General features: G+C 42.8%; 47 protein-coding genes and 4 tRNA genes (2 of these 51 only partly in view). 25 read left to right on the plus strand and 26 right to left on the minus strand.

Annotated features, from left to right (window positions below):
- Window positions 1–250: the beginning of a phosphoribosylformylglycinamidine synthase gene (gene purL / locus DXK30_RS08360; protein ID WP_114701315.1), read on the minus strand. It extends 3,752 nt beyond the left edge of the window; the window shows 250 of its 4,002 coding nt (coding positions 1–250); the start codon lies at window positions 248–250; the stop codon falls past the left edge of the window.
- Between the two features lie 482 nt (window positions 251–732).
- Here purL and DXK30_RS08365 point away from each other — a divergent pair, with 482 nt between their 5' ends.
- Window positions 733–1,227: a pyridoxamine 5'-phosphate oxidase family protein gene (locus DXK30_RS08365; RefSeq protein ID WP_057758090.1), complete on the plus strand. Its 495-nt coding sequence runs from the start codon at window positions 733–735 to the stop codon at window positions 1,225–1,227.
- Between the two features lie 102 nt (window positions 1,228–1,329).
- Here the strand turns inward: DXK30_RS08365 and pgsA are convergent, their stop codons facing one another.
- The 3 genes from pgsA to acs form a co-directional block, all read right to left on the minus strand.
- Window positions 1,330–2,013 carry a CDP-diacylglycerol--glycerol-3-phosphate 3-phosphatidyltransferase gene (pgsA, locus tag DXK30_RS08370; protein ID WP_057758088.1) on the minus strand — a complete coding sequence of 228 codons (684 nt, stop codon included), beginning with the start codon at window positions 2,011–2,013 and terminating at the stop codon, window positions 1,330–1,332.
- 578 nt (window positions 2,014–2,591) lie between these two features.
- A complete protein-coding gene (locus DXK30_RS08375) occupies window positions 2,592–3,785 on the minus strand; it encodes an NAD(P)/FAD-dependent oxidoreductase (protein ID WP_114701316.1) in 1,194 nt (397 codons plus the stop codon).
- A 281-nt stretch (window positions 3,786–4,066) separates the two neighbouring features.
- Window positions 4,067–6,028: an acetate--CoA ligase gene (gene acs, locus DXK30_RS08380; protein ID WP_114701317.1), complete on the minus strand. Its 1,962-nt coding sequence runs from the start codon at window positions 6,026–6,028 to the stop codon at window positions 4,067–4,069.
- Window positions 6,029–6,480: 452 nt separating this feature from the next.
- Here acs and DXK30_RS08385 point away from each other — a divergent pair, with 452 nt between their 5' ends.
- Both DXK30_RS08385 and DXK30_RS08390 read left to right on the plus strand, forming a co-directional pair.
- Entirely contained in the window at window positions 6,481–7,767 is a 1,287-nt protein-coding gene (locus tag DXK30_RS08385; protein WP_114701538.1) for a BaiN/RdsA family NAD(P)/FAD-dependent oxidoreductase, read from the plus strand.
- Window positions 7,768–7,932: 165 nt separating this feature from the next.
- Entirely contained in the window at window positions 7,933–8,898 is a 966-nt protein-coding gene (locus DXK30_RS08390; protein ID WP_114701318.1) for a pirin family protein, read from the plus strand.
- An 88-nt stretch (window positions 8,899–8,986) separates the two neighbouring features.
- Here DXK30_RS08390 and nemA read toward each other — a convergent pair whose 3' ends face one another.
- The 3 genes from nemA to DXK30_RS08405 all read right to left on the minus strand — a co-directional run bounded on the left by nemA (window position 8,987) and on the right by DXK30_RS08405 (window position 13,507).
- Window positions 8,987–10,090, minus strand: coding sequence for an alkene reductase (nemA, locus tag DXK30_RS08395; RefSeq protein ID WP_114701319.1), 1,104 nt, complete (start codon window positions 10,088–10,090; stop codon window positions 8,987–8,989).
- 244 nt (window positions 10,091–10,334) lie between these two features.
- A complete protein-coding gene (locus DXK30_RS08400) occupies window positions 10,335–11,264 on the minus strand; it encodes a DMT family transporter (RefSeq protein WP_114701320.1) in 930 nt (309 codons plus the stop codon).
- Between the two features lie 497 nt (window positions 11,265–11,761).
- Window positions 11,762–13,507: a DUF4209 domain-containing protein gene (locus tag DXK30_RS08405; protein WP_114701321.1), complete on the minus strand. Its 1,746-nt coding sequence runs from the start codon at window positions 13,505–13,507 to the stop codon at window positions 11,762–11,764.
- A 461-nt stretch (window positions 13,508–13,968) separates the two neighbouring features.
- Here DXK30_RS08405 and DXK30_RS08410 point away from each other — a divergent pair, with 461 nt between their 5' ends.
- Both DXK30_RS08410 and DXK30_RS08415 read left to right on the plus strand, forming a co-directional pair.
- Window positions 13,969–14,973, plus strand: a complete 1,005-nt coding sequence (locus tag DXK30_RS08410; RefSeq protein WP_114701322.1) for a lipoate--protein ligase — start codon at window positions 13,969–13,971, stop codon at window positions 14,971–14,973.
- 79 nt (window positions 14,974–15,052) lie between these two features.
- A complete protein-coding gene (locus DXK30_RS08415) occupies window positions 15,053–15,874 on the plus strand; it encodes a hypothetical protein (RefSeq protein ID WP_114701323.1) in 822 nt (273 codons plus the stop codon).
- Window positions 15,875–16,197: 323 nt separating this feature from the next.
- Here DXK30_RS08415 and DXK30_RS08420 read toward each other — a convergent pair whose 3' ends face one another.
- Window positions 16,198–18,333 carry an NADPH-dependent 2,4-dienoyl-CoA reductase gene (locus tag DXK30_RS08420; protein WP_114701324.1) on the minus strand — a complete coding sequence of 712 codons (2,136 nt, stop codon included), beginning with the start codon at window positions 18,331–18,333 and terminating at the stop codon, window positions 16,198–16,200.
- Between the two features lie 403 nt (window positions 18,334–18,736).
- On the opposite strand from DXK30_RS08420, the gene DXK30_RS08425 reads away from it, so the two are divergent.
- Entirely contained in the window at window positions 18,737–20,401 is a 1,665-nt protein-coding gene (locus DXK30_RS08425; RefSeq protein WP_114701325.1) for an AMP-binding protein, read from the plus strand.
- 218 nt (window positions 20,402–20,619) lie between these two features.
- Here DXK30_RS08425 and DXK30_RS08430 read toward each other — a convergent pair whose 3' ends face one another.
- The 4 genes from DXK30_RS08430 to hemA form a co-directional block, all read right to left on the minus strand.
- Entirely contained in the window at window positions 20,620–21,039 is a 420-nt protein-coding gene (locus DXK30_RS08430; RefSeq protein ID WP_114701326.1) for a DUF6691 family protein, read from the minus strand.
- A gap of 98 nt (window positions 21,040–21,137) precedes the next feature.
- A complete protein-coding gene (locus DXK30_RS08435) occupies window positions 21,138–21,575 on the minus strand; it encodes a YeeE/YedE family protein (protein ID WP_114701327.1) in 438 nt (145 codons plus the stop codon).
- Between the two features lie 235 nt (window positions 21,576–21,810).
- Window positions 21,811–22,947 carry an aminotransferase class V-fold PLP-dependent enzyme gene (locus tag DXK30_RS08440; protein ID WP_114701328.1) on the minus strand — a complete coding sequence of 379 codons (1,137 nt, stop codon included), beginning with the start codon at window positions 22,945–22,947 and terminating at the stop codon, window positions 21,811–21,813.
- A 357-nt stretch (window positions 22,948–23,304) separates the two neighbouring features.
- On the minus strand, window positions 23,305–24,714 hold the full coding sequence (hemA, locus tag DXK30_RS08445) for a glutamyl-tRNA reductase (protein ID WP_114701329.1): 1,410 nt from the start codon (window positions 24,712–24,714) through the stop codon (window positions 23,305–23,307).
- 551 nt (window positions 24,715–25,265) lie between these two features.
- Here hemA and DXK30_RS08450 point away from each other — a divergent pair.
- The 10 genes from DXK30_RS08450 to DXK30_RS08495 all read left to right on the plus strand — a co-directional run bounded on the left by DXK30_RS08450 (window position 25,266) and on the right by DXK30_RS08495 (window position 34,234).
- Window positions 25,266–27,221, plus strand: coding sequence for a tetratricopeptide repeat protein (locus DXK30_RS08450; RefSeq protein ID WP_114701330.1), 1,956 nt, complete (start codon window positions 25,266–25,268; stop codon window positions 27,219–27,221).
- Window positions 27,222–27,375: 154 nt separating this feature from the next.
- Window positions 27,376–28,008: a lipoprotein insertase outer membrane protein LolB gene (lolB, locus tag DXK30_RS08455; RefSeq protein WP_114701331.1), complete on the plus strand. Its 633-nt coding sequence runs from the start codon at window positions 27,376–27,378 to the stop codon at window positions 28,006–28,008.
- 90 nt (window positions 28,009–28,098) lie between these two features.
- Window positions 28,099–29,064, plus strand: coding sequence for a 4-(cytidine 5'-diphospho)-2-C-methyl-D-erythritol kinase (ispE, locus tag DXK30_RS08460; protein ID WP_114701332.1), 966 nt, complete (start codon window positions 28,099–28,101; stop codon window positions 29,062–29,064).
- A gap of 167 nt (window positions 29,065–29,231) precedes the next feature.
- A tRNA-Gln gene (locus DXK30_RS08465) sits at window positions 29,232–29,307 on the plus strand.
- 240 nt (window positions 29,308–29,547) lie between these two features.
- Window positions 29,548–29,623 (plus strand) — tRNA-Gln (locus DXK30_RS08470).
- A gap of 109 nt (window positions 29,624–29,732) precedes the next feature.
- Window positions 29,733–30,680 carry a ribose-phosphate pyrophosphokinase gene (locus DXK30_RS08475; RefSeq protein WP_057758042.1) on the plus strand — a complete coding sequence of 316 codons (948 nt, stop codon included), beginning with the start codon at window positions 29,733–29,735 and terminating at the stop codon, window positions 30,678–30,680.
- A gap of 421 nt (window positions 30,681–31,101) precedes the next feature.
- Window positions 31,102–31,782, plus strand: a complete 681-nt coding sequence (locus DXK30_RS08480) for a 50S ribosomal protein L25/general stress protein Ctc (protein WP_057758040.1) — start codon at window positions 31,102–31,104, stop codon at window positions 31,780–31,782.
- Between the two features lie 175 nt (window positions 31,783–31,957).
- Window positions 31,958–32,539, plus strand: a complete 582-nt coding sequence (pth, locus tag DXK30_RS08485) for an aminoacyl-tRNA hydrolase (RefSeq protein ID WP_101205142.1) — start codon at window positions 31,958–31,960, stop codon at window positions 32,537–32,539.
- Window positions 32,540–32,639: 100 nt separating this feature from the next.
- Window positions 32,640–33,020 carry an aspartate 1-decarboxylase gene (panD, locus tag DXK30_RS08490; RefSeq protein WP_010196068.1) on the plus strand — a complete coding sequence of 127 codons (381 nt, stop codon included), beginning with the start codon at window positions 32,640–32,642 and terminating at the stop codon, window positions 33,018–33,020.
- 188 nt (window positions 33,021–33,208) lie between these two features.
- Window positions 33,209–34,234: a calcium/sodium antiporter gene (locus DXK30_RS08495; RefSeq protein ID WP_114701333.1), complete on the plus strand. Its 1,026-nt coding sequence runs from the start codon at window positions 33,209–33,211 to the stop codon at window positions 34,232–34,234.
- 78 nt (window positions 34,235–34,312) lie between these two features.
- Here DXK30_RS08495 and DXK30_RS08500 read toward each other — a convergent pair whose 3' ends face one another.
- The 3 genes from DXK30_RS08500 to DXK30_RS08510 all read right to left on the minus strand — a co-directional run bounded on the left by DXK30_RS08500 (window position 34,313) and on the right by DXK30_RS08510 (window position 35,638).
- Complete coding sequence (locus DXK30_RS08500) at window positions 34,313–34,975, minus strand: RDD family protein (RefSeq protein ID WP_114701334.1); 663 nt, start codon at window positions 34,973–34,975, stop codon at window positions 34,313–34,315.
- A gap of 315 nt (window positions 34,976–35,290) precedes the next feature.
- A tRNA-Arg gene (locus DXK30_RS08505) sits at window positions 35,291–35,367 on the minus strand.
- 181 nt (window positions 35,368–35,548) lie between these two features.
- Window positions 35,549–35,638: transfer RNA gene (locus tag DXK30_RS08510), tRNA-Ser, on the minus strand.
- A 351-nt stretch (window positions 35,639–35,989) separates the two neighbouring features.
- On the opposite strand from DXK30_RS08510, the gene DXK30_RS08515 reads away from it, so the two are divergent.
- Complete coding sequence (locus DXK30_RS08515) at window positions 35,990–36,784, plus strand: hydroxymethylpyrimidine/phosphomethylpyrimidine kinase (protein ID WP_114701335.1); 795 nt, start codon at window positions 35,990–35,992, stop codon at window positions 36,782–36,784.
- Between the two features lie 108 nt (window positions 36,785–36,892).
- Here the strand turns inward: DXK30_RS08515 and DXK30_RS08520 are convergent, their stop codons facing one another.
- From DXK30_RS08520 to ppx, 5 genes are all read right to left on the minus strand, one after another.
- Window positions 36,893–37,462, minus strand: coding sequence for a YggT family protein (locus DXK30_RS08520; protein WP_114701336.1), 570 nt, complete (start codon window positions 37,460–37,462; stop codon window positions 36,893–36,895).
- A 119-nt stretch (window positions 37,463–37,581) separates the two neighbouring features.
- Window positions 37,582–38,415, minus strand: coding sequence for a pyrroline-5-carboxylate reductase (proC, locus tag DXK30_RS08525; RefSeq protein WP_114701337.1), 834 nt, complete (start codon window positions 38,413–38,415; stop codon window positions 37,582–37,584).
- A 177-nt stretch (window positions 38,416–38,592) separates the two neighbouring features.
- Window positions 38,593–40,161 (minus strand): tRNA lysidine(34) synthetase TilS, encoded by a 1,569-nt coding sequence (gene tilS / locus DXK30_RS08530; protein ID WP_114701338.1) that lies wholly within the window; start codon window positions 40,159–40,161, stop codon window positions 38,593–38,595.
- 225 nt (window positions 40,162–40,386) lie between these two features.
- Entirely contained in the window at window positions 40,387–41,190 is an 804-nt protein-coding gene (locus tag DXK30_RS08535) for an acetyl-CoA carboxylase carboxyltransferase subunit alpha (protein WP_114701339.1), read from the minus strand.
- A 177-nt stretch (window positions 41,191–41,367) separates the two neighbouring features.
- Entirely contained in the window at window positions 41,368–42,933 is a 1,566-nt protein-coding gene (gene ppx, locus DXK30_RS08540; protein ID WP_114701340.1) for an exopolyphosphatase, read from the minus strand.
- 460 nt (window positions 42,934–43,393) lie between these two features.
- On the opposite strand from ppx, the gene DXK30_RS08545 reads away from it, so the two are divergent.
- Window positions 43,394–43,729: a DUF962 domain-containing protein gene (locus tag DXK30_RS08545; protein WP_227670786.1), complete on the plus strand. Its 336-nt coding sequence runs from the start codon at window positions 43,394–43,396 to the stop codon at window positions 43,727–43,729.
- Between the two features lie 161 nt (window positions 43,730–43,890).
- On the opposite strand, the gene hemL is transcribed toward DXK30_RS08545, so the two are convergent.
- Both hemL and DXK30_RS08555 read right to left on the minus strand, forming a co-directional pair.
- Entirely contained in the window at window positions 43,891–45,192 is a 1,302-nt protein-coding gene (hemL, locus tag DXK30_RS08550) for a glutamate-1-semialdehyde 2,1-aminomutase (protein ID WP_114701342.1), read from the minus strand.
- A 103-nt stretch (window positions 45,193–45,295) separates the two neighbouring features.
- The gene (locus DXK30_RS08555; RefSeq protein ID WP_114701343.1) at window positions 45,296–45,649 is read right to left on the minus strand and encodes a zinc ribbon domain-containing protein YjdM; all 354 of its coding nucleotides are present in this window, start codon (window positions 45,647–45,649) and stop codon (window positions 45,296–45,298) included.
- Window positions 45,650–46,117: 468 nt separating this feature from the next.
- Between DXK30_RS08555 and ygfZ the strand changes: the two genes are divergently transcribed.
- Both ygfZ and DXK30_RS08565 read left to right on the plus strand, forming a co-directional pair.
- Complete coding sequence (ygfZ, locus tag DXK30_RS08560; protein WP_114701344.1) at window positions 46,118–46,870, plus strand: CAF17-like 4Fe-4S cluster assembly/insertion protein YgfZ; 753 nt, start codon at window positions 46,118–46,120, stop codon at window positions 46,868–46,870.
- A gap of 64 nt (window positions 46,871–46,934) precedes the next feature.
- On the plus strand, window positions 46,935–48,287 hold the full coding sequence (locus tag DXK30_RS08565; protein WP_240314095.1) for a D-amino acid dehydrogenase: 1,353 nt from the start codon (window positions 46,935–46,937) through the stop codon (window positions 48,285–48,287).
- A gap of 89 nt (window positions 48,288–48,376) precedes the next feature.
- Here the strand turns inward: DXK30_RS08565 and DXK30_RS08570 are convergent, their stop codons facing one another.
- On the minus strand, window positions 48,377–50,575 hold the full coding sequence (locus DXK30_RS08570) for a molybdopterin oxidoreductase family protein (protein ID WP_114701345.1): 2,199 nt from the start codon (window positions 50,573–50,575) through the stop codon (window positions 48,377–48,379).
- 63 nt (window positions 50,576–50,638) lie between these two features.
- Window positions 50,639–51,337, minus strand: coding sequence for a TetR/AcrR family transcriptional regulator (locus tag DXK30_RS08575; protein WP_162799523.1), 699 nt, complete (start codon window positions 51,335–51,337; stop codon window positions 50,639–50,641).
- A gap of 210 nt (window positions 51,338–51,547) precedes the next feature.
- Here DXK30_RS08575 and DXK30_RS08580 point away from each other — a divergent pair, with 210 nt between their 5' ends.
- The 4 genes from DXK30_RS08580 (at window position 51,548) to DXK30_RS08595 (ending at window position 55,276) form a co-directional block, all read left to right on the plus strand.
- Window positions 51,548–52,789, plus strand: a complete 1,242-nt coding sequence (locus DXK30_RS08580; protein ID WP_114701347.1) for an NADH:flavin oxidoreductase/NADH oxidase family protein — start codon at window positions 51,548–51,550, stop codon at window positions 52,787–52,789.
- A 433-nt stretch (window positions 52,790–53,222) separates the two neighbouring features.
- Window positions 53,223–53,426, plus strand: a complete 204-nt coding sequence (locus DXK30_RS08585) for a CsbD family protein (protein WP_057758006.1) — start codon at window positions 53,223–53,225, stop codon at window positions 53,424–53,426.
- 728 nt (window positions 53,427–54,154) lie between these two features.
- The gene (locus DXK30_RS08590) at window positions 54,155–54,817 is read left to right on the plus strand and encodes a hypothetical protein (protein WP_114701348.1); all 663 of its coding nucleotides are present in this window, start codon (window positions 54,155–54,157) and stop codon (window positions 54,815–54,817) included.
- 84 nt (window positions 54,818–54,901) lie between these two features.
- On the plus strand, window positions 54,902–55,276 hold the full coding sequence (locus DXK30_RS08595; protein ID WP_114701349.1) for a hypothetical protein: 375 nt from the start codon (window positions 54,902–54,904) through the stop codon (window positions 55,274–55,276).
- A 142-nt stretch (window positions 55,277–55,418) separates the two neighbouring features.
- Here the strand turns inward: DXK30_RS08595 and DXK30_RS08600 are convergent, their stop codons facing one another.
- Together DXK30_RS08600 and DXK30_RS08605 are read right to left on the minus strand one after the other, a co-directional pair.
- Window positions 55,419–55,730: an NGG1p interacting factor NIF3 gene (locus DXK30_RS08600; RefSeq protein WP_114701350.1), complete on the minus strand. Its 312-nt coding sequence runs from the start codon at window positions 55,728–55,730 to the stop codon at window positions 55,419–55,421.
- Window positions 55,731–55,767: 37 nt separating this feature from the next.
- On the minus strand, window positions 55,768–56,400 hold the full coding sequence (locus DXK30_RS08605; RefSeq protein WP_114701351.1) for a DNA-3-methyladenine glycosylase: 633 nt from the start codon (window positions 56,398–56,400) through the stop codon (window positions 55,768–55,770).
- A gap of 515 nt (window positions 56,401–56,915) precedes the next feature.
- Here DXK30_RS08605 and DXK30_RS08610 point away from each other — a divergent pair.
- Window positions 56,916–57,671, plus strand: partial view of an AraC family transcriptional regulator gene (locus tag DXK30_RS08610; protein ID WP_114701352.1) — the 5' portion only. The gene runs 84 nt beyond the window's last position; only the first 756 of its 840 coding nucleotides appear in the window; the start codon lies at window positions 56,916–56,918; its stop codon lies beyond the right edge, outside the window.

Below are 57,671 nucleotides of genomic sequence, written 5' to 3' on the forward strand. Positions count from 1 at the left end.
TCGTACCAAAACGTGGCCCAACGATGACTTGTAGTTGGTTGTCTTGCGGCGCATTTAGCGTTGCTGACTGGTCAACCGCCAGTAAATCTAGCGCTTTTTTATGTTCATCACCAGATAGCTCTCGTGATAGCACATACACTTGCTGTGTACTTATTTGACTGACATTTAGCTCGGTTTTTTGCTGAAACTGACTGATGAGTTGCTGCGTCTGAAAATCGGTAAGAAACGGTTGTCCGGCGATGGTCATCATAAAGGCATAATCCGTAAGATCAAGGCATCTCTGCCATGCTAAGTAAATGGTCTGGGTATTATAACAAGAAGACCTGTAATAAGCAGGTCTAAACCGAGATAAATTGCCGATAAGTTGCGTTCTATCACCACTTACTATTTGCGAATCGATAATTCAAAAAAGTATCTTTTTAAGTCGTTTTTGAATCATCCATCGAAAAATAGAACGCTCAAATCTACGCTGTCACAATTTTTACCTAACCTTCATATTCCTTACAAACACTCACATCGCATTACTGGGAACCTATATAAATGTAGGGTGACAACTCGGTATTCTAGTCTCAGTTGTTAAGGCGACGATGACGTTTTACTTTTAGTTTTATTTAACGGTTAAATATATCTAGCCTAAAGAAAAATTACTATAAATAATCAACTGTTCAATTCGGCTAATTAAAACAATGCTATATAAGCTCAATTAAAACACTATAAAAAAGGAAATTTATTATGAGTAGACAAGACCATATCGATAAAGTACAAGAACTGGTAAAAGAGGTGAAATTTGCCATGATGACCACTCGTACTCACGAAGGCCATTTACATGCCTGCCCGATGACCACTAGCGAGACGAGCATTGGCGCAAAAGAGATTTGGTTCATTGGTGATAAGACTACCGAAACCATCAAAGATATTGAAAAAGACCCACAAGTGAACTTGGCCTATGTGAGTCAAGATTCAAAAGATTATGTTTCTATTAACGGTAAAGCAGAACTGGTCGAAGACCAAGAGAAGTTAGATGAGCTATGGTCGCCAATTTACAATGCATTCTATGAACAAGGTAAAGAAGATCCAAATGTACAGTTAATCAAAGTCGTCCCACATGGTGCCGAATACTGGCTAAGCGGTAGCTCAGTAGTCAACATGTTTAAGATGACCACTGCTGCAGTAATGGACGGTAAGAAAGCGACCAACTTAGGCGAAAACAACTCAGTGACACTATAAGCCGTCTAATTTTTAGGCAGTAAAAACAAAAACGCCAGTGGCTAATGCGACTGGCGTTTTTTATTATCTAAATTTTATACTGATTACTTTTGTTTTATGAAATTATCCGCTTTGCTTTAAATAAGGCCAAGCTGCTTTTAGATAAATCATCATCGACCATAAGGTAAGTATCACAGCGGCCACCATTAGTACGTAGCCGATAGTTTCAAGCGACTGCCAGTTAAGTAGTAGTACGGTAATCGCTACCATCTGGAACGTGGTTTTTAGTTTGCCAACATAAGATACCGCGACGCTAGTGCTTTTGCCTAACTCTGCCATCCACTCGCGTAATGCTGATACTGCGATTTCACGCGAGATAATGACGATAGCCGCTATCGCCATTATGATATTGGGGTGCCACTGTACAAGAACGATGAGCGCTACAGCTACCATCAATTTGTCAGCGACAGGGTCCAAAAATCGACCAAAGGCTGACATGACATTTAGTTTACGAGCAAAATAGCCATCAAGCCAATCGGTAATCGCGGCAATAATAAAGACGCCGGTCAATAATAAATGGCGCAACAAGCTATCGCTAAACTCGCTCATCCCAACGCGCGCAATGACATTGTCTGAAATCGCAGGCATACCAATACCCATGGCGGGCGGCCAATAAGCAATCGCGACAAATAGCGGAATCATTAAGATACGCGCAATCGTAAGGTTGTTAGGCAAGTTAAAAATACTCTTGGTATTTTGCGAACTTGGCGGTTCTTCCTGCGTATGCAAATGCGTGCTGTCAGTCATGGCAAACCCAGTTTAATATGAACATAATAATGGCAGATAGCTTAGCATTTTTCGGACAAGGCGTCATGCCATCTCTGCAGCGATTAAGTTATCAAAGATATCCAGAAAGGTATCAAGATCGACTAGATGCCCTCCTATCGACATAAGGTATTGAAATTATTGGAAGCCTTTATGAATGATTTCACCATAAAGCTCCGCTACTTACTCTAAATATCAGTGCTTCATACCAGTCTTTGCGTCTTTTGGATTTTTACAACGTAATATACTGTAACCAAAACCGCCAGACAGCACTCAATTGCGCTATCATAGCGACTGTACCAGAACACTTGTACACTTAAATTAGTAAATGTAAATAGCTAAGTAAATATCTCTACCTATTGTATTGATAATTATTACTCTTATAAATAACAGTAGAGAGCACCAATAATTACAACAACTCTTGACCACGGCCTGTGTAGCTAATACATGACCCGTTTTCCTCAGCCCACAGTACCTCCTCTGTGGGCCTTTTTTTGCTTATATTTTGCTAAACCCAAATATCGTTAAATGATGCAAAATAATGAGCATGGGTATTACGCTTACTGCGTTTGCATGATTGCCTTAACGGTTTGCTGCGCCATTCGATAGCAGCTTTCTATATTACCTTTTGCACACCAATCACCACTGACGATCCATTGTTTGGTTGCATCGATTAAGATGCCTAGCTCTTCAGTATCCTTATTTACGACAGTAGCTGCATAGCGCCAACGATGACAATCTGTTTGGCTAGGTGCGCTGTCTTCATTCCAATTTAATGCTTGTTTTGCCGCCTGTAATAATTGTTCTTCGACTGACTCCATATCGTCATCGACGTGGGCTTCTGACCAGTCATTACGTGCATGAATGGTGACACTTGGTAGTAGCTCATCACGAGTAGACTTTTGATGCTCAATAAATATCCTATCAAGAATAGCGCTATTTAAATAAGCGACATCCCATTGCGGTGTTAGCTGACCCTTTAATGTCTCAGGTAGCTTTTGCACATCATCCCAACCAAGCATCAGCGTATAGCAAGCTTGCATTTGCGGTTTAGTAACTTTGTCTTGTTGAGCAAAACCGCTATCTGCCATTAGCTCTACCGCCTGACCATTTGGCGCTGTGCAGATCACCCAATCAAACCAACCGAGACTGGCTCCAGTTTCGTCAAATAGCTCAGTTTGCTTGCTGTTTTGATTAAAAGTTTGGTTCTGAGACTGCTGTGGGTTTTGACGGTGCAAATACTGAGTGAGCGGTGCGACACGAGTCTTAAATACTATAGTCGTGTGATTAAGCGCGGCGGCCAATTCACGGCCCCAACTGGTCATTTTTGGTGTGCTGATATAGCGAGCATGCACCACGTCCCATTGTTCTTTGCTTTGGACATTAGGCGGTTGCCCATTATCACTTGCTGGCGTTAACTCAACCACTTCAGCACACCACGGCTGTAGCAACCCTGTATCTAACCAAGGCGTGATAAATTGTTGAAAGTCAGTAGTTTTCGCAGTGAAAAACTGTGCGCCGAACGACCATTGCCAGTTTTTATCAGTTTTACTATCGCTGCGATAGCGGGTCGCTAAACGGCCTACACTGCGTGATTTTTCAAAGATAGTGATTTGCGGGGTGTTAGATGACGAGCTTGATTGGTTTGACGCGCGCTCTAATAGTGTTGCTGTGAGCAAACCCGTTAGGCCTCCACCGATGATGGCAATTTTTGGAGCAGATAGAACAGTTGAGCACAAAGCATGATCAGTCATGATGACAGTAGACCTTATAAAGTATTTATGAGTCGCTACTATATTAATTAGTTAGCCTAGTAAGTACCGAGTGACTCGTCAATTAATCGTCAATTAAAATGGTAGCGATGTTGTCTTGTTAGCATTATTGAACCTTCAAAATGAGCTAATATCAATATCGTCTACGTAAAAAAGCCATGCTATTCTCGATAACATGGCTTTTATTTAACTTTAATATGCAAATATCAATGGCTAGTATTGAGTCACTATCCTTGATACTACAGGTTCGTTATCAGGCTGACTTACTCTCCACGACCCGCTTTAACCTCTTCAACCAAGTCATTAATCACCGAGCTATCGGCAAGCGTAGACAGGTCGCCCAGTCCTACATATTGACCTGCTGCAAGGTTACGCAAGATACGGCGCATGATTTTTCCTGAGCGGGTTTTTGGTAGCGCATCGACCATATAGATGGCATCTAAAGTCGCAATTGGTCCAATCTCGGCACGCACATGACGTTTTAGTTCTGCTTTTAGATCGTCGGTCTTTTCTTCACCTGACTTTAGAATGATAAATGCACAGATACCTGTACCGCGTATCTCATGCGGCATACCGACAATTGCAGCTTCAGCAGTTGCAGGATGCGCAACCACAGCGCTTTCAATCTCTGCTGTGCCCAAGCGATGCCCTGCCACGTTGAGTACATCGTCGACACGACCAGTAATCCAGTAATGCCCATCTTCGTCACGCTGAGCGCCATCACCTGTGAAATAATGACCCGGATAATCGCTAAAGTAAGTCTTTAAAAAACGTGGATGATCATTGTAGATAGTACGCATTTGCCCCGGCCAACCACTACTGATCACCAAATTGCCTTCTGCAGGGCCTTCTAAAATAGCACCATCGCTATCAACGATTTCTGGTTTGACGCCATATAGTGGTGTCATGGCCGCGCCCGGTTTGAGATCGACCGTGCCTGGTATTGGCGCCATCAAGATGCCGCCTGTCTCGGTCTGCCACCATGTATCGACGATAGGACATTTGCCATCACCGACGACATTATAGTACCAGTCCCACGCTTCTGGGTTGATCGGCTCACCGACCGACCCTAGCAGACGCAAACTAGAACGATCCGACTCTCGAACAAAAGCATCGCCCTCTTTCATCATCGCGCGAATGGCTGTCGGTGCAGTATATAAAATAGTCACGTCATGCTTATCGATAATATGACCGATACGCGCCCATGTTGGGTGCTCTGGCACACCTTCGAACATTACTGTCGTCGTACCATTGGCCAATGGTGCATAGGTCGAGTACGTGTGACCAGTAATCCAGCCCACATCTGCTGTACACCAGTAGACGTCATCTTCTTTGATATCAAACACATCACGGAAGGTCGAAAGCGCATAAGTAATGTAACCACCTGTAGTATGCACGACGCCTTTGGGTTTCCCAGTTGAGCCAGAGGTGTACAATAAAAATAATGGGTCTTCGGCATTCATGACTTCAGGCTCACAGATCTCTGATTGACCATCGACCAAATTGTGATACCACACATCACGGCGCCCACTCATTGGTATAGAGTTACCCGTACGATGAACGACGATGACTTTTTCAACACTCTCAGTGCCGTCCATGTCGAGTGCGTGATCGACATTGGCTTTGAGCGGTGTGTGCTTACCGCCGCGTAAACCTTCGTCAGCGGTAATAACAACTTTTGAGCGACTGTCTATCAAGCGATTGCCCAAACTCTCGGCAGAAAAACCACCAAATACCACTGAATGCACCGCACCGATACGCGCACATGCCAGCATCGCTACCATGGCTTCCGGTATCATCGGCATATACAAGGTGACGCGGTCGCCTTTTACAACGCCAAGCTTGCGCAATGAATTACCTAAGCGGCAGACAGCTTCATGCAATTCTTTAAAAGAGATGATTTTGTGCAACGAAGGATGATCACCTTCCCAGATGATAGCAGGCTTATATGGATCTTTTTCGAGGTGACGGTCGAGACAGTTGACTGAAATATTCAGCTCCCCATCCTCAAACCATTTAATGCTAAAATCGTCTAAGTCATAATTGACATTACTGACTTTGGTCGGTTTCTTTATCCAATCGATTAGCTCAGCGCGCTTCGCCCAAAAAGCATCACTTGCTTCTGTTGATTCGATGGATTGTCCGTAGTCTTTGAGGTACTGTTCAGGTGTGGTATTGGCAGCAGCCATAAACTCGGCTGAGATAGGAAATGATTTCTGAGTCATAGTATTTGGTCCCTTTTAATTATTATGACTTACATGGGTCTTCGTATATGACGCGCCCTATGTAAGCAATAAGAGTCATCTTCCATAATGTGTGACACTCATCGTTAGTTTGACAAATAAGCGTGACGGTTGCAAGACATCAAAAGCCAAACATAACAATTTCACTGTACATCTGCATGTTTAGATAATTATATTGGCACTTATACTGGTACGTATGGTGCTATTTATAGGGGCAGCTATCATAACGATAGTATTAAAATGACAGCTGGTTGTGATCACACGGTAACAGCGTATGACTTAGGGCATTTAATCCTTGTAACCTTTAGTGAAATATGGACAATAGCTACACTAAACATACTGCTTCATTTAACAAAATGTCAGCCGCGTTTTTAATAAAAAACAATGCTTGGCTTGGTTATACTTTTTTCACCCCATCGTTTTACGAGACCGCAATGACTAATCAACGCAATGCACAAAACCATACTCACTATGATGTCGTTATTATTGGTGCTGGCGCTTCAGGGTTGTACTGTGCACTGACTGCCGGACGGCGCGGTCGCCGCGTATTGGTTTTGGATCATGCCAATAAAGCTGGTAAAAAGATTTTGATGTCAGGTGGTGGTCGCTGCAACTTCACCAATTACTTTGTAGAGCCTGAGCACTTTATTGGTGCCAATCCCCACTTCTGCAAATCAGCACTGAGTCGTTACCCAAGTTGGGAATTTATCGGCATGGTAGAGTCTCATAAGATTGCCTACCATGAACGCGAACACGGTCAGCTGTTCTGTGATGACTCGGCACAAGATATCTTGTCTATGCTCCTAGATGAATGCACGGCTGTAGGCGTACAAGTAAAGCTGAATGCTCAGATTGATCACGTTAAAACTGCTGCTCATGATAACGGTGAGCGCTTTTATCTAACGACGAGCAAGAAGCTTGGTAAAAAAGACATTGCTAACGGCACTCAATCTTCGCAAACAGGCTGCTATAGCTGCGAGTCTTTAGTCATCGCCACTGGTGGACTATCTATCCCGACCATGGGAGCAAGTGGTATCGGCTATGAGTTGGCACAGCAGTTCGGGCATACTCTTGTGCCTACTGACGCTAGCCTTGTACCCTTTACCTTCACTGACAAAACAGGCGAGCTGATCCGTGCTTTGGCTGGTATCAGTCTGCCCGTTATTGCCAGTAATGAGCGTATCTCTTTTAAATTGCCCGTCCTATTTACCCATCGTGGTCTCTCTGGCCCTGCCATGCTACAGCTCTCCAACTATTGGCAGACTGGGGAAACCATCAGTATCAATCTGTTGCCTGAAATAGACGTCACTGAGCTTTTACTTGCTCGCAAAAAGTCACATCCGCGCCAGCTTATTCGTACCGTATTGGCAGAAAACACAGATAATGCATTACCCAAGAAGCTATTAGCAGCACTACAGACGCATCTGTGGGAAGACATCAAAGATACGGAGCTTGCTAATATTAAAGACGAACGTCTCACAGAGCTTGGTATTACCCTTAATGGCTGGAAGCTCAAACCTTCTGGCACGGAAGGCTACCGTACCGCTGAGGTCACACGCGGCGGCGTCAAAACTGATGAGGTTTCTTCAAAAACGATGCAAAGCAATTTACAAGACGGCTTATACTTTATCGGTGAAGTGCTTGATGTGACCGGCTGGCTTGGTGGTTATAATTTTCAGTGGGCATGGGCAAGTGGTTTTGTGAGTGGTGAGATCGTCTAATCATGGACACTTATAAGTTTTTAACGTTTGCTTAATCGCTGCCGACAGCACTAGGAATGAAATAGTAATAAAAACTCATACAATCTACTCTTATATTCATAGTAGTATTACTTAACAATAGATTTTCTATTGATAGTAATTCTAATTAGATTAATGAGGTGGCCCATGCGTTCAATTAAACACATTCACGGTGAAAAAGAGTCGCACTGGGTAGGTGACGGCTTTTTTGTAAAAACTCTGATCAGTCATTTAGATGACAATCCAGACCTTAATTATAGCCATACTGATCCTTTCTTATTATTAGACTATGCCAAGCCAACAACGTTTTCACCCAACCCCGCTTATAAAATGCAGCCACATGGCGTTGGTCAACACCCACATAAAGGTTTTGAAACTGTCACCATTGCTTATGCAGGTGAGATTAGTCATGTAGATTCGACAGGTGGGCGCGGTGATATTTTAGAAGGTGATGTACAGTGGATGACTGCTGGACGCGGCATTCTGCACGAAGAGTTCCACTCTGAAGCATTCGGTCAGCGTGGTGGCATATTTAGTATGGTACAGTTATGGGTCAACCTGCCAAGTACCCACAAGTTGACCCAACCCAAATATCAATCTATCAAACGTGCTGATATGCCTATCGTTGATCTGATAGACAATGGCGACGAGCAAACTGTCATCGGTCAAGCTGCCATCATTGCAGGTAACTGGCACGGAATAACGGGCGCAGCAACGACATTTACCCCGATCAATCTCTGGGATATTGAGCTACATACAGCAGGTACAACCTCGCTACAAGTACCGAAAACGCATAACACCCTACTGCTGATACAAGAAGGTCAGATATTGATCAATGGTACGTTAGTCAATGCAGGTAATTTAATTCAGTTTTCAGCCCCTATCCAAGCTCATGTAGATACTCAGACTGCACATCCATCCTTACCTGCTACCGATACTATTGAATTAACCTGCCCTGCAACTACCACTGAGGATACTCCTATCAAACTGCTACTGCTAAGCGGCGAGCCAATCGGAGAACCAGTCGCAGGTCACGGTCCTTTTGTCATGAACACCCAAGAAGAACTGCGTCAAACCTTCCGTGATTATCAAACAGGCAACTTCGGCAAATAATCAAAATCTCTGCATAAAAAAAAGCCGCTCAACTATTGATAGTTAAGCGGCTTTTTTATGTTGCGTTATTTAGTTAAAAATCTAACTATTACGCTTGGTCTAAAAATGGATAGTCGGTATAACCTTCAGCACCGCCACCATAGAAAGATTCTGGATGCTGCTCATTAAGAGGCGCGCCTTTTTGGATACGCTCAGCCAAATCAGGGTTGGCGATATAGTCACGGCCAAAGGCGACTGCATCGATATAACCCGCTTTTACATTTTGCTCTGCTTTTTCGGCAGTGTAACCACCAGCTGCGATAATCATTTGATCAAAAGCAGCACGCACACGCTTACGGAAGTCTTCGCTATACGGCGTACCACCTGCCCAATCTGGCTCTGACAGATGCAGATACATGATTCCGCGTTTGTTGATCTGCTCAATCATCCAGATATTTTCGTCTTCGTTATATCCAGCTTCTACGTTGTTGAACGTACCAAGTGGTGAAATACGAATACCGACATGATCTTCATCCCAAGCGTCTACGCACGCATCGATAACATCAAGCGTCAAGCGCGCACGGTTTTCGCGGCTACCGCCGTATTCATCATCACGCTGGTTGGTTTGCTCAACCCAAAACTGATGCAATAAATAACCATGGGCACCATGGATTTCTACACCGTCAAAACCCGCTTCTTTAGCGTTCTTAGTTGCTTGACCAAAGTCAGCGATAACTTGTTTGATTTCTTCAAGCGTGGCTGGACGTGGCGGCGTTGCATCTACACGAATGGCTTGGTTGTCGCTATCACGTAACGAGGTACGTACACCAACATCAACGTTAGAAGCAGAGATGGGCGCTTTGCCGTCTGGCTGTACGCTCTCATGAGAGACTAGGCCCGTGTGCCATAGCTGTACGACGATTTTGCCGCCTTTAGCATGGACGTTATCTACGATGGTTTTCCACGCAGTAATTTGGTCTTTGGTATGAACGCCTGGCGCGCCAGCATAGCCTTTCGCTTGGAAAGATACTTGCGTTGCCTCAGTGATTACCAAGCCAGAACCTGCGCGCTGTGAATAATATTCGCTTGCCAGTGCTGTTGGTACATCGCTTGGCTCAACCGAACGCAGACGCGTCAACGGTGCCATAATAATGCGGTTTTTTAGGGTTTGGGTACCCATCTTGACGGTTTCAAATAAATTATCGTGTGCCATAAAAAGCCCTGTTTATTGTTTCAAACCTTACTATCAGGTTTACTATTATTGGTTATAAATAGCACTTATATTAGTAGGTAGCACTTAGCTGTCGTTCTATAATTTACTAAATACGCTACTCATAAGCCAAGTTCTTTATAAGGGGCAGACGCCATTATTCCAAGCGATATTTACAAACAGAAACACCAATATTTAGATATTCGAATATTTGTAATTAGAGGCTACGAAGACAGTTTACCAAAGCTTAAACTCTCGTCGCCCGCGTGGAATTCTTTGGTTGTAGCATTTTTTTGACAGACAGCTCTAGTGACAGATACGTACCAAACAATATCACCACTGAACCGATGATGGCTTGGATATTTAGGGCTTCACCAAGTAGTAGATACCCTAAAATAATGGCAAAAATCGGAATGACTAAAGTAATACTAGTGGCGCGCGTCGGGCCAATATTTTTAATCAGCTGGTTCATAAAGATAAGCGCAATGGCGGTCGAAAATACCCCGATACAGATCACTGATACCCACGCCTTTATGCTGATATCTTTGCCATAAGGGAACTCATTAAAAGCCACAGGCAGCATAATAATACTACCTATAATGAGTGAGCCTGCGGTGATAGCGACTGGCGATACTTCGTACAGATAGTTCTTGGTGATATTGGCCCCAAGCGCATAACCCACACAGGCCAGTAGCGCGTAACCCATTGGTAGTAGCCCTTCGACCAACCCTTTGCCTGGCTCGCCGCCTCCAAACAAGCTTTCGCTCATCAGTATGATCACTCCGATCACTCCGATGACCAAACCAAGTGCTTGTTTTTTCGATAGCCTATCTTTAAAGAAGACTCTTGCGATAAAACCACTCATCATTGGCACAGAGGCATTTAGTACGGCTAGCACGCCTGCGTTCACTGACTGCGCGGAAAATGAGAACAACACAAAAGGCAGCGCTGCTGAAAACAAGCCGACGAGCGCTAGCATTTTCCAATGCTCCTTGATGCCTACTCTGTTTTTCTTATTGAGCAATACAAACACCAACATGACCAATCCGGCGAATATCACACGCAAACTGGCGAATGCCAATGAGCCAAACTCAGGCACGCCAATACGATAAAAAACGAAGGAGAGTGACCACATAAAAGAGAGCGTCACAAAGATGATGAGGTCACGGTTGGTCATTGGGTAATCCTATTAAGCGCTTAGACTGCGTTTACCAACTCGTGTCGGTCATAAGCGTCTGATGCGTTGTAAAAATTATCATGTGATTAAAAACTCATGATGATAACTTTTTAATTGTTTGATGGGTATAATATCTTCTGTATTTATGACGGGGTATTATCTACTCAGTAGCCTTGTTCAATATAAAGTCGATAGCTTTATCGCTGCGCTTTGATAAAGTGGTGAAAATTGACTTGAAGGCTGCTTATTTGGCGGTGTGACTAATGGTATAGGTCTCGTCAAAGGGATCGAAAATATTGACGTGCAAGATGATTTGTTGATTTTTAGAAGCGCTGTCTTCAATTCGTATATTTTTATTATGGGACTTGCCAAGCGTAATATTTCGACTATTTTAAAAGAAGATTTTGATTAGGTTGTTTAGTTTCCATAAAATTTGGTCAGATAAAAACGCTCTTGAGAGACGCTTTTATCTAACTAATTCTTATAGCGATAACTTATTAGGTATCTGTAACACTTACCTGTGCCAAGCAAAGAATTACATGCATAATTCTATCTGCTACTGAATAACTAAACGCATTTGATGGACTTATTCCGTGACATATATTATTTCTGACATTCCAACCTCTCTGTTCAGTAAGTAATATCCTAAAGTAAAATGTTAAATCAATACCAAAACACTCTTCGACTTTCTCGTCTCTAAGCAGATCATCGAAGGTTCTTAGCTGTAGTCCACCTTGCCTATTTCTTCTTAAAGTTGCCCCTCCTGCTAATTCAACTAACGACCGAATAGCAGCTTCTGTTTGAGGTACTAATATATGTATTGCTGAGATATAATCTTGGTTCAAATATGCCTGTAAACCAGCATTAATAATATCTTTCTTTGTTTCTTCAAATATGGGCGACTTAAATACAAAGTCGGTTAGATCTTGCACCTTTATGTTATAAACGTCTAAAGCCTTTTTTAACGAATGTCTAAGAAAAAAAGCGTTAGTATTTAAATTGCTGGAAAGTTGGTGAATTATACGCCCCTCTAAGTCTTCTTCAACACTACCAATAGTGGCGAGAGGTCTTCCTTTATGATCTTGAAGCGTCTTAGTAAATAAGTTTGTCAGCGGATAGTTTTCTGCTAACTCTAAAACTTGTTGCTCTACTTGATCTTTCTTTGGTATAAACTGTGCTCCAATTCTTATGAGCGTATTTTCTAGACCACCCTTTGTCATTGAGTCAAGATAAGAATCTAGCTGCTCTTTTGGTATTTCTACGCTATGAGAGAACATCTGCATACTATCTACAACACCTGGACCTACCTCTGTTATTTTTTTCGTTACACGCTCTGCATCATCTTTCATATTGAAACTGATATATATATCGTGTATGTGCTGTAACCATGAAGAAGCCTGTATAGGTGCCAATCCATTACATGAACTCTCAAAATTTTTACCAACTATATTGATGATTCGAATGACCTCTGCATTTTGTTGTTTGCTTCGATAATAAGTTGCTAAACGAATACCAACTGCTTCACATATCCATGGAGATTGAAGCTTAGAAACTCGGAGCAAACGGGTCTCAAGATTACTTACTAATTTTTTCTGTTGTACTTCAGATAAATATTTGCTCTTATTCAAAACGAAAAGGTCAAAACAAAAACCCCATAGCCCTGCTTTATTATCCTCTGCTATACGATCCTCTAAGTTAATGGCACTCTCAATGCAGCTATTTATTAAGTTATGATTATTTAAGCCAGTTGCTACCTTATATGCTCTTGTAATTTTTTTAATAGCTTCATTTGGGTGTTTATAAAGGCTTTTATTTGTTATATCAAGAAGCGCGTTCACATATTCAACAGCAATAGTATAGTCAGGATTTTTATCAACAGTAGCTTTAGATAGATCCCATATGAGACCACAGTAACGCGCTTTTAATATAGGGTTAGGAGTAGTTTTCGATCTACTTATCCAGTACTCCATGATCTCTTCCGTAACAGAGAAAATACTAGGACTCTCATAAGCTTTACCATCATCACCCATCCATACCATCATAGGACCGAAGTATGTACCCCAACCACTCTGTTTATGTTGATAATCCTCGCAAAATCCAAATGCAATTCTCTCTGCAATAGCTTCTAAGCTCTGATCCTCATGTGTGACTTTATTGATCTTAATTGAAATAGAAGACTCATTAGTTTTTTCGTTTGATTGTTCTAACTCACTCATTAGTTGGGCTAGTTCAATATTCATCATATCTCTCCATTAAAAATATAGAACGTTTTGCTCAGCGAGTAGACCCATAATCCAGTTATTTTTATATCTCTTTTTACCTAAAGAATCTGCAAATTGGGTAGGCGCTTCACCCTTACTCTTCCTAGAAACTAGGAGGTTTTACGAATTTTTTTGTTGCTACATACACTATTTATTTGCCTCACAATCCTAATAATAGCAGAAGACTAGGAAGGAATATTTTATTTATTCGGCTTTAGTAGAGTTTTTTTATTAGAAATAATCTACTATTCAAATTAAATAGAGTTCCAGTAAATTACGTATCTGATAACCCACTTTACTCAAAATTCAATCACGAATATTAACCTTAATACCCTATAACTACTTAGCACACACCTATTGAATTACAAACCAGCATCGGTAAGAATGATGCTACCTATTTATAAAACCTACTCACAAACCTAGTTTATTAACGAGTCAAATACATGAAACTGCGCATCCTAAAATCTGCTGTGACCAATCCTTGGTTTAATCTTGCCACCGAAGATTGGATATTTAATACACTGAATCCCGACTCGCATACTCTATTTTTATGGCGAAACTCTGAGACCGTGGTTATTGGACGCTCGCAAAATCCATGGGTAGAGTGCAAAACCGATAAGATGGAAGCGGACGATGTATTTTTAGCGCGGCGTCAGAGTGGCGGCGGCGCTGTGTTCCATGACTTAGGTAATACCAACTTTACTTTTCTATCGCCCAGTGATGCTTACGATCAAGAAGCAAACTTCACCGTCATCATCAATGCGCTTAAGAAACTCGGCATAGACGCCACACTGTCTGGTCGTAACGATATGCAGGTCGGCGACCGAAAAATATCGGGCAGCGCATTTAGACATGCCGCCGATCGCAGCTTTCATCATGGCACATTGCTGGTCAATGCCAACATGCAAAAGCTTGGCGACTATCTAAACCCGCATCCATTAAAGCTTAAAGCGAAAGGCATCAAATCTGTGCGCGCTCGCGTGGCAAACTTGGTAGATTTTAATGAGACTATCAATCACGAGACCCTGTCTGATGCGATTATCGAAGCCTTCTGTGAATATCATGGAGAGAGTGCACAGGTCGAGCAATTAGATGAAGCCAGTCTTGCTAAGCAGCCCACGCTAAACGCTTACTATCAGCAGATGGCAGACTGGGATTGGCGCTTTGGTAAAACGCCTGAGTTCACCCATCATATCGAGACGCGATTTGATTGGGGCATGATGGATGTGCATATGGATGTGAAGCAGGCAATGATTACCGAAGTTGTCATCTTCTCTGATGCACTAAATGTTGAGCTTATTGACCTACTTAAAAAGACATTGACTGGCGTTAAATATAATAAGCCTGAGATTAAAAACAAGCTCGATGACCTAACAAAAGCGCAACCTGAGTTGGCAGCGCAAATTAGTGATTTTGAGCAGTGGTTAGTTGGCGAGATGAAATGGTAGATTGTAGAGTTGATGGTTCACAATCCTTATAAAATATATATTTATATTTACTTATAACAGCCTATTAAGGTGACTGACAATGTCGGACAATCAAGATTCTATAGATAATGAGCTGAAAATAAAAATACCTAAAAGAGCTAAGTTTATTGCTATAGGATGGCTTTTTACCTGCGGAGTCATTTTTTTATTTTGGCTAAACTGCTCTCCTGATAATACAGCACGTTCATTATCTCTTGGCGACATTGGTGCATTTTTGTCAGGAATATTTTCTATTTTAGCGTTTTATGGGTTTATAGAGGCTTACCTAATTCAAAGTAAGGAGCTTAGACTACAGCGATTTGAGCTAAAAGAATCTATCAAAGCTCAGCAAGGTTCTGAAAAAGCTCTTAAAGAGCAATCAGAGGCTCTAAATGCTCAGTTGGAAATCACTGCGAAACAATTTGATATATATTTAAAAGATATTGAGCTGAAGCGCCCTATCTTCTCTATTTATGAAGGATCAGACTATCATCCTTCTAGTAACAATTTGAGCATGATTATCATGAATTTGGGTGGAGAATGTATACTGACAAATGTTAGTGAAAAGAAAGTTACTGGAATACGGTTAAGTATTGATACCAAAGTTCATATTATAAGGAGAGTCAGCTTTAACAATATGATGAGTAATAAAAGTTCGCCTGAGTATTCAGACCTATCCAAGTTTGATATTTCTTTTTTTTGTCATGAAGAAGATTCAAATCCAAATATAGAGATAGATAACCTATATAAGAATTTAGAATTAATATTTCATTACAGTTATTCTGGAACATCTGGAAAATCACTATACAAACTTAATAAAACAGATAACTATATTGACGGTAAGGCAGAGTTAGAACTAGAGTTTCTTAGTCATATAGTTTGAAGTTTTCAGTAAACGTAGTTTTAAAAATACTATATTAGGTATTTTTAGATGAGTATAAACCATTATATTTTACCAATCATGAACTATATCCAAACCCACTAATATATGTAAGAAAATAGAATTCACTGCCTACCCTGATGGACGTGATACCTTGTTGCAAATGATAGTATCACTGAATCTACCTAAGGAAACTACCAAGGCAATAGTAAAAAGCCACTGGACAAAATAGACCGCACGCCATTAGTAAAACAGATATGAGCAGATGGCAGGAAACTGCTCTCCTACCATCTATTAAATTTATACTAACTTATAAACTCAAAACTTTAAATCCCCGCTGCAACCTCAGCACCATCACGGATTGCGCGTTTGGCATCTAGCTCAGCTGCTAGCTTAGCACCGCCGATGAGGTGATATTGCGCGTCTGGTGCATCACCAACATTTGGCATCAGCTCAACGACTGACTCTTGACCAGCACAGACAACGACGCTATCGACACGTAATAACTGGCTTTGACCTTGTGGGTTAGTTACCCAGATACCTTCGTTGGTGATTTTGTCATATTGCACACCAGCAACTTGGATCACACCATGAGATTTGATATGCGCACGATGCACCCAGCCTGAGGTTTTGTTTAGACCACTACCCAGACGGCCTTTACTACGCTGCATCAAATATACTTGGCGAATTGGCTTAATCGCGTGCAGTCTGACCAGACCACCATCACTTTGATAATCGGTATCATTGGTCACGCCCCACTCTTCGCGCCACTCGCTGATAGACTGCGGCTCAGGGCGATAGCTTGGGTCTTTTAGTCCCTCAGGGCCGATCTCATCCAGTGACTTACCATGATTAGCCGTTAGATATTCACTGACATCAAAGCCGATACCACCAGCACCGATAACAGCTACGGTATTGCCCACTGCTTTTTCACCAGACAGCAGCTCAGCATAGCTCATGACTTGTGGCAACTCAGCACCTTCTAGCTTACCTTCTAGACTTCTCGGTACGACACCCGTTGCTACGATGACATGATGGAACTTAGCTTTTTCAAGCATGTCTTTATCAACTTTGGTGCTCAGTTTAATTTCAACACCCAGATGCTCAAGCTCATTGATATAGTAGCGAATAGTCTCGAAGAACTCTTCTTTACCAGGGATAACTTTGGCATAGTTAAACTGCCCACCAAGCACATCTTTTGCTTCAAACAGAGTCACGTCATGACCACGTAAGGCCGCCACATGTGCCGCTGACATACCAGCAACACCGCCACCGATGACGGCGACTTTTTTCGGTTTTTTGGTTTTCTTATAGACCAATTCAGTCTCATAACAGGCTTGCGGATTGACCAAACAAGTCGAGCGTTTGTTTTCAAACGTATGGTCGAGGCAGGCTTGGTTACAAGCAATACAGGTGTTAATGCGATCTGTCTGACCGTTTTTGGCTTTATTGACCCAGTGCGCATCAGCCAAGAATGGACGCGCCATCTGAATCATATCAGCTTGACCAGTCGCAACAATCTCTTCTGCTGTTTCTGGCATGTTGATACGGTTGGCCGCCATCATCGGGATACTAATATGCTTTTTGATTTCAGCAGTGAAATCAACGAAAGCAGCTCGTGGCACGCTAGTGACGATAGTCGGCACACGCGCTTCATGCCAGCCGATGCCGGTGTTCATGATGGTCACGCCTGCTTCTTCTAGCGCCTTAGCCACAGTAATGACTTCATCCATGACGTTACCGTCTTTGACCAAATCAATCACTGATAAGCGGAATAGAATAATAAAGTCTTCGCCAGTCGCCTCACGAACGGCTTTGACCACGTCGACAGCAAACTTCATACGACCATGAATATCACCACCATAAATGTCTTTACGCTTATTCACATGGCTTGATAAAAACTGGTTGAGTAGATAACCTTCAGAGCCCATGATTTCGACGCCATCATAGCCTGCTTGCTTGGCAAGTTTGGCTGAGCGAGCATAGTCTTTTACCGTCTGCTCGATGTTTTTGATGCTCATCTTGCGTGGCTTAAACGGTGAAATTGGTGACTTAATCGGGCTAGAGGATACGGCAAATGGATGATAGCCATAGCGACCACTGTGCAATATCTGCATGATGATTTTGCTGTCATGTTTATGCACAGCACGAGTAACGCGCTGGTGATTGATGACGTCAGCTTTGGTATTCATCGTTCCGCCAGCAGGCAACAACCAACCTTCGCGATTGGGCGAGATGCCGCCAGTGATCATCATTGCCACGCCGCCCTTGGCACGTTCTGCAAAATACGCCGCCAGCTTGCCATAATTATAAAAACGGTCTTCAAGCCCAGTATGCATCGAGCCCATAACCATACGGTTTTTTAGCGTAGTAAAGCCCAAATCTAGCGGCTCAAATAAATGCGGATAGTGTTCATTGGTGCTAGCGGTTTGGATCGTATTGGCACTATGGCTGGCAGACATATCATTTTCCTTATGAATAGTTTATGAGGCTACTTCTTAAAAACGGCTTTTTAGAATTAGTGGGCCTAAGGGGTTTAGCATCTTCGATATCGTAACACACCGCGATTATTGTCAGCTATGCAGACAAGCGACTGATGAGTGAGCACTATATTAATTGCTATAACGAGCAGGACGGTGTATCAGGCTGTACTGTGGCATACGGTTAAGCAAACACCACAAAACCCAGCCAACTTTTGAGGTAGATTATATACCGTTAGCTTAATATCATTGAGAGATTAGACTAAGATATAAATCGATAAATATCGACTTATACCTATAATTTCTATGCTAGATTACTGTACTAAATAATATACTGACGTTAATGTACTGACGCATTATAGAAATACAATAAAGGACTATCATCATGACAGATTTCCATACAGGTCTTGGCAAAAACGCCGCCAACCATCAACCACTTACCCCTATTGATTTTATCATTCGCAGCGCTCAAGTTTATCCTAATAAGACTGCCATCATTTATGACGACCTAGAACACAATAGCCTCACTCAGACATGGCAACAGACCTATACTCGCTGTCGTCAACTGGCTGATGGCCTGCGCAAATTGGGTATCGATAAAAATGACACCGTAGCCGTGATGCTGCCGAACACGCCTGCGATGGTCGAATGCGCCTTTGGTGTGCCTATGTCTGGCGGTGTCCTCTGCACCCTCAACACGCGCCTTGATATCAATGCACTTACCTTTTGTTTGCAGCATTCCGAAGCAAAGGTTTTAATTTTAGATAGCGAATTTGCTGAACATGCTGAGATTATCGATGAGACTTTTCCAGACTTAATCGTCATTCACTCAACGGACAAGGCTGTCGATGTCGAGCGCTTTGGGCACATGAGTTATGAAACATTGGTAGCCAGTTCAGACAGCTTGGATAATTGGGAGATGCCGACAGATGAGTGGGATGCCATTGCGCTGAACTATACCTCTGGTACGACAGGCAAGCCCAAAGGTGTGGTCTATCATCATCGCGGTGCAACTCTCAATGCTGTCTCTAATATTTTAGATTGGGACATGCCCAAGCACCCGATGTATCTGTGGACGCTACCACTGTTTCACTGTAACGGCTGGTGCTTTCCTTGGACCATCGCTGAACGTGCTGGGGTCAATGTATGCTTGCGAAAAATTGATGCTGATTTGATATTGAAGCTGATTGCCAAGCATCAAGTTAGCCATTATTGCTCTGCACCGGTCGTACATAATATGATTGCTGGCGGCAAACCAGAATATAAAGAGGCTATCACGCATACGGTCAAAGGCTGGGTCGCTGGTGCACCGCCATCTGAAACCATGCTGGCCGCGATGGAAGCAATGGGCTTTCATATCTCGCACGTCTACGGTCTCACTGAAGTATATGGGCCAGTGACGGTCTGCGCTGAGCAGGAAGAATGGGATGAGCTTGATGTGGCCACACGCGCCCAAAAGAAATCACGTCAAGGCATGACTTCTCACTTGATGGCAGGGTTTGAGGTGTTTAAGCAAGGTACGACTGAACCAGTCGCCGCTGATGGCGAAGAGATGGGCGAGCTGGCGCTACGTGGCAATATGGTGATGAAAGGCTATCTAAAAAGCCGCAAGGCTACCGAAGAAGCATTCGCTGATGGCTGGTTCCGCACGGGTGATCTGGGCGTCAAATATCCTGATGGCTATATCAAAATCATGGACAGACTAAAAGATATCATCATCTCAGGCGGTGAGAACATCTCTAGTATCGAGGTAGAAAACGTCTTGTATAAACTACCTGCGATTGAGAGCTGTGCTGTCGTCGCCGCGCCACATGATAAATGGGGCGAAGTACCCGTTGCCTTTATCGAGATTCACGCTGGTAGCACTCTACAACGTGATACGGTGATGGAGCATTGTAGTCAGCACCTAGCAGGTTTTAAAGTGCCGAAATATATTGTCTTTGCAGAAATACCAAAGACCAGTACAGGTAAAGTTCAAAAGTTTGAGCTACGCCAAGCGGCTAAATCATTGGCACACGAAACGCCAAAAGTAACCGCCAGTGCGAAATAGAACGGCGACTTATTAAGTCGTATCACCAATCAACATCCATCAAAAAGGTCAGCTACATATATATAGCTGACCTTTTTTTGAGCGCTCACCTATAGTCAAAGAAGACTAAAACGGGTACAAGGCAGCCGACTGCAGATTGTACAAATAGTACGTCTAGGGAGGATAACACCGTAGCCGTTTATTAGTTCTCTGACTATATTTATGGAAAATTAACGATATTACCCAAGCTTAGGCTCAAGCCATTGATAAACTAGCATTCCTACAACCATGGCTGGAATAAATACATAGGCTTGCCACTGGCCAGTACCGAGCAACACAATTCCTGGTCCTGGGCAGATACCAACCAGCCCCCAGCCGATACCGAACAACATCGCACCGATAAGCAATTTTTTATTAATGACAGTTTTGCTTGGCATATCAATCGGTGTGCCAATCCAACTACTCTGTTGACGCTTTGCCAATCGTACACCGAAAAACGCCACTATCAGGCCACCGCCCATCACCAGTGCAAGGGAGATATCCCATGCACCAAATACGTCCAAAAACCCTTGTACCTTTACAGGATCGGTCATACCTGAAACCAGTAGTCCGAGTCCAAACAGCAGTCCTGCTAGCAATCCGATTATATTTTTTAGCATCGTCGTATCTCGCTATTATTATTTTTTATTAACCATCATATGTCGTTCGCGTATGAGCCCGACCATCAGTCTTCATCTGGCAATCTGCCACGAGTTCGCTATAGTAGGCCTAGTACGTGACGACCGATATAGACGGTCACAATTCCAAACAGCATAAAGGTGACAGTCGCTGCCAATGACCGTGGAGACAGCCGTGCATTACCGCAGATACCATGCCCACTCGTGCATCCTGAACCTAAACGCGTGCCAAAGCCGACCAATAACCCTGCACCAATCAATAATGGCACGGAAGTACTGATAGCTACCTCAGGTAGTGGTCTTGCCAACTGATATAGCAGTGGTGAAATGACCAGACCCAGTATAAATAGCACCTGCCACATCTCTACACGCTTGGGTTTTAGTAGACTTGAAAAAATACCACTGATGCCTGCTATACGACCAATACCCAGCAGTAAGATAACCGTCGCTACGCCTAGCATTAGGCCACCAATTAAGGAGATCGGCGTAAATGCTTGCCAGTCTATTTGTATGCTCATAACGGACTACCTAATTAAGTTTATTAAATACGTACTTGAGTATTAATTTATAAAAATACATTATATTATAAAATATAATAAAAAGGTAAAAAAATACTGAACCTAGCATGACACTATTAGTTCAGTATTTTTTATAACTGTTAGGACTGTACTGTAAAGGCTTTACAAAGGGCAGTGAAAAAGACTTAATAAGCTATCACATTAATATCTTTGTTAGCCCTCTTAATTGGTATCTTTACTGGCCTAACACTTTATCAAGTGCCGTTTCAAAACGCGCTACTGTGCCATCGATATCAGTCAATTTGTCCAAGCCAAACAGGCCCAATCGGAAAGTTTTAAAGTTATCAGGCTCGCCCACTTTCAATGGTACTCCAGCCGCGATTTGCACTCCGATTTCAGCAAACGCGCTACCTTTATGCATATCATCACGATCAGTATAAGAGACGACCACACCAGGTGCTTTAAAACCTGCAGCAGCGACGCTCTCAACGCCTTTCGCTTCTAGTACTTCGCGGATACGTTTGCCAAGTGTCCACTGTGCGTCACACAATTTATCAAAACCGATTGCTTTGGCTTCATTCACGGCATCACGGAACTGGCGTAAGCTGTCTGTCGGCATAGTCGCATGGTACGCATGACCGCCATTTTCGTAAGCACGCATGATGTTTAGCCATTGCTTTAGGTCGATACTAAAACTATCAGATTCAGTGCTGTCTACTTTTTTGACAGCAGCATCGCTTAACATGACCAAGCCAGCGCCCGGCGTACTGCTCCAACCTTTTTGCGGTGCACTAATCAGTACATCGATGCCCAATGCCTTCATATCTAGCCATACGCAGCCTGAGGCAATGCAGTCAATGACTAACAGTCCGCCAACGCTATGCACAGCCTCACTCAACGCTTTGATATAGTCATCTGATAAGATGATGCCCGATGAGGTTTCAACATGCGGGGCAAATACAACTGCTGGCTTCTCTTCTTTGATTTTGGCTACTGCAACGTCGATATCAACTGGAGCAAACGGTTTTGGCGACTCACTATCATCAGCACGATTGGCCGTGAGGACTGTAGATGCCTTGGCGATTTTGCCTTTTTCTAAGATTTGCGTCCAACGATAGCTGAACCAACCATTACGAATGATTAGGCAGTCTTCATCATTTGCCAACTGGCGAGCGACTGCTTCCATACCATAAGTACCAGAACCAGGAACGATCACCACTGCGTCAGCGTTATACACAGATTTTAGGTCACTAGATAGGTCGTTCATCACTTGCTGAAAGGCTTTTGACATATGGTTCAGCGCACGATCGGTATAAACCACTGAATACTCTAATAAGCCGTTTGGATCGATATCTTGACGTAATGCAGGCATTGAACACTCCTAGTGTATGGTTAGATAATATACGACATGGATTAGATAGCACTATAATCAAGTGCTATTATTTTGATGGTGAGGTCTTGCGCTGTCTAGAGATACATTATTTTTAAACGAACAAAAAACAACGAACACTGATGAGGTCTACTAACATTAAGTTAATATATTTGTAGTCATATTACGAGCAAACACCAGCACATATCTTGACCTAAGCCATCCATGAGAGCTTGATATTAGCACTGATACTTAAGGTTGACAACGATACGCTCAGGCAACGATATGACTTGCGCTATCGAGCATTTATTGGTAGGTATTGATTGATAAATTTTGATTTATAAAGCCACGATAAAAACATCAATGCCCGCGATGAGCATCTTGTAGTCCTGACACCACGAAGTCTAGCAACTCACTGTCGCCTTCGCGTGCGGCTTTGCGCATCAGTTTCGATGGTGCGTGGGTCAGTGTTTGAGTCAAACGTCTTGACAGCTCAGTGATGATATCTTCTGGACTGACATCGTCTTGTTGCAGCTTAGCAATAGACTCATGCAGCAGCTTATCCACCTGACCTTGAGTACACGCGCGGTATTGCTGAATATCTTTGCCAACTTGGCGAACCTGAAAGCGGCGGTCTATCTCGACCACCAATTGACTCACTAGCAGCTCAGCATCCACTGCGGCTTGGCGACGCTGCTCGATATTACCTGCGATGACATGCTGTAAGTCATCAACAGAGTACAGATAAACATCATCGATACGGCTAATGGTCGAATCGATATCGCGCGGTACGGCCAAATCTATCATAAGCATTGGCTGATAACGGCGACGCTTTAGCGCTTGTATGGTCATTGTCTTATCAATCAACAAATCCATACTGCCACTACAACTGCTGACAATATCGGCTTCTGCCAATACTTGCGGCAATTCTTGTAAGGGTCTAACGTCTACGCGGCGATTAGGGCCACGTAGCTCAGCCGCTAATGCTTCGGCACGTTCGGGATTACGGTTACAGATAATGACTCGTCCGACCCCTAACCCTGCGATATGAGTAGCCACTAAGCGATTCATCTCACCTGCCGCAACGACCAAAAGCGTACGACTGGGTAAGTCATCAAATATTTGTGTGACCAATTTGGCTGCAGCAAAGCTAAGCGATACAGCCTGTGCGCCTACCTGCGTCTCGTTACGCACTCGTTTGGCGGCAGCGAATACTTGATCGATGATCCAGCCGAGCTGATTGCTGAGTACTTTTTGGTCTTGAGCCAGATGCACAGAATTTTTGATCTGCCCGAGGATCTGCGGCTCACCCAGTATCATAGAGTCCAGACCAGCCGCTACTCTTAACCAATGAGTCAGTGCATGAGTATCACGATGTACATAGAGATAAGGATCAATATCAACGAGTGGTAGTTGCTTAAAGTCAGCCAGCCACGTTTTGATTTTGGTAATATGCGCACTAATCGCAGCAGACGAGATATTCATGCTACTACTAAAAGTATTATTAGATGACTGTCCTGAGGTTTTGACATCTTGCACATTGGATGATTGTGAGTCAGATAATAGGTTATTAGCATGCTGCGACGTTGGTGTTTGTGGCACTAACGCATAAATTTCAGTGCGGTTACAAGTAGAGACGATCACACTACCATCAGTAAATGCTTCTATTTGTTTGAGTGCGACATTTACATCGTCACCCACAAGCGCCAAGCGCTCTCGCAGAGCGACTGGTGCAGTTTTGTGATTGACCCCAATGACCACTAATCTCATTATCGATAGACCATAAACATGACGCTCAGTTGCCCCTTACGCTATCTTATTATTTTTAAAAGACAGTTTTTGACGACAGCGCTAAAAAGGAAGACCCTAAAAACCGCCTATTATATCATTATTGCGGGCTTTAATTAACACTCACCCATCTATGATAACCATATCTCTGTATCTGGTCGCAAATGTAACAAATCAACTACTCATACGATTTATAAAATCAATAGCTGGGTTTTGACTTATGGTCAATAATATAATGTTAAATCATTCGCTTACTCTATCTTAACTTGTTATATTTCTATAATATTCAGTTTGACAGACCTATCTATATTTAATCATCTGCAGTGTCGTTCTTTGGCGACGTACTCGCTACTAGTAGCACATTCATACAGTCAGACATGCCGATACCTGAGTAACACGGATGCTATTGTTTATCTCATCGGTCTACTCTTATAATGTTTGTCATGGGTACATATTGCCAATATCTAACTTAAAATGATTAAAACAAACTTGCCTTATCTGTGTAGGTAAACCATGGGCGAATACGGCTATCTATGATTTTTTTCGGGTCATTACTTCGGGCACCACATCCCTATAGCGAACACTCTAACTTCCGTGCTTTATTGCATGTTGCTATCGAGCGCCTGTGTCAACGGTATAAGCTAGCGTTGTCCCTAGCTGTGTGCCTGTGTTTGGCAGCCCCTGTTCATGCTAGTCATCCCGATGTATTGCTTGAAGCAAAAATCCCTAAGGTATCTGTTACTACCGATAATACGGCAGCTGCCAATAAGCCAAATGGCAATAAAGTAAATGATAGTAATGCCGCGATTGATACACCTTATAATAAAGATACGCTAACCATAGAGAACGTAAAAAACATTAATGGCCTAGCGCCAGCCAGTCTATGGCAGCCTGAGCTTAGTGAACCAAGCTTGTACGCTCTACTAGATGCAGAGTTTGCCGCTGATCGCGATGACAAACGACGTGCAGTTGCTATTTATAAGCAACAGTCTTTCAAAGAAGATGCCACAGCGGTATTTGAGAGAGCGCTTAGCCTGTCTTTGCGTAATGAAAGGGTTGAAGACTCATTACAATTTGCCAAGACATGGCAGGACCAAAACCCTGACCACGTACCGGCTTGGTTTTATGTCGCACATTTGGCCTTACGTGCTCACGACTATATATTAGCGGGTGAAACTTTAAACCGTATCTTGCGCTATGACCCACGTGCAGATTTAAGCGAAATTCTCATAGGTATTTATCCAAATAATGATGACGATAAACGCGAGTTGCTTGCCGCGTTGCAGCCGCTAGATAGTGAGCAAAATGCCTCCTTGTCGGTATTAAAAGCGGGCTTACTCTATCAATTTAACGAACCTGAAGTCGCTATCGTTCATATCAATCGAGCGCTAGAGCGTCAGCCAGACTATGTGCCTTTTATTACATTAAAAGCGGATATATTGCGCAAAATTGTGACCGCAGAGACTGTCATCAATTACGTCAGTCAAGCTCGTCTACGCAACCCTGATAGCAAAAGCTTATATCTATATGAGATTCGCTATCTATTAGACTTAAAGCAAAGCGAGCAAGCGTGGAAATTATTGCTTGAGGCGCATAGCCGCTTTAGCGATGATGCCGAGATTACCTTGCTCGCAGCATTAGTCAGCCTAGATATTGAAAAGTACGCTAGTGCTGATAAATTGCTCAACATGCTTGCCAAAAGTCCAGCTTACCTTGATCAAGCCTATTATTATCTTGGTATTAGTGCTGAACGTCAGCAGAAGTTTGATAAAGCTAAGTATTATCTCAATGGCGTGATGCAAGAGGACTTAGTACTAGAAGCGCGTAGAAAAGTAGTGGCGTTTGAGATGCTCGATAATAATACCAACGCCGCAATTGCCACGTTAGAAAAACTACGCAAAGATTTTACTGTTTTTGAGCCTGATACTTTTGTCATGCAAGCCGATATCTTGTGGCAACAAAACGAATCTGATGAAGCACTGCGTCTACTAACTCGTGCCGCTCGTAAATACCCTGATAATGAGATGCTGCTTTTTGCACGTGCCCAGCTCTTAGATGATAAAGAAGACTATGTTATTAAACGTACCTTGCTCAATCACTTACAAGCTCTAGATCCTAGCAATTTATCCTATCAATTGAGCTATGCACAATTGTTATTAGCAAATGAGCGCAGCTCAGAGCAAGGCTTGGCACTGGCCACAGCTATTATCCAAATTCGTTATGATGACCCTCGCTATGACAATGATCTTCACTTGCAAGCTTTAAATGTATTGGCTAGCAATGCGCTAGCTAAAAAGAATTATAAACAGGTTATCGATTACTTGCAGACACCTTATGATGTATTGCCTACACTGCGCTCAGGCTCACTTTTGTTGCGTGCTTACCAAGGTCTAGGTGATAATCAAAAAGTAGAAGACTTGCTAGTAGACTTACAGCAGCGCTTCTCATTTGGTCAGCACAATATCAACGATAGTATACAGCTGTACTAATATTGATTTTTTGAGTGGGCGACTTAATCTTCATAATTATAAAGTCAGTATAAATTACAAGCCAGTTATAAGAAGCTAACAGCCGTGCATAACCGAGCAACAAATAACGCTTAAGCTAATATCTTTGTTCATCTTTCCATTTTGAGAAACTATTATGTCAGCATCAATCACTTCTTATAAACCAAATAAATTGGCTCTGTTTACTGCTATAACTGCAGCCATGCTCATAACCTCTGGCTGTCAGTCACTAAAAACGGCCAACGCGACTAACCAGCCAACGACTACTGTACAAGGTCAAAACGCTGATCAACCACAAAAGCTAGAGAGCTTTAATATCACGGGTAAAATTGGGGTAACGACGCCTGCGAGTGATTCGACCGGTACTCAAGGTGGTAGTGCATTTTATGCATGGGGTCAGCAAAACGACCGATTTGCCATTGAATTAATTGGCGCACTTGGTATTGGTAAAACCAACATCGAATACAATGGTCAGACCGCTACTCTAGTCAGCGAAAAGACAGGCACATTGACTGCTGATGACCCCGAAACCTTGCTAAAGAAAGCCACTGGTTGGCAAGCGCCAATTTCACAAATGCCTTATTGGATTTCTGGTCGCCCAGCACCTTCAGACAGCGCGCCACAACTGGATGATCAGAGCCGGTTAGTTAGCTCAGTCAATGGTGAGTGGACAGCCAACTTTACTTATAAAGGTACCGATAAGTTGCCTAGTAAAATTAGTGCAGTACAGCCACAAGGCAACAAAGTTGTAATGACGATTAACCATTAATCTATCGTTGATTGGTAATAGGAACTACGTTAAAAATCATTATTGCTAATTAAGATAGCTATTTATAACTGCACCTTATGATAAAAAAATATGACTGAAAATATAGCCGCATCATTTGCTTGTACGATTACTCGTTTATCACCTGCAAAACTCAATCTGTTTTTGCACATCACGGGTAAACGTGCCGATGGCTATCATAATTTGCAAACGGTTTTTCGCCTGCTTGACTGGGGCGATTACTTGCATTTTTCGGTCAGCGATAATGTCGTAATTTCTACTATAGCTAGTGAATTAACTGCCAATCAATTCTGTCATCAGCTACTGATATTAGATGGTGCAGAGGCTATCACTATTAGTATAGAAGACAATTTAATTTTCAAAGCAGCATGCGCACTGCTAGCATTTGCCATACAGTCAAACACTTTACCTGACCAATTAGCAAAAGTGCATATCACTTTAGATAAGCACTTGCCAATGGGCGCGGGTCTAGGCGGTGGCTCATCTAATGCAGCAACGACTATACTAGTGCTCAATGAGATTTGGCAGCTTAATTTTACATGTGATGAGCTTATAAAGATTGGCGCAACTGTGGGTGCGGATGTACCTATATTTATCTTTGGGCAAGACGCTATTGCGATGGGTATTGGTGAAGAACTGTCTACGATTGAGCTGCCTGACCAGCAATATTTAGTACTGACGCCTAACGTTCATGTAAATACTGCCAAACTATTTGCGCATCCTAAACTACAGCGAGATATCGCACCTCTATCGGTTGCAACTATCCAAAACCAATACGCTGACTATGTACAAACGCTCACTACGCCTTATCATAATGTCTTTACGCCAGTGGTCACAAGCCTTGTTCCTACTGTTGCAGATGCCTTAAGTTATCTACAGGGGTTAGAGCAGCAAGCACTGGCTACAGCACGCATGACTGGGTCTGGTAGCGCAGTGTTTTTGCCATTGGATGCAAGCGTGGCTACTAATAAAAAGCTTGTGGTGAAGTGGATTGCAGATGCGCCTTGTGCGGCATATGTCGTTGGAAACTTAAAATAGCATATACAACCTTTAGATTTCTTATCATCTAAATAATGACAACGGTAGGATTGCCTATTTTAATTTGCTAAAATAGCGCCAGCAGTAACCTATGATGAATAAATACCAGAAAAAGCCGCAAATGACTTGCAAAATCTGAAAATTTACTTATAATAGGTCGCCACAATAGGGGTATAGCCAAGTTGGTAAGGCATCAGGTTTTGATCCTGACATCCGTTGGTTCGAGTCCAGCTACCCCTGCCATTTTTTAGTACGAAGCGTTAGAGATACATCAGGTATAAGCGGTTTATAAGTGACCTCTTATGCTATTGTCATTGACAACGTTATCCCAGTTTCGGTATAGTTCGCAATGGACACCGCTAGGGAAAAGTTATGTTTTAAACGGTTTATCCGTTTTTTAGATAACTGACAGGTCATGACACTATATTGAGAACGACTACTTAGTCGCTATTATATATCAGTTGTTCATAGCCTAGACATTACAGGGGTATAGCCAAGTTGGTAAGGCATCAGGTTTTGATCCTGACATCCGTTGGTTCGAGTCCAGCTACCCCTGCCATTTTTTACTGTAATAGTATACTTCAATACCTTCACCACTCTTTTCTTAATTTGAGCAGTTTGACACTGCTTAGCGGTCGCTGCTTGAGTCAATCAATAGGACTTCTGTCATGCCTTATTTGGCGATTTTTACGGGTAATGCCCACCCAGAATTAGCAAAAACCGTAGCCGATCATCTTCACATACCTCTTGGTAAAGCTGACATCACGCGTTTTTCTGATGGCGAAATTGCCGTGGAAATCAAAGAACACGTACGCGGTAAAGATGTGTTTATCATGCAGCCTACTTGTGCACCGACCAACGACAACTTAATGGAAATCATGATGATGGCTGACGCTTTGCGTCGCTCTAGTGCCGGTCGTATCACAGCTGTCATGCCGTATTTTGGTTATGCTCGTCAGGATCGTCGTCCACGCTCAGCTCGTGTACCTATTTCGGCTAAAGTGGTCGCTGACATGCTAAACATCGTTAGTATCGATCGCGTAATGACTGTTGATTTGCACTCAGATCAGATTCAGGGTTTCTTTGATATCCCTGTAGACAACATCTACGGCACACCTGTATTGCTAAACGATCTACAAAAGCAAGACTATGATAATATCATGGTTGTTTCACCTGACGTAGGCGGCGTGGTTCGTGCACGTGCGATGGCTAAGCAGTTAGGCGATACCGACATGGCAATTATTGATAAGCGCCGTGCTCGTGCCAATGAGTCACAAGTAATGCATATCATTGGTGATGTTCGTGACCGTGATTGCGTTATCGTTGATGATATGGTCGATACTGCAGGTACATTGTGTAAAGCCGCCGAAGCTTTGAAAGAAAATGGTGCCCGTCGCGTCTTAGCTTACATCACGCACCCTGTCCTATCAGGTAACGCACTGAAAAACATCAGCGAATCTGCATTGGATGAAGTGGTTGTGACCGATACGATTCCACTATCTGCTGAAGCCAAAGCTTGTAGCAAAATCCGTCAGGTAAGTATTGCACCAATGCTTGCTGAAAGCTTACGCCGTATCAATAACGAAGAATCTATTAGCGCGATGTTTGACGCTTAATCTGATACAGTTATTTTTAAAACAGCTATTGCGGTAATTTTTAGTAGCAATGACTGTAGTAAGACATCTTAAATAGTTAAAAAACAGAGCGTCAAGTATCCTTACTTGACGCTTTGTTTTGTGTAGGCGTTTTGCGTAGGTCTTTATTATTGCTACAGAATCACGTATAATGCGCGCCTGTGCTGACCTTTTCGTTGTTTTTATTAGGCCAGCACTATCAAAAGTGCTGATCATGTTTAACAGCAACTATCGTTATGGTAATTATCATAGCGAGCGCTGCTATAAGCAAATGGCTAAGCTTAGACATTACGAGTTTTATTCGTAACGATAATTTTAGCTATCATCACGTATTAGTGGATTGGTCGCAAATCCACTTTTTTATGACCAGACACTTCATCATTTTTTTTATAGGATTATATCCATGAGCATTAATCATTTTGAACTAAACGCCGTTGATCGTGCTGCTGAACTACAAGGTAAAGGTGCGAGCCGCCGCCTACGTAAGCAGAACCTAGTTCCTGCTATCATCTATGGTGGTAACGAAGAGCCAACAGCTATCTCTATCAAGCTTAACGAACTAGTAAAATCACTAGAATTCGAAGCGTTTTTCTCACACATCTTGACTATCAACGTTGACGGTGAAGAGCATCAAGCAGTTATCAAAGACTTGCAGCGCCATCCAGCTAAAGGCTTCCCAATGCATGCTGATTTCCAGCGCATTGTAAAAGGTCAGAAAATCCACATGAACGTTCCTGTTCATTTCACTGGTCGTGAAGATGCGCCTGGTACTGCTGCTGCTGGTGTACTATCTACTCTAGTATCTGATATCGAAGTTATCTGCTTACCATCACAACTTCCTGAATACCTAGAAGTAGATGTATCAGGCATGGAAATCGGTGACTTGTTCCGTCTATCAGACATCAAACTTCCTGAAGGCGTTGTTATTCATGAGCTTGAGCTAGAAGACGGCCATGACCGTACTATCGTTAACATGCAGCCACCAACAGTAGAAGAAGTTGATGCTGATGCTGACGTTGATGCTGATGAAGTACCAGCAACTGAGCAAAACGACGGTACTGAAGAAAACAAAGACAGCGAGTAATAACTGTTTCTAACTAGTGCATTATTTTGTGCTGGTTAGTGATACATTCGTTTAGTCAATAAGACAGCAGGTGATTAAAATCTCCTGCTGTTTTTGTAAGTAAGGTTTGAAAATAAACTGTCTATCAGTACTTCACACCTTACCCCTATTTATCAAATTCAAGCAGGGTGTTTTTATGGCCATAAAGCTTATTGTCGGTCTTGGTAATCCTGGTCAGCAGTATATGTTTACGCGTCATAATGCAGGATTTTGGTTTGTCCATCATTTGGCTCAGCAGTTTAATATCACGCTCTCCCCTGATAAGAAATTTCATGGAGTGACAGGGCGTGGGCAGATTCATGGATCTGATGTGCGTTTACTTATGCCGCTGACGTTTATGAATAAATCTGGTCAGTCAGTGGTACCTATGGTAAATTTCTATGGCATCAAAAATGATGAATTGTTGATTGCTCATGATGAGCTCGATATTCCAGCTGGTAGTATCAAACTCAAAACAGACGGTGGACATGGTGGTCACAATGGCCTACGTGATATCACGCCGCATATTGGCAATGATTTTCATCGCCTGCGTGTGGGTATCGGCCATCCTGGACACAAGTCTAAAGTTAGTGGACACGTTCTCTCTAAAGCATCTCCTGATGAGCAGATTGCGATTGATAGCGCTCTGACAGCTGCTTTTGAGGCGCTCCCATTATTGTTAGATGGTGATGTCGAAAAAGCACGTTCACAAATTAATGGCTTTAAATTACCAGAATAATATAGTCGTTCAATGATAATGACCTTTTATTTTGGCAGTTTTATCCCCATTAACCTTTTGATTTAGTTAATTAATATCAGTTACACCAAGGAACCAACCTATGCTACTTAATATGCTTAAATGCAAATTACACCGTGCCCGTGTTACCCATGCCGAGCTTCATTACGAAGGCTCTTGCGGTATCGACGGCGATCTATTAGATCTTGCTGGTCTACGCGAAAATGAATCTATTGATATCTACAACGTGACCAACGGTAAGCGCTTTCGCACTTATGCTATCCGTGCTGAGGCGGGCTCTGGTATTATCTCATTAAATGGTGCTGCGGCTCATATGGCAGATTTGGGCGATATCGTTATCATTTGTGCTTACGCGCATTTTGATGAAGTTGAAGCGTCAACGTATCAGCCAAAACTTGTCTATTGCAACGAAGACAACACCGTTAAAGACACAGCAAATATCATTCCTGTACAAGTTGCTTAATATGACAGGATGGTGAGGTTTTGGTAAATTTAAGATAAACACAAAGTTACACCTTTGAATTAGCTGCTATTATTACTAAAAATCTCGATGCTAAAGGGAAAGCTGAATCTAAATCAAGATTCGGCTTTTTTTATGCCATTTTTATTTATCAAATTCACATTTTTCATCATATACAAGGAAACATACTGATGTGGTTGGCAGCGCTTGCAATACTGATTGGATTAGCAATTTTAGTTTGGAGTGCCGATGTCTTTATTGATGGGGCGACAGCACTAGCAAAGAGGTTTAGTGTGCCTAGCTTCTTAATTGGTGTCTTAATATTGGGTATAGGCACGTCAGCGCCTGAGATGGTGGTATCAGTACTAGCAGCGATAGAAGGCAGCCCTGAGCTGGCTCTAGGTAACGCTTATGGCTCAAATATCATCAACATCGCATTGGTACTTGGTGCAACTGTATTGATTAGCCCTATTATCATCCGTAGAGGCATCGTAAAGCGCGACTTACCCTTGCTGCTACTGATTACTATCATCGCCGCTTGGCAGCTACGTGATGGTACGTTAAGCCAAGCTGATGGTATCGTATTGTTGATTTTGTTGGTCGCCGTTTTAGGACTACAGATCATAATGAGTATACGCGAAGGCTATCATGAGCACGAAGACGATATAGTCGTGGCTAATGCTGACTCAGCGCACTCAAATAACTTAGAGCACTTAAATAACTCAGAGAGCTTAGAAAAGCTAGAACCAAGCGTAACGCGTGGTCTTGTCAGTTTAATTATCGGTATGCTGATGCTCGTAGCTAGCTCACGTGCTATCGTTTGGGGCGCTGTCGAGTTAGCAACGCTATGGGGTCTTAGTGAGCTCATCATTGGTCTAACGATTGTCGCAGTTGGGACCTCATTGCCTGAACTGGTATCGAGCCTGTCAGCCGCCCGTAAAGGCGAGCATGATATGGCGCTTGGCAATATCATCGGCTCTAATATTTTCAATACTTTGGCAGTTGTCGGCTTGGCAACAGTCATTGCTCCTATTGCCGCTGATCCAGTGATTCTATCGCGTGATGTGATGGCAATGGGAGTCTTGACGATATTGCTAGTGACACTGTGCGTATTTGCCTTTAAAACAAAGCGACAATTCGGTCGTACGTCAGGTGCCACATTAGTGTTGTTCTTTATGGGCTACACCGCATGGCTGATCCAAAGCGTTAGTATGTAACTGTTTAGGCTGAATCAATTGAACGGTGATATAACTAAATTTTACGTCAATAAAAGTTATTAAGTTAATCAAACCAGACTAAGATTTTTTCTTACGATTTTTAAAACCGCGCCATAGCCCTTCATGTGCCACTTTTGGCATTTTTAGGGTAATGGTATTGGACAGCATATCTTGTACTGCCAGACCGCGAGGGTTGAACAGACAGAACACATAGTTGAATACCAAACCAAGAAACGCGCTGGCCAATAAGGCGGCGCGTGATCCATCAATAAGACTGCCAATAATGCCGAAAATCAGCGGCATCAAACAAGCGGCCAAAATACGCTTAAACGACTGTCCCCACGTTAGCCATTGGCCTGCATCATTAATCGTTTTTAATCGCCAAGTCTGCATACCTAATGTCTGACCACCACGGCGCCAAAATATCCCATAAAATGCCACGAGTGTCAGTACAAATGATGGCGTCATAATGGCGTTCTGATACCAAAGCGGCAGTGACTGAGCTTGTGAGGACTCAGTACCCGTCTCCATAGTCAACAGCGTACCCACGACGGTTAGTATCGTCCCTACCAAAAATAATAACGCTAAAATCAGCATACCATCATAGAGAATCGCCACGACGCGAATCATAGGCTTAGCGATGGTTGGCTCTTCGTTAGGATCTTGCTGTACAGGCGCACTCGATTGAGGCTTTGATTTGCGAGTCGTTTTTGACGGACGTTTAGATAGACTTTTTGACATGGTACAAGCTCATAGCAAGCAGTGAATAGTAACGCTATTGTACCGTAAATGGTGGGGCTATCGTACATTATCCTAGATGACATCGTAGATGGCCTAACATCTTAGATGACTGTCCAATATCATAGATTGCTCTCCAATAACGTAGATTGCTCTTTAATATTATTAGCTGGCTATCCAATAATGCTACATATAAGAGATGGTCGTAGAATAAATAAGTAGAAAGGTAAAAGTTACAGACATAAAAAAACCGCCAATTGTCATAAGACAGGCGATTATTTTAATGTTTTATCAGCTTAAATTAAGCTGTTATGCAAATGGTGCGCCTGGAGAGATTCGAACTCCCGACCCCTTAGTTCGTAGCCAAGTGCTCTATCCAACTGAGCTACAGGCGCGTATTTTGCACTTTATCCACTGCGCAGATAATATCTTTTGCAGTAAATTAGGTTGGTCATTATATAGATAATATCGCTTGTGTCAACATCTTTTTTAATTAAAACAAATTATCTTTTGAATTAATTATTAAAATGTTTAACGCAGTATATTGCGTTATTACTCTAATAACAACTGAATAAATGGCGGTGAAGGAGGGATTCGAACCCTCGATACGCTTACACGTATGGTTCCTTAGCAGGGAACTGGTTTCAGCCACTCACCCACTTCACCTAACGATTCAAGACATTTATAAAAATTCTATAAACATAGTATTGATGCTAACAATACGTCTCATGTCGTGGGCGAGTATTATAACAAAGCCAAAACGAATTGCAAGCGTTGTCTACAGATTTAATGCGGCTTTTATCAAAATTATAGATATAAGTACTTATATTGCATTTCTATACGGAAAATTGTGGCATATCATTGCTAAATATAACGATCAAACTGCTCACTAATATTAGGCCTACTCACTCTATCGTCTTATACTTCATCCCCAAGCATAAGACTATGATAGATTTTTTAGTAGTAGGTGGCTATAGTATTTGTCACTTACTTTAAAATCTCTTAAAAGGAGCTGTTATGCGACCTGTCGTACTGTGTTTTTCAGGATTAGACCCTTCAGGCGGTGCTGGATTACAAGCGGATATCGAGGCCATTGGACAATCAGGGGCACATGCCGCCATCGCTTGTACGGCGGTCACTATCCAAAGCTCACAACAGGTATTTGGCTTTGAGGCTTGTGCGGCATCGTTGGTAAAAGCCCAAGCTACTGCGGTGCTTGATGACTTGCCTGTTAGTGCTATCAAATCAGGTATGCTAGGCACCACTGATAACATCGCAATGTTGACCAAACTGTTTGCTGATCAAGTTATCGATAATAATACGCCATTTGTCTTAGACCCTGTACTAGTCGCGAATAGCGGTGGTAGCTTAGGCGATGAAAAAACTCTGGTTAGCGCATTTAGACAATTGCTGCCCTACGCCACTTTAATTACTCCAAATACTCATGAACTACGAGCGCTTAGCGGTGAGCAAGACTTGCATGTCGGTGCACAAAAGCTATGTGCTCAAGGCGCTCATGCCGTACTGGTGAAAACCTCACATGATTTTGATAGCGGTGATATTGAGCAATACTTATATATAGAAGGTGAGATGGTGCATAAAAGCACCTTACCGCGCTTAGATGGTGAGTTCCATGGCTCAGGATGTTCACTCGCCAGCTTTATCGCTGGACGCTTGGCAATGGGCGATGCTCTCATCGATGCAGTACAAGCGGCAGATAGTTGGATTACCCAGACATTGCAGGCAGCTGATGCACCGCATCCTGATGATACTCAAGCTCAACTCATACCAAATCGCTTTGTTCGTTTTTAGCATATCTAACAAGCCATAGCTTACCCAAGTAGCAGACGCAAAAAAGGCGCTCTATATTTTTATAGAACGCCTTTTTTATGACAGTTTTTAAATGTAATTTTATTAGGACTAACCCAAGGTTGGCAACATACTCGCAGCCAAACCACCGATGAATATCTCCAGCAAATAAAATACTAAGAAAGCGACCATTGGTGATAAATCGAGCATACCTAAATTCGGCGTGATACGACGAAACGGGGCCAAAATAGGCTCAGCCAAATTAATGATAATGCCAATAATCGGATGCTCAGATCTGGTAAACACCACAATCCAGCTAACGATGATAGAACCAATCACTAAATAGCGACACATGCGTAAAAAGTCTAACAATAAGCTAGTGGTACCTGTGAAGAATAGCGGTACAGGGGCAATACCTTTATGCGTTAATGCCGCCTTTCCAGAGATATCGATTAGACGAATCAAAAACATTAGCACGATAGCGGCAATGCTAATACGACCCTGCGCGACAGTCGGGAAAATGCGCCCAAATACATCGACGATGTGCGTCGCTTTATAAGCAGGTGCAATCATTGGATTGCTCGCATCCATTCCTGCAAACTGCAACATAAAACGGATAAACACCAGCATCATAGCGAATGTGGTGACCAAATCAAAAATTTGAAATAACATGTTGTTCATGAAGTGCTACTCAATGTGACATTATTAACAGATTCTAGGATGACAAATGTCATTATCAGATGCTGATGATTACATAAGGGGTGTCGTCAGTGGTGACTTACAGCACACCTTGTCAGTGTTTACTTGCTCATCTCTTCACTTAGCGCTTGGCTACGATCATAGCAAGCTTGCATGGCCTCGCTGATTTGACGACCAATCTCATTGGCTTGCATTGACTCAACCGCTGCCTGAGTAGTACCGTTCGGCGAAGTAACTTTACGGCGTAACTCAGCTGGTGCATCATCACTGTTCATCGCCATTTTTGCAGCACCTAACATGGTCTGCATAGCAAGCGCTGAGGCTTGTTCTTTATCTAACCCTAATGCAACTGCCCCATCGACCATCGATTCGATGAAGTAAAACATATACGCTGGCGCTGAACCTGATACGGCTGTGACCGCATGCATATGCTCTTCGTCATCGACCCACATGACCAAACCTGATGCTTCCATAACGGCTGTTGCTAGCTGCTTCTGTTCCGCTGAGATATTGTCTGTACCGTAGAGGCCAGTCGCACCCATTTGAATCATAGAAGGCGTGTTTGGCATTGCACGGACGATATTGCTATAGCCGCCCAACATGTTTGATAAAAGATCAGTCGACAAGCCTGCAGCCACTGAAATAACTAATTGAGTGTCTAATACATCTGCAAAAGCACTTACCACCACCTTCATCATTTGTGGTTTGACTGCTAGCACCACGATATCCGCACCGATCACAGCAGACTTTGGATCAGCCATTGGATCAACAGTATTTAGACCTTTAGCGGCTAATTGCTCACGTGCATCGCTGCTAGGATCGGCGACCGTGATTAGATTTGGTTTGATGCCGCAACCCACAAGCCCGCTAATGAGCGCTTGTGCCATGTTTCCGCCACCAATAAAACTGATTTTTTTATTATCTAATACCGACATACTTGTCTCCTAGTCACAAAATTCAAAGGTATTCAACTTAACATACTGATATGTAAAACGACACTCAGTTTATCATACTGCCACTATCCCCGTTTGATAAATTCAAAATGTCGCGCCTGACATCAACCTGATAAAAATCAATGAGTCAGCCAACGGATATTAAACTTTTAACGCTTTCTATTTTAGACTAAGCTCACTTTTGATGTACTCAGCCAATTGATTGCTTTTAGCATCGCTATCCGTCTGCTCAGAACTCAAAAGCCAACTCTCAAATGGTGATGCTAGTAACAGAGGAATATCAGTTTGTATGTCGCTTCCATCTTCAGATTTTTTTGTAAGGGTAATGCTGACTACTATTAAGCTTTCTCGTAGCCATAATGGAATCCCAAGCGTTTGATACAGTTTTTTGCCTGCTTGTGGGCGTGCAGCCATCTCAGTTTTCAACCGCTGTTTACGGTCTAACGGTGCTACTTTTAACACTATCTGTTGTGCTACACAGTCCGTACTATTTTCTAACAATCGTACCAGCCCATCTACTTTCACTTGCAACTGCCAAATGTAGTCATTACTTCTGCACAAGGTGACTAATTCGAAGCTATTATCAGCTGAATTATTCTTAGACAAACTCAGGCTAGATAGTAGCAGCACCTGCTCGGTCCGTAGTAGCTTCAGCCAAGACAGCCACTCGCTGCTCATACGATAGAGCTGCTGACGATAGCGCCGAATGGTATAAGATGCTTTACGACCTTGCCAAAATAATTCTGTTTGATGATCTTGGTCATCACGTTGGCTTAGAGTTAACACATCATCGACGAGTTGCTTAGCAGGCGGTAGTGGCTCATCTTGACCCAACCAATAGTGCAGTAGTTGCCGCTGACGATATATAGGTAGCTTTTGCAACGTATCGATATTTAGCACGCGCTGTGCGGGTAAAAGTTGTAGGTCTGTACTCTCCGTCTGCTGCATATCCTGCATAGCTTGAGCATTGACTGTTTCCTGTGCATCACTTAATAGCTGCGCACTACGAGCAATATTATCAATAACATTAGGATTGTATGTAGCCAGTATTGGCATGATATCGCGGCGTAGGCCACTACGTACGTTGTTGCCGCTGTCATTGGTAGGATCATCTATATAAGGCAACTCTAAACGCTTAGCATAGGCGCTAATGTTTGCACGTCGTATCGTGAGCCAAGGTCGCCACAGGATATTGCACTGTGCGCCCTGCGTTTGCACTCGCCATGGCTGCATACCAGAGAGACCATTGACTCCAGCGCCTTGAATGAGCCGCATCAATACGGTTTCAGCTTGGTCGTCAGCATGGTGGCCCAGTAGCAAAACATCACTTTTATTGATATGAGCACGCATAACATTATAGCGTGCTTGCCGAGCGGCCTGCTCATCATGTCCGTTCACTTGTGCCTGTAAAATACGACAAGGTATCTGCTGCGCTTGCGCCCAGTTGGCAACATGCTTAGCCCAATACTGACTATCCGATTGTAACCCATGATCGACATGTAACAGCTGCGGCAGACATGGCAATCTACCTTGTCGATAGAGCTGCACACACAGTGCCGCAAGTGCCAATGAATCACGCCCACCACTACATGCCAGCCAAAGACGACGACCATGCAACTGATCACTATACACAGACATACTGCTCAAGAAAGCTGTCGCCAGAGTCTCATCAACTAGCAAATCGCCAATTGATTTCATGGGATGTGAGATGATTGCGCTGCTAGTCATATTCAGCCTTAATTATTATTAAGCGGTTGTACATTTACTATCGTGCTGATGTGTGAGCACCTACGTTAATCAATACATTGCGTTAGGTGCTTTGTATAGTAACAGCCATAAAAAAACGCGCCATTAAATGACACGTTTTTATTTTAGCATTAAGACTCAGACTCTAATATGAAAAGCCTATCATTAATAATAGCGACTTCGCAATGAAGGCGCCATAACAACTAATTAAGCAGGCAACATCACTTCTGAGTTAAAAGACTTTAGCTTTTCATAACGTAGCTCACAACGCTCTTGAGGATCTAAATCTTTAATCTCATCAAGCTGCTCAGTAATCAGTGCTTTTAAGGCATTCATCACAGGTTGTGGCTGCACATGTGCGCCCTCGCCCTCTTCAATAACAGCATCAATCAAACCCATTTGATAAAGGTTAATGGCGTTTAGTTTTAGCGCTTCACTAGCGTCTTGTGCTTTTTCAGCGGTTTTCCAAAGAATAGAAGCACAACCTTCTGGCGAGATCACTGAGTAAATGCTGTTTTGTAGCATATTTACTTTATCACCAACACCAATTGCCAATGCTCCACCTGAGCCACCTTCACCAATGATAGTCACAATCACAGGCACTTTCAGACTAGAAAATACAGCAATGCTTTCTGCAATCGCTTGCGCTTGTCCGCGCTCTTCTGCACCAATACCAGGGTAAGCACCTTGGGTATCCACAAAGGTCATCACAGGAATGTTAAAGCGGTCGGCCATTTTGACCAAACGAATCACTTTGCGATAGCCTTCAGGATTGGCCATACCGAAGTTATGAGCAATACGCTCGCGAGTACTGCGACCACGATGCTGACCGATTACCATCACAGGCTGACCGTCAAAACGCGCAAGACCACCAAGTATGGCTTTGTCATCGGCAAAAGCACGGTCGCCATGCAACTCATCAAATTCGGTAAAAAGCTGATTAACATAGTCCATAAATAATGGACGCTTGGCGTGTCGTGCAAGCTGCACACTATCCCAGACAGTGCTCATAGACGCTTCCCTTTAATAATTATACTTAATGTATTTATGTTTAAGAATAATATCGTTATCCGTGTTCAGATAATGAAAGTACAGTTGTAAACTCAATAGGAGCTATAGTAGCACATCTTAAATAGCATGACATTATCGACAACGCCGCTTTTGTTACGTTAATCTTTAACTCAATACTTACAATGGTAACTGCTCAACCTCTGGAGTCTCAGCCTCTGGAGCTTCAATCACACTAAGCTGTACGCCCCACTTAGCAAACTGGTCAATCTCAGTACGCAAATCTGCGAGCAAGAAAGCATAATGCTCACTGCTATCCGCCAAGGTGATTCGCCAGCTGTTTTCAGCGATTACCTTTAGTTCTAGCTCTGGTAGCGCATAATCACTGCGGCTATGATGCGCCAGTACGGCGAGGCGCAACAGTAAACAGAGATAAACCAACTGATCGCCACCAATCTGACAAGTCTGCTCTAGCATATCGGCTTTGAGCTTGCGACGATGGTTGAGCATTAGCTGCGCCATGCGTTTCTGATCGACTTGCGAAAATCCTGGAATATCAGAATACTCCAGCAAATACGCGCTGTGCTTGTGATAGCTACTGTGACTGATTGCCAGTCCTATCTCATGCAAGAAAGCAGCACGTCTGAGCAAGTCGCAATCATCATTGGACAGCGCAAGCTTATCTTTTACTTGTTCAAATAAATGACGGCTGGTTTTCACCACTTGCTTGGCTTGCTTTTTGTCCCCTGAATAACGCTTGATTAATGCCAATACACTGCGGTCACGCACATCTTCACTAGCAAAACGACCAAGCATATCGTACATAACGCCTTCACGTAACGCACCATCTGAATAAGTAATGGTCTCAACGCCCAGCACTTTCATCACTGCACGCAATACTGCCACACCAGCAGGAAATACGGCTTTACGATGTTCTTTGACGCCTTCTAACTCGATATCATCAATATTGCCAATCTTAATCAGCAATTTCTCTAATTTTTTGACGCCTCTATAAGTGATGCGTTCTTGCTCATCGGCCCAACCTTTTGATACTAGGACATTACGCACCGCTTTGATTGTACCGCTTGAGCCGACTACGCTACTCCAGCCAGTTTTTTGGTAGCGACCATTGATGGCTAAGACTTCTTTACGTGCACCTGAAATCGCACTATTAAAAGCTTCTTTGGTAATCAGGCCGTCAGCGAAGAATTTTTGGGTAAAAGAAACACAGCCCATTTGTAAACTTTCAGTCAATAATGGATCGAAATTTTGACCAATAATAAACTCTGTCGAACCACCACCAATATCCATGACCAAGCGCTTATCACTACTCTCATTGGTATGAGAGACGCCCAAATAAATCAATCGCGCCTCTTCGCGGCCCGCGATAATCTCAATAGGTTTTGGCAGGATTTTATTGGCACGGGAAATAAAGTCGTTGGCATTTTTGGCTTGACGCAACGCATTGGTCGCGACCACACGAATACGCTCTGGCGGTACTGAATCCAAGCGCGCCACAAAGCGGCTTAAACAATCAAGACCACGCTGCTCGGCTGCTGCGCTTAGAATATTATTTTCGTCCAGACCGGCGGCGAGCTGTACCTTTTCAGACATCGAGACTACTTTTCGCACTTCCCCATGGTCAAGACGAGCAATGGCCAAATGGAAACTGTTGGAACCAATATCGATGGCTGCCATCATTTCATCATCGCCAATTGGCGGATTCGTAAGGTAGTCAATAGGCATAGGACAAGTCGTCACCGTGTTAGAGAAAGTGGATAGTTTACCAAAATCACGTGCTATATAGTTATAAAATCACATGTATAGAAAAAAGTCATAACCACAAAAATCAGGGCAATTTTATCATTAAAGCATTTATGCCAAACACTCGCAAGCGATGCAAAACTGTAGCAGGGATATCGACGACCACCCTATAAACTGACAGGTGTCGGCTCAGCATCTAGCGCTTGTGTTACTCATATCGGTTTGCTACATTGAAAGCTATCAACATCATGGTAAAAAACCGTTATTTATAAACCTTTTATCTGTATAATTTACTTCAAAAGTCACCAGCTAATCGGTTAAAAACCATCTGCAATTAATAGTTATCAACCTCACCAGCAAGGAAGCTAGTCACATGAATCAGACCACGACAAAAGACGCTACCCAAAATACTGAGACCCCTATCAGCAGCGCCAAAAAAGACATGGTAAAAACTGAAAACTCGCCTAAACAGGCATTTTATGATTTTTACTTAGATGAGCATCAAAACATGGCCTGTCGCCGCCTACATTTCGCAGGCAGTAGCTTTGGCTTATTAGGACTGGCAAAGTCTGTCAAAACTGGCTCAGCCAAACCTTTGGTAAAGGGCATCGCTGCTGGATATGCCTGTGCATGGGTTGGACACTTTTTCTTTGAAAAGAACAAACCCGCTTCTTTTAAATTTCCATTGAAAAGCTTTGTCAGTGATTTTCGTATGTATAGCGATGTGCTACGAGGCAATCTAAGCTTGAGAGATCTTAAGTTTGATAAAGCACGATAAAGTGTAGTCGCCATATAAATTAAATGACAAACTTTATATTCTTCCCAATACGATTATAAATAATATATCGATAAACAAAAAAACCAGCAGAGATCACAGGACGATCTTGCTGGTTTTTTAAACTGCAACTTTTTAACGAGCTAATAGCTTAAATGGCTAAACTATGCTTTTGCCATTTCTGCAAATATCTCATCAGCTGCTTTGATTGATGCATCAATGTCTTCGTCGCTATGTTTGATAGACATAAAGCCTGCTTCATAAGCTGAGGGTGCCAAGTAAATACCGCGATCTAGCATACCGTGGAAGAAAGTATTGAATACGTCCATATCGCACTCTGTCACGTCATCGAAGTTCTTTGGTGTTTCGGTTGTGCTATTTTTTACAAAGAACATGCCAAACATACCGCCAAGCTTATTGGTACGTAGATGAATACCATGTCTGTCAGCTGCTGCTTGGAAACCGTCTACTAGGTGATCAACTTTCGCTGCTAACTCGTCGTAGAAACCCTCTGCGGTTAAGTCTTCAAACATCGCAATACCAGCGCGCATCGCTAGCGGATTGCCTGATAATGTACCAGCTTGATAGACACCGCCAAGTGGCGCGATGCAAGACATGACTTCTTTTTTACCACCAAAAGCACCAACGGGTAAGCCAGCCCCGATTATTTTACCGAAACAGGTCAAATCAGGGTCAATACCGAAATGGGCTTGCGCGCCGCCAAGACCAACGCGGAAGCCCGTCATCACTTCATCAAAAATCAATACTGCGCCATTAGCTGTACATTCTGCGCGCAACGTATCATGGAATTCTTGTGTTGGGATAACCATGTTCATGTTGCCAGCGATAGGCTCTAAGATAACGCAGGCAATCTCTTCACCCCATTTCTCAAAACAATCTTTAATCGCTTGCGGATCATTATAAGGAATCGTAATCGTATGCTTAGCAAAGTCTGCTGGCACGCCTTTTGACGTTGGCTCACCAATATCAAGCATGCCAGAGCCTGCTTTTACTAATAGGCTATCTGAATGCCCATGGTAGCAGCCTTCAAATTTAACAATTTTGTCACGCTGAGTATAACCACGTGCTAAGCGAATCGCACTCATGGTCGCTTCTGTACCAGAGCTGGTCATACGAATCATTTCAACACTCGGTACGATTTCGCAAATCTTGTCAGCAACCGTAGTTTCAAACGGTGTTGGTGTACCAAAGCTTAGACCATCATCAGCGGCTTTTTTCACCGCACCGATGACTTTTGGGTGTGCATGACCCAAAATCATTGGGCCCCAAGAGCCAACATAATCGATATAGGCATTGTCTTCGGTATCATAAATTTTGCTGCCATTGGCACGATGCATAAAGATTGGCGTACCACCGACCCCTGCAAAGGCGCGAACTGGCGAGTTAACACCACCTGGAATATGTTTACGTGCTTGTGCAAAGAGCTGTTCGTTTTTAGTACTCATAATTATTCTCTACTTATAGCGACATTTATAACGACAATGTTTTGTGATTAAACGTCTGCTTTATATTTGTTTATTATCGAATCTTTCAAGAAGTTTTTACAATTTAAGCTTTTTTGACCACAGAAGACTTAAGCTTCATTGGGCCATAGCCATCAAGCTTACAGTCGATATCATGACCGTCGGTAGCATCTGGCAACAGGCGAATGCTTTTTGCTTTCGTCCCTACTTTAATCACAATTGAAGAGCCTTTGACTTTTAGGTCTTTAACGACCGTCACCGCATCGCCGTCCTGTAGCTCATTGCCAACAGCATCACGTATGACTGCGTCTTGGTCTTCAGCTTGCGCTGCATCAGTCTCAGCCGCCGTCCATTCATGAGCACACATAGGACATACCAGTAACGCACCATCTTCGTACGTATATTCAGCATCACATTTAGGGCAATTTGGTAAGCTCATTATTTCCTCGGCAGCCATCGTACATTAGGTTAATTATAGAGCTGATATTGTACCGTAACTCACCATCTTTAACCAATTTGTACGCTTGAAAATCAAACGCTATGCCCAATTTAACACTTAACTCATCGCTTACTGATGACGTTTTTTATGACAGGGTTTTTTGTGGTACTCTTCTTAGCCTCATTTAGATTTATGTGCACAGATACTGTCAATGACAAAAGCGCCCATATAATTTTTTATCACTTCGATTTACCCTATATATTAGGGCGTGTCCCTATTTTAAAAATGGCGATAAAAATGAGATAAATCGCAGGCAAACAAGGAAAATAGCGTAGGTAATATCGAGCTATTGGCCAGCTATTTGACGCCGTTTGCTAAAGATATATCCATTTTTAGCCCATTTAGTCATAAACATTTGAATTAGGGACATGCCCTAATAAATAAGCTCTCATCAGAAGGATAATAACAATGACTCAGTCTTCAAATTTATCAGCTGTACCGCAGTTTTCGCAATTAACTATCCAAGGCGAAGACGCCGAAAAATTCTTGCAAGGGCAATTGACTTGTGACGTTACCAAGCTCGGGCTTAGCTATCAGGCAGCCGCCATCGGTAACCTAAAAGGTCGTATTGAGTTTGGCATCTGGATCAAAAAACAAGCAGAGAAACATTATGATGTGGTCATAAGTAGCGACTGTGCTGAGTCTTTGCAAGCGCATCTTAATAAGTACGGGGCGTTTTCTAAATTTGAGACCAGTGCACCAGCAGCGATTTATCCTTGCGTGCTAGCAGATGAGCCAACTTTTAGTCACAAAGACGACCATAATACCGCTGAGGATACTCAGGCTTGGATGGCGTGCAGCCTAGCTACTGGTAATTATTGGATTGTGGCCGCGACTCAAGGTGAGTTTCAACCGCAAGAGCTGCGTCTGCATCAGCGCGGCGGCATGGACTATGATAAGGGCTGCTACTTAGGCCAAGAAGTCATCGCTCGCATCTACTTTAAATCTGCACCCAAAGCATTTTTGCACTATGTACAAGGCACTGGTGTAGCACCAAGCGCAGGTGACAAGCTAGATAAAATCCAAGTGGTCAATGCGATGAAAAATGACGATAGCTTTACCGCCTTGGTCGTGGCACGTCCTGAACAATTGGCAGAGAGTGATTTGAGCATATTGGACTTGCCAGCTGCACTACAAGTAGATGTTGCGCGTCCAAAATAAAAGCACATCGAATCAGGCAAGCGACGCAGCAAAGGTGATGGTAGTTCAATATAGAGCGACCGTCATGACTAACATGAGCATAGAGAATCCTATGACACATATTGCGGTACTCGGAGCAGGCGTGGTGGGCGTGACCACCGCATGGTATCTACGTCAGGCAGGCTATGATGTGACCGTGATTGAGCGCGAGTCAGCGGCAGGTATGCAGACGTCATTTGCCAATGGCGGCCAAATCTCTGTCTCACATGCGACGCCGTGGGCCAATCCTGCGACCCCGATGAAAGCGCTCAAGTGGCTATTTAAAGAGGATGCACCGCTGTTGTTTCGCCTACGTGCGGACAAGGATCAACTCAAATGGGCCATGCAGTTTTTGCAAGAGTGCCGTGCCGATAGAGCCGATGCCAATCTGGTGCAAATGGTGCGCTTAGGTCTATATTCAAGAGATACCTTACAACAGCTGCGCGCGGATATTGACATCAACTACGAGCAGCAAACACGCGGTATCATGCATTTTTATACCAATCAGGCAGAATTTGATGCGGCTATCGAACCAACTGAACGCATGCAATCCCTCGGTTGTGAACGCCATGTCATTGATATCAATAACGCTGTCAACTTAGAACCTGCGCTTTACCCAATTGCGCATAAGCTCACTGGAGCAACCTATACCAGCCGTGACGAGTCTGGCAATGCGCACCTGTTTACCCAGCGCTTGGCGCAGCGTTGTATCGATGCTGGTGTACAGTTTTTATATGATACCGAGATCTTAGCACTCAATGCTGATGCTGACTCTGCCCGTCCGCATGTACACAGTATTACTATCCGTCCAAAAGGCGAAAACGCGCAGACCTTCACGGCTGATAATCATGTGGTCGCGCTTGGCAGCTATAGCGTACCTCTACTAAAACCATTGGGCATCCATGTACCTATTTTCCCTGCGAAGGGATATTCGGCTACGTATACGGTGAATCCACGCGCGCCGCACTTAGCGCCTTTTGTCAGTCTGATTGATGATGAATTCAAACTGGTTACCTCACGACTGGGTGACAAATTACGAGTCGCTGGTACAGCAGAATTCAATGGCTATAACCTAGACTTAAATGCCACGCGCTGTGAGGCCATCACTCGCCGTGTGCAGCAATTATTTCCGAAAGGTATCATCGCAAACTCGGTACAATATTGGACAGGACTGCGCCCAATGACCCCATCGAACGTGCCCCTTATTGGTCGCGCACACTGCGGTCAAGTCAAACATGGCAGTCATAATACTTCAGCAACTTTTGATAATTTATGGCTCAATACAGGACATGGTACCTTGGGATGGACACACTCTTGCGGCTCTGCAAAAGCCCTTAGTTTGTTAATCCAAGGTGAAACGCCCAACGTCGATTTTGATTTTATCGGCATGAGCGTTTGATCGGCTCAGCGATGTATTCAGATTGCAAAAAAAAGGCGCTCACTTTACGTAAACGCCTTTTTTGTATGTCTATGAACTTGCGATTAATTTTATGCTAATGCGCCTGCTGCTACATTGTCTGTAGCAGCAGATAAACTATCTACACCCATATCCAATGCTTCTAGTTGCACAGGCACACCGTTGACTGCGGCATTACCACTCAACTGGTCAATCAACGTCTCATCGGTCAAATCATTAACGCTGACACCTGCATGCGCTTGCGCAATCTTTTGCTTAACGCCTTTACGACCGTGTCCAAAACCATGCGGAATGCTGACCACTCCCGGCATCAGCTCATCCGTCACTTCTGCTACAATGACCACGCTACTCACTCGAGAAGTTACTCTGACATCTTGACCGTCTGAAATGCCATGTTGTGCTGCCGTTTGCGGATGCAACATTAACGTACAGCGAGATTTACCTTTTACCAATCGATGGCTATTGTGCAACCATGAGTTGTTACTACGTACATGACGACGACCGATTAGCAAAATCTCATTACTGTTGTACTCTTGCACCATTTCTTTAACACGGGCCAAATCTGACTGATAAAAATCAACATGAAGATGAATTTGTTTATCGGCATGTTTAATAGCCTCTGGCAACATACGATGCAACGGACCTAAGTCGATACCATGTGGATTTTCGACTAGCGCTTCAAATGTCACCTCTTTATAAGGGCCATACTTAAGACCTTGCTCTAACAAGAATTTAGGACCAAATGCTTTTGTCGCAGCACGTTCTTTTTGCGTTGCTTCTGGCGCATCTTTGTCTAAGCGGTCAGCCAATCCTAAATAAATCTCCCAGTCATGCTTGGTATCGTCAGTTTTATCAAACAAAGCAGGCGAGTATTTAGCGACATTGTGCACGGCAAAACCATTAAAAGTAATGTCATAATGGTCGCGCTCTAATGGCGATACAGGCGGCAGAATAATATTGGCATGGCGACTGGTCTCAGTCACAAAGTAATCAAGCGAAACCATAAACTCTAACTGAGATAATGCTTCATCCAACTTTTCGCCATTTGGCGTACTCAGAACCGGATTACCAGCGACCGTAACGAATCCCTTTAACTGGCCTTCCCCTTCGACTAGCATCTCATCTGCCATCGCAACCACTGGATACTCACCATTAAAATCTGGCAAGTTGCTGACGCGGCTATGACGTTTACCCAAATAGCCTGGGCCAGAACTGTTCACAACATCGACAGCAGGATTTGGGAACATGAGTCCGCCCACTTCATCTAAACGACCTGTGACGATATTGATGACCATAGATAAATACTGGCTTAGCAAACCAAACTCTTGCACCGAGATGCCCATACGGCCATAACAAACTGAGCTTTCCGCTTCACAAAACTCTTTGACGATACGTTTGATCTCGGCTGCGGTAATACCCGTTATATCTGCCACTGACTCAGGTGTGTATTGTTCAGCAAACAAAGCAAGTCGATCGATCTCAGGTGCCAGGGCGGCCACTCTAGTATCTAGCTTTGCATAGCCTTGCGTATAGATTTCATTTAGCATGGCCAATAGCAGCAATACGTCCGTCGCTGGACGAATAAAGTGGTGTTCGCTGGCGATGTCAGCAGTTTCGGTACGTCTTGGATCAACCACTACTACCTTGCCATCGCGTGCTTTAATATCTTTTAGCTTTTGACGCATGTTGGGCGCAGTCATGATACTGCCGTTAGAAGCCAACGGATTGCCACCGATAATAAGCATGTATTGCGTATTATTGACATCGGGAACTGGAATGCGCAGCATGTGACCAAACAGATGCATGCTAATAATATGATGTGGCAGCTGGTCGATAGAAGTGGCAGAAAAACGACTGCGTGTCTTTAAGCTGGTAAGCAGTTGTTTGATGGTCAACATACCGCCCATATTATGTACATTAGGATTACCCAAATAAACACCCAACGCATTTTGACCATACTTTTGCTGTATGGATTGAATACCTGCAGCAACTTTATCTAACGCTTCTGGCCAACTAATAGATTTCCAACCGTCTGCCGTTCTCTCTACCGGCTGACGTAAACGGTCAGGATCTTCATGCAAATCTTGCAAAGCAGTGGCTTTCGGACAAATATAGCCTTGCGAAAAGGGATCGTTTTTATCCCCTTTAATCGACAAGACTTTTTCGCCATCGTGTTTTATTTCGACGCCGCACATCGCCTCGCACAATGTACAAGTTCTAAAATGCGTTTGCGTTTCGCCTAACGTTGGTGCAGCCGTGGTTGTGGCCATAGTCACTCTCCCTGTTGTGTTTTTTATTCTAGACTTCATGACAATAATTTTTGCTTATTATCATTACTGACTAGTATTGCTTCCGTGCAAAAAATTGGCGAACAGTGCATCAAAGCTGATACTCAACGTGGCAATCGCTTGTTGTCTTGAGTAACGCTGCTGATGACAGCCCAATATCAACTCATGTACTTGTGCCGCCGCCATATCGACGCATAGATTGACAGCACTGCGCTCGCAAGAACGATTGGATAACTGCAATCCTTGAATAAATATCTCTGTCCACTCTTCTTGTATTTCGGTAATCAGATTGCCCAGTCCATTATTTAATGAAGACTGGTTTTCTATATTGTCACTAAATCTAGGACGGTCTTCGAGCAAATGCTGAAACAGCGCGATATTCTCAAATGCAGAATCAAAGATCATAATCAGACATTGTCGACATTGCTGATTAAACTGATCTTTACTCAACACATCATAATCTTTGAGCATATTGACCCATGCCAGTCGCATCGGTGATAGATAATTGTCTTTTAGTTGGGCGCTCAGCTCATTTTGTAACGTCTCTAGGCTCTCAAAATGATTGTAAAAACTGGGTTGGGCAATACCTGCACCTTTGGCAACTTTATTCATGCTCATGCCCTGAGCACCTTCCAAACTATACAACCGCAAGGCACTTTTTAATAACGCACGCCGAGTCTTAGCTTTCGCCAGCTCACGTTTAGATTCTACTGGGACTGTCAAATCTGGAGCTAATACATTCAATGCAGAGGTATTCCTATTCAATAGATAATTATATCGACACACCAGTAATTTACCTTAGGTGCTATTGTGCCAAAAAAATGTGATGATAATGGTCAATTGCCGACAGCGAATATCTTAGCTATAAGGTTATAGTCATTTAAACCATATGTCTATAGCCAAACCCATAGTAGAACTCATGCTTCACAAAACAACCATTTTTAGGCTGCTATCATGACATCACCTGTATTCTCCCCTTTAGTGCTGCCTTGTGGCGCTACCTTACCCAACCGCTTAGCGAAAGCTGCCATGGAAGAAAACATGGCTGATGTCGGTCAAGTCCCTGGCCCTACTCTGCTCCGTCTATACAAGAACTGGGCTGAAGGCGGGACAGGTCTGTTAATCACGGGAAACGTGATGGTCGATGGCCGCGCTATGACAGGGCCTGGCGGTGTCGTATTAGACAAGCACAGTAAGATAGCGCCTTTTAGAGCGTGGGCAAATGCTGCCAAGCACAACAATACACAGGTTTGGCTGCAGCTCAATCATCCTGGTCGTCAAGTATATGCTGCTATGGGTGGCGATGTGCTATCACCTTCTGACGTGGCTATCGACTTGGGCAAACACTCTCATCTATTTGGTAAACCGCGTGCGATGACGCAGCAAGATATCGAGCAACTGATACAGCGGTTCGCCGATAGTGCACTAAAAGCAGAGCAAGCTGGCTTCAATGGTGTACAAATTCATGCCGCCCACGGCTATCTAATTTCTCAATTTTTATCACCGCTTACCAATAAACGTAAAGATAAATATGGCGGTTCGATTGAGAATCGTATGCGACTGTTAATCGAAGTAATCAACGCCATTCGTGCTCAAGTTGCGCCTACCCTTGCAGTCGCTGTGAAGATAAACTCGGCCGATTTCCAGCGCGGAGGATTTGATGCAGATGATGCCAAAGTGGTTATTTCAGCGATGAATGAATTGGCCGTAGATTTGGTTGAACTATCAGGTGGCAGCTACGAAAGCCCAGCCATGCAAGGCAGCACAGCAGATGGTCGCACGTTGCAACGAGAAGCTTACTTTTTAGACTTTGCAAAGGAGATTGCTCAAGTTGCTACCATGCCTATCATGACGACAGGTGGCGTTAGGCGATTGGCTGTCGCAGAAGATGTACTGGCGCAAGGGATTGACATGGTTGGTATGGGAACCGCATTGGCCATGAACCCAGCTCTACCGAATGACTGGAAAAGTGACAGTACGCTTAGTGCTCACAATCCTGTGGTACGCTGGAAAGATAAGACCTTAAGTGCAGTTACTACAATGGCCGTCATCAAGCGACAATTACAGCGTATGGGGCATGGGAAATCGCCCAAACCAAATGCCTCACCAATTTTCTCATTGATTTCTGATCGTATACGAATAAAGAAACTAACCAAACGCTATCATCATTATTTGAATAAATATTCGATGAAATAACTTTTAATCAATTTCAAAGATAATAAAAAAGCAGCTACTCTATTTTTGAGTCTCTGCTTTTTTATTTGCATAAGTATTTTTGAATAATAATATTTTTTTAATATTCATATAAAAAACAAGTTCATAGAATAAATTATTCTCACACATAGTAGACGCAATTTACGTGGCATTACTACAGCAGCCCTGTAGATAACACTTAGTAAACGCTCACTATAATTAAGTAACACTATAAACATAGCATATACAGACAGCTGAATTGAAAAGTTCTATATTTGATCTCACAAGATATTTGGAACCAATCATTTATCCTTGTGCAATACAATTAGAATAAAAATTAAATAGCAGTATCAGTAATCGATATCGTGAAATAAGAACCAAAATAGTTACTAAAAAATAAATCAAACACAATAAGTTCAATAAAAGGAAGAATACAATGAACGAACATACTCTAAAAGGCGAATGGAACCAAATGAAAGGTTCTGTTAAACAAAAATGGGCTGAACTAACAGACGACGATCTTACCCATATCGAAGGTAGCCGTGACAAGCTAGTAGGCCGTGTACAAGAGCGCTACGGTCATGCCAAAGAAGACGCAGAGCGTGAAGTAGATGACTGGCGTGTAGAAAATAAGTATTAATATATTCATTGCATGCTTATTTGCTGCATAACTCCTGTACTAAGTAAACCAAAAAACCGCATAGAAATATATGCGGTTTTTTTTATGGCAGATTTATACTGTACAGATAAACTGCTGGAGAAATAAATTACCGTCCTCCAGACACGATAAAACCGCATAGCAATCAATTGTTATGCGGTTTTATTGTTAACTATCCATGTTACCTATCACGACTGCTTTTCATGCATCCTTGCACAAATATTCAGTATATTGTGATACTGGGCATCCTGCCCTTTTTACTACACTACAGCTTCAGTATTACTTGCTGCTATCAGCAAAGGGTATGTGTCCTTACTTCAATTACTATTGTCATCCTGACGCTAGTTATCGAATCATTATCCTTAATGCGGTCAACTCAATCCTTGAGTCACATTCCCTAATGCCGTGTGACTATAATGCCTAACTCTCACTCGTATGTTAAGTCGCGTAAACGTCATTGCGTGTAAGCATATGCTTACAACAATCTATTTTACTTGCCACAATTATTACAACTTATTAACGCAAAAGACACCTAGCGCAAAGTTTTGTACTCTATTATAAATAATGTAAGGAAATATTTCGAACAATAGACTACCAGAGACACTTGCTAACTTGACGAACCAAAATACTTTTTAAATCTTATAGTTATAGCAGATATAGATATTTCTAATCTACACTGCCTACTTGATACCATCATAGGATATTGCCTCATGAAAACGATAAAACCTTTCTCTATTAAGGCCACTTTATCTACTGGTCTTGTCGTCGCATTGTTGGGTACGACAGTGGGTTGTGCAGTCGTAGGCTCAGGATATGACAATCAGCCTGTCTATCGTGGTGATAATAATAGCCAAAACAATAATTTTAATCGCGTAAGTCAACAGCTTCGACAAGATTTGCGCCGCAAAGGCTATCAAGTTATAGACATCAGAGCTGATAGTTACCGTGGTGAACGAGCTCTTACGGCTTATGCTAAAAAGAACAACCAAGCATACGAGCTAAAATATACTTACCCTGCACTAAGACTTATCAGCTCAAGCAAAAAAGCGTGGCCAGATAATTGGGATAATAGTAAATCGCAAAATAATAATGGCTGCTATAAAGAAAACAAGCATCAAGATAATTATCAAAATGGTCAGCGCTATAAAAAAGGCGATGTCGAAGACACTATTAAAAGAGAATCACGTTACCCAGTTATCAAACGTCGTGCTATCAATAAAGTAAGGGCTATGGGCTACCGTGTCGAAGATATCGATCTTGAAGAAAAAAATAAACGCGGCGTCTTTGAGATTGAGGCCAAACGCGGTTCACAGAAGTACGAGATACTATTAAGTTATCCAAATTTAGATGTGATCAAAGTCAGAAAAGATTAATTACTTTTAGCATTTTTAGCTAATTACCTCGGTACGTTTAACTCTTACCCATATTGAGCAACAATATACTATTAGGAGATCATTATGAAAACTCTATCATTTGCAACACTAAAAACAGTAACGACTGGCAGTATAGTCGCAGCTTTATTGGCAGTGACCACAGGCTGTGTGACTGCGCCGAGTGGCTACAATGGCTATGACGACCTATACGAGCATACTCATAAGGACAATAAAGGCCATAAAAAACACAAAGATAAAAAGAACGACAAAGACAGCTATGTCTCCGTTGTCGAGCAACGAGCTGCTAGTAAAGTCCGTAGCATGGGATATCGTGTCAAAGACGTCAAATATAAAAACGGTGATCGTAAGATTAAGATAAAGGCTGAACGTGGACGCGATGATTATAAAATCGAGCTAGGCTATCCAAGCTACAACGTGATTAAACTTAAAAAAGATTAATCAGTTATTAGGGTCTGATATTCACTATTAATATTCAGTTGGAACTTTAAAAGTTTTATAACCAAATAAATCATTAAGTGGCTTATTTGGTTTTTTTATGAGAATTCTTACACTCAATGAGCTAATATCTTTCTATATAAAACTAAAAATTCAAAACTTTTATCACATCATAAGCTGCCGTTTCATAGGGATGCGCTTCTTTTAACGCGGCAATGGTAGCATCGATAAAAGCTTCATCTACCACCATTTCTACTCGCCACTCATCGACCATTTCTAAGCTATCCTGTGTACCAATGTGCGGATTACTGCCTGACAATGGCATAAACTGACCGGCTCCTCGTACCTGCCAACAGCATTGCTCATAGTTTCCAATCTTCCCAGCACCAGCAGTAAACAGAGCAGACTTTACTTTGTCTAACGCTGCATCAGGAATAAAAACGGTCAACTTATACATAGGTTTACCTCATAGAATAGTTTTGAATCTCAACCTGCTAGTTCTTAGATAAAGAAGGGTGATCGGTCCATATATAACGTAGCAGCCAGTCTTTGGCATCACCTGCATAATCAATACCAATACGTGGACGTAGTGATACAGGTGGCTGGCAGCCATCATCTTCTATCCAAACATCTGATGTCGGCGAAACAGGTTTGCCATATAAATCACGATCTATTTGCAAGCGTTTGGTCAATTTTCCAGGGCCTGCAAACTGCTTAGGATGGGTAAACTGCTTATCTGGGCTGAGTTGTTGCTCTTCAATCAGACGGTCACTATCATCAGTCAAAAACCCAGCGCGTATCAATACCGATTCAGGCGACTCTACAGAGCCGCTAATCAAATTTAGCATATGATGCACGCCATAGGTCAGATAGACATAGAACACTCCGCCTTGCTCATACATAATCTCTGTGCGCGCCGTTCGAGTACCTGCATGTGAATGGCAAGCGGGGTCATCTTGACCAATATAGGCTTCGGTCTCAGAGATACGCATACGTAGCGTTTTTTGCTGTCCATCGCTATCTGTCAGCTGTCGACATAAGACTTTACCAATCAGATCAGCAGCAACCACACAGGTCGGACGAGTGAACCAGTCAGGCTCCAAAACGGTTGATGAGGCAGTAGACATTAGCGAAACCTTTTCTTATTTTTATGGTCTAATTGATATGAGTAAGTACTAACAAATTAGCATAAAAGTAAGATAAGGTATCGAAGACAGTGTTGGCGCTATGTTTGATTTTTTATACGAGCTAAACTACCAGCCTGTGCCTAAATAATGATACTGGTTGATAAATAGATAGGAATTGCAGTCTGTTATAAGTGGTTCCACTATAGTGGTCTATTTTAAGCAGTCTATTAATGGGTTTGTCGAGTGAAATAACTGGTTTCGTTGCGGTATACCTAAATAAGCTATCGCACAGAGAATGTATTTTATTTATTTTGAAAAATATTTATTCAGCTACGTCAATGTTGAAAGACTCTTATAACTTTTATTAAATCATTCATAATATAAATATATCGTTAATTTAAGCTATGAGATCAAGGTCCGAGAATTTACGATAAATGAGTAAATTGCACAAATATTCTAGAAAATTGAATCAAGATAGGTTTAATTAAACTAATACTTACTTACAGAAAAAGAGCATGCGTCACTATAATCAAAGAGACTGGTTTGAACTTAATAAAGACCCTAATACTAGTATAGAGACTATTCGTGCTCATTTTACAGGGCATGCCTATGACCCTCATTGGCACGATAGTTATTTGATCGGTATTACCGAGCAGGGAGTGCAGCAATTTAATTGCCGTGCTAAACAGCAAACCTGTGTACCAGGTACGAGTTTTTTGCTAGATCCAGAAGAGATTCATGACGGTAATGCCCCTAGTCAGGATGGTTTTACCTATCGAGTGCTATTCATAAAACCTGACTTTTTCCAACAGCGCCTTAAGCATTTATTCGCAGAAGTTCCCGACTGTTTTGAGCTCAATGTCAGCAAGACCCTGTCACAAAATAGCTTTTTGACAGCCAGTATTTCATCAGCTTTTGCAGCTATCCATTATCAAGAGCCAAAGATCATTCAAGAGGCTTGCTTAGATCAAATGATGAATCAGCTCACGACCCAAATGACGTGGCGAAAAAGATCCCAACAAATTAGTAAGTCCACTCATATTGCACTACTAGCGCAAGAAATATTACACGCTAATCTGAGTGTTAATGTTGGCCTGATAGAGATAGCGGAAACCTTACAAGTTGACCGCTTCTATTTAACACGTGCTTTTAAGGGTGTGTTTGGCCTTGCCCCACACGCTTATCTCATTCAGCTAAGACTGGTAAAGGCAAGAGCACTATTATCTCAAGGAGAAAACCCAGCAGACGTTGCCAATAAACTATGCTTTTCT

The sequence above is a fragment of the Psychrobacter proteolyticus genome, from assembly GCF_003350005.1.
Classification (GTDB): domain Bacteria; phylum Pseudomonadota; class Gammaproteobacteria; order Pseudomonadales; family Moraxellaceae; genus Psychrobacter; species Psychrobacter proteolyticus.

What these genes read in the sequence shown, in the direction of transcription:
- panD (WP_010196068.1), top strand. Translation starts at nt 32,640, where the DNA reads ATGCTACTTAATATGCTTAAATGCAAATTACACCGTGCCCGTGTTACC.
- DXK30_RS08400 (WP_114701320.1), bottom strand. Translation starts at nt 11,264, where the DNA reads ATGACCAACCGTGACCTCATCATCTTTGTGACGCTCTCTTTTATGTGG.
- DXK30_RS08600 (WP_114701350.1), bottom strand. Translation starts at nt 55,730, where the DNA reads ATGTATAAGTTGACCGTTTTTATTCCTGATGCAGCGTTAGACAAAGTA.
- DXK30_RS08405 (WP_114701321.1), bottom strand. Translation starts at nt 13,507, where the DNA reads ATGATGAATATTGAACTAGCCCAACTAATGAGTGAGTTAGAACAATCA.
- ppx (WP_114701340.1), bottom strand. Translation starts at nt 42,933, where the DNA reads ATGCCTATTGACTACCTTACGAATCCGCCAATTGGCGATGATGAAATG.
- DXK30_RS08595 (WP_114701349.1), top strand. Translation starts at nt 54,902, where the DNA reads ATGAAAACTCTATCATTTGCAACACTAAAAACAGTAACGACTGGCAGT.
- DXK30_RS08450 (WP_114701330.1), top strand. Translation starts at nt 25,266, where the DNA reads ATGATTTTTTTCGGGTCATTACTTCGGGCACCACATCCCTATAGCGAA.
- DXK30_RS08415 (WP_114701323.1), top strand. Translation starts at nt 15,053, where the DNA reads ATGTCGGACAATCAAGATTCTATAGATAATGAGCTGAAAATAAAAATA.
- DXK30_RS08365 (WP_057758090.1), top strand. Translation starts at nt 733, where the DNA reads ATGAGTAGACAAGACCATATCGATAAAGTACAAGAACTGGTAAAAGAG.
- ygfZ (WP_114701344.1), top strand. Translation starts at nt 46,118, where the DNA reads ATGACTCAGTCTTCAAATTTATCAGCTGTACCGCAGTTTTCGCAATTA.
- DXK30_RS08425 (WP_114701325.1), top strand. Translation starts at nt 18,737, where the DNA reads ATGACAGATTTCCATACAGGTCTTGGCAAAAACGCCGCCAACCATCAA.
- hemL (WP_114701342.1), bottom strand. Translation starts at nt 45,192, where the DNA reads ATGAGTACTAAAAACGAACAGCTCTTTGCACAAGCACGTAAACATATT.
- proC (WP_114701337.1), bottom strand. Translation starts at nt 38,415, where the DNA reads ATGTCGGTATTAGATAATAAAAAAATCAGTTTTATTGGTGGCGGAAAC.
- DXK30_RS08500 (WP_114701334.1), bottom strand. Translation starts at nt 34,975, where the DNA reads ATGTCAAAAAGTCTATCTAAACGTCCGTCAAAAACGACTCGCAAATCA.
- DXK30_RS08440 (WP_114701328.1), bottom strand. Translation starts at nt 22,947, where the DNA reads ATGCCTGCATTACGTCAAGATATCGATCCAAACGGCTTATTAGAGTAT.
- DXK30_RS08390 (WP_114701318.1), top strand. Translation starts at nt 7,933, where the DNA reads ATGCGTTCAATTAAACACATTCACGGTGAAAAAGAGTCGCACTGGGTA.
- DXK30_RS08565 (WP_240314095.1), top strand. Translation starts at nt 46,935, where the DNA reads ATGACTAACATGAGCATAGAGAATCCTATGACACATATTGCGGTACTC.
- DXK30_RS08570 (WP_114701345.1), bottom strand. Translation starts at nt 50,575, where the DNA reads ATGGCCACAACCACGGCTGCACCAACGTTAGGCGAAACGCAAACGCAT.
- DXK30_RS08520 (WP_114701336.1), bottom strand. Translation starts at nt 37,462, where the DNA reads ATGAACAACATGTTATTTCAAATTTTTGATTTGGTCACCACATTCGCT.
- hemA (WP_114701329.1), bottom strand. Translation starts at nt 24,714, where the DNA reads ATGAGATTAGTGGTCATTGGGGTCAATCACAAAACTGCACCAGTCGCT.
- DXK30_RS08480 (WP_057758040.1), top strand. Translation starts at nt 31,102, where the DNA reads ATGAGCATTAATCATTTTGAACTAAACGCCGTTGATCGTGCTGCTGAA.
- DXK30_RS08435 (WP_114701327.1), bottom strand. Translation starts at nt 21,575, where the DNA reads ATGAGCATACAAATAGACTGGCAAGCATTTACGCCGATCTCCTTAATT.
- ispE (WP_114701332.1), top strand. Translation starts at nt 28,099, where the DNA reads ATGACTGAAAATATAGCCGCATCATTTGCTTGTACGATTACTCGTTTA.
- tilS (WP_114701338.1), bottom strand. Translation starts at nt 40,161, where the DNA reads ATGACTAGCAGCGCAATCATCTCACATCCCATGAAATCAATTGGCGAT.
- pgsA (WP_057758088.1), bottom strand. Translation starts at nt 2,013, where the DNA reads ATGACTGACAGCACGCATTTGCATACGCAGGAAGAACCGCCAAGTTCG.
- DXK30_RS08555 (WP_114701343.1), bottom strand. Translation starts at nt 45,649, where the DNA reads ATGAGCTTACCAAATTGCCCTAAATGTGATGCTGAATATACGTACGAA.
- nemA (WP_114701319.1), bottom strand. Translation starts at nt 10,090, where the DNA reads ATGGCACACGATAATTTATTTGAAACCGTCAAGATGGGTACCCAAACC.
- DXK30_RS08430 (WP_114701326.1), bottom strand. Translation starts at nt 21,039, where the DNA reads ATGCTAAAAAATATAATCGGATTGCTAGCAGGACTGCTGTTTGGACTC.
- DXK30_RS08535 (WP_114701339.1), bottom strand. Translation starts at nt 41,190, where the DNA reads ATGAGCACTGTCTGGGATAGTGTGCAGCTTGCACGACACGCCAAGCGT.
- DXK30_RS08545 (WP_227670786.1), top strand. Translation starts at nt 43,394, where the DNA reads ATGGTAAAAACTGAAAACTCGCCTAAACAGGCATTTTATGATTTTTAC.
- DXK30_RS08410 (WP_114701322.1), top strand. Translation starts at nt 13,969, where the DNA reads ATGAAACTGCGCATCCTAAAATCTGCTGTGACCAATCCTTGGTTTAAT.
- DXK30_RS08475 (WP_057758042.1), top strand. Translation starts at nt 29,733, where the DNA reads ATGCCTTATTTGGCGATTTTTACGGGTAATGCCCACCCAGAATTAGCA.
- DXK30_RS08495 (WP_114701333.1), top strand. Translation starts at nt 33,209, where the DNA reads ATGTGGTTGGCAGCGCTTGCAATACTGATTGGATTAGCAATTTTAGTT.
- DXK30_RS08585 (WP_057758006.1), top strand. Translation starts at nt 53,223, where the DNA reads ATGAACGAACATACTCTAAAAGGCGAATGGAACCAAATGAAAGGTTCT.
- DXK30_RS08375 (WP_114701316.1), bottom strand. Translation starts at nt 3,785, where the DNA reads ATGACTGATCATGCTTTGTGCTCAACTGTTCTATCTGCTCCAAAAATT.
- pth (WP_101205142.1), top strand. Translation starts at nt 31,958, where the DNA reads ATGGCCATAAAGCTTATTGTCGGTCTTGGTAATCCTGGTCAGCAGTAT.
- DXK30_RS08515 (WP_114701335.1), top strand. Translation starts at nt 35,990, where the DNA reads ATGCGACCTGTCGTACTGTGTTTTTCAGGATTAGACCCTTCAGGCGGT.
- DXK30_RS08580 (WP_114701347.1), top strand. Translation starts at nt 51,548, where the DNA reads ATGACATCACCTGTATTCTCCCCTTTAGTGCTGCCTTGTGGCGCTACC.
- DXK30_RS08605 (WP_114701351.1), bottom strand. Translation starts at nt 56,400, where the DNA reads ATGTCTACTGCCTCATCAACCGTTTTGGAGCCTGACTGGTTCACTCGT.
- acs (WP_114701317.1), bottom strand. Translation starts at nt 6,028, where the DNA reads ATGACTCAGAAATCATTTCCTATCTCAGCCGAGTTTATGGCTGCTGCC.
- DXK30_RS08420 (WP_114701324.1), bottom strand. Translation starts at nt 18,333, where the DNA reads ATGTCTGCCAGCCATAGTGCCAATACGATCCAAACCGCTAGCACCAAT.
- DXK30_RS08590 (WP_114701348.1), top strand. Translation starts at nt 54,155, where the DNA reads ATGAAAACGATAAAACCTTTCTCTATTAAGGCCACTTTATCTACTGGT.
- DXK30_RS08385 (WP_114701538.1), top strand. Translation starts at nt 6,481, where the DNA reads ATGACTAATCAACGCAATGCACAAAACCATACTCACTATGATGTCGTT.
- lolB (WP_114701331.1), top strand. Translation starts at nt 27,376, where the DNA reads ATGTCAGCATCAATCACTTCTTATAAACCAAATAAATTGGCTCTGTTT.